The sequence below is a fragment of the Stenotrophomonas sp. 1337 genome (assembly GCF_031455455.1).
Classification (GTDB): domain Bacteria; phylum Pseudomonadota; class Gammaproteobacteria; order Xanthomonadales; family Xanthomonadaceae; genus Stenotrophomonas; species Stenotrophomonas indicatrix.
The window spans coordinates 111,939-168,104 of record NZ_JAVDSR010000005.1 but is presented as its reverse complement, the minus strand read 5'-3'; the positions used below and the strand labels follow the sequence as shown (position 1 = coordinate 168,104).

The 56,166-nt window shown below is 63.0% G+C and carries 57 protein-coding genes and 3 pseudogenes (2 of these 60 running past the window's edge); 38 read left to right on the top strand and 22 right to left on the bottom strand.

Annotated elements, in window-relative coordinates:
• The 3 genes from J2X70_RS09685 to J2X70_RS09675 all read right to left on the bottom strand — a co-directional run.
• On the bottom strand, window positions 1-957 hold the 5' portion of the coding sequence (locus J2X70_RS09685) for an XVIPCD domain-containing protein (protein WP_309910119.1). It extends 516 nt beyond the left edge of the window; the window shows 957 of its 1,473 coding nt (coding positions 1-957); it begins with the start codon at window positions 955-957; the stop codon falls past the left edge of the window.
• Complete coding sequence (locus J2X70_RS09680; protein ID WP_132824789.1) at window positions 954-1,592, bottom strand: hypothetical protein; 639 nt, start codon at window positions 1,590-1,592, stop codon at window positions 954-956. The genes J2X70_RS09685 and J2X70_RS09680 overlap by 4 nt, the downstream gene beginning before the upstream one ends.
• A gap of 648 nt (window positions 1,593-2,240) precedes the next feature.
• The gene (locus J2X70_RS09675; protein WP_309910116.1) at window positions 2,241-2,690 is read right to left on the bottom strand and encodes a hypothetical protein; all 450 of its coding nucleotides are present in this window, start codon (window positions 2,688-2,690) and stop codon (window positions 2,241-2,243) included.
• Window positions 2,691-3,330: 640 nt separating this feature from the next.
• On the opposite strand from J2X70_RS09675, the gene J2X70_RS09670 reads away from it, so the two are divergent.
• From J2X70_RS09670 to J2X70_RS09650, 5 genes are all read left to right on the top strand, one after another.
• Window positions 3,331-3,738, top strand: coding sequence for a hypothetical protein (locus J2X70_RS09670; RefSeq protein ID WP_218787710.1), 408 nt, complete (start codon window positions 3,331-3,333; stop codon window positions 3,736-3,738).
• Between the two features lie 109 nt (window positions 3,739-3,847).
• Entirely contained in the window at window positions 3,848-4,273 is a 426-nt protein-coding gene (locus tag J2X70_RS09665) for a hypothetical protein (RefSeq protein ID WP_025878744.1), read from the top strand.
• A gap of 78 nt (window positions 4,274-4,351) precedes the next feature.
• Complete coding sequence (locus J2X70_RS09660) at window positions 4,352-4,936, top strand: hypothetical protein (RefSeq protein ID WP_025878743.1); 585 nt, start codon at window positions 4,352-4,354, stop codon at window positions 4,934-4,936.
• A gap of 136 nt (window positions 4,937-5,072) precedes the next feature.
• Window positions 5,073-5,936 carry a hypothetical protein gene (locus tag J2X70_RS09655; RefSeq protein WP_309910111.1) on the top strand — a complete coding sequence of 288 codons (864 nt, stop codon included), beginning with the start codon at window positions 5,073-5,075 and terminating at the stop codon, window positions 5,934-5,936.
• Window positions 5,937-5,962: 26 nt separating this feature from the next.
• A complete protein-coding gene (locus J2X70_RS09650) occupies window positions 5,963-7,288 on the top strand; it encodes an XVIPCD domain-containing protein (protein WP_309910110.1) in 1,326 nt (441 codons plus the stop codon).
• 45 nt (window positions 7,289-7,333) lie between these two features.
• Here the strand turns inward: J2X70_RS09650 and J2X70_RS09645 are convergent, their stop codons facing one another.
• The 7 genes from J2X70_RS09645 to J2X70_RS09615 form a co-directional block, all read right to left on the bottom strand.
• Entirely contained in the window at window positions 7,334-7,711 is a 378-nt protein-coding gene (locus J2X70_RS09645; protein ID WP_309910202.1) for an EF-hand domain-containing protein, read from the bottom strand.
• Window positions 7,712-7,742: 31 nt separating this feature from the next.
• Window positions 7,743-8,135 (bottom strand): hypothetical protein, encoded by a 393-nt coding sequence (locus J2X70_RS09640; protein WP_105164305.1) that lies wholly within the window; start codon window positions 8,133-8,135, stop codon window positions 7,743-7,745.
• 90 nt (window positions 8,136-8,225) lie between these two features.
• Complete coding sequence (locus J2X70_RS09635) at window positions 8,226-10,190, bottom strand: MacB family efflux pump subunit (RefSeq protein ID WP_309910107.1); 1,965 nt, start codon at window positions 10,188-10,190, stop codon at window positions 8,226-8,228.
• Window positions 10,187-11,377: an efflux RND transporter periplasmic adaptor subunit gene (locus J2X70_RS09630; protein WP_309910106.1), complete on the bottom strand. Its 1,191-nt coding sequence runs from the start codon at window positions 11,375-11,377 to the stop codon at window positions 10,187-10,189. The genes J2X70_RS09635 and J2X70_RS09630 overlap by 4 nt, the downstream gene beginning before the upstream one ends.
• A 136-nt stretch (window positions 11,378-11,513) precedes the next feature.
• A complete protein-coding gene (locus tag J2X70_RS09625; RefSeq protein WP_309910104.1) occupies window positions 11,514-11,957 on the bottom strand; it encodes a hypothetical protein in 444 nt (147 codons plus the stop codon).
• A 300-nt stretch (window positions 11,958-12,257) separates the two neighbouring features.
• The gene (locus J2X70_RS09620; protein ID WP_309910102.1) at window positions 12,258-13,607 is read right to left on the bottom strand and encodes a HAMP domain-containing sensor histidine kinase; all 1,350 of its coding nucleotides are present in this window, start codon (window positions 13,605-13,607) and stop codon (window positions 12,258-12,260) included.
• Complete coding sequence (locus tag J2X70_RS09615) at window positions 13,607-14,281, bottom strand: response regulator transcription factor (protein WP_140227295.1); 675 nt, start codon at window positions 14,279-14,281, stop codon at window positions 13,607-13,609. Before J2X70_RS09615 ends, J2X70_RS09620 begins: the two co-directional genes overlap by 1 nt.
• 211 nt (window positions 14,282-14,492) lie before the next feature.
• Between J2X70_RS09615 and J2X70_RS09610 the strand changes: the two genes are divergently transcribed.
• Window positions 14,493-14,774, top strand: coding sequence for a hypothetical protein (locus tag J2X70_RS09610; protein WP_059064492.1), 282 nt, complete (start codon window positions 14,493-14,495; stop codon window positions 14,772-14,774).
• A gap of 57 nt (window positions 14,775-14,831) precedes the next feature.
• Here J2X70_RS09610 and J2X70_RS09605 read toward each other — a convergent pair whose 3' ends face one another.
• Both J2X70_RS09605 and J2X70_RS09600 read right to left on the bottom strand, forming a co-directional pair.
• The gene (locus tag J2X70_RS09605) at window positions 14,832-16,973 is read right to left on the bottom strand and encodes a TonB-dependent receptor (protein ID WP_309910098.1); all 2,142 of its coding nucleotides are present in this window, start codon (window positions 16,971-16,973) and stop codon (window positions 14,832-14,834) included.
• A 73-nt stretch (window positions 16,974-17,046) separates the two neighbouring features.
• The gene (locus J2X70_RS09600) at window positions 17,047-17,691 is read right to left on the bottom strand and encodes a TetR/AcrR family transcriptional regulator (protein ID WP_309910096.1); all 645 of its coding nucleotides are present in this window, start codon (window positions 17,689-17,691) and stop codon (window positions 17,047-17,049) included.
• A gap of 82 nt (window positions 17,692-17,773) precedes the next feature.
• Between J2X70_RS09600 and J2X70_RS09595 the strand changes: the two genes are divergently transcribed.
• Window positions 17,774-19,309 carry an FAD-dependent monooxygenase gene (locus tag J2X70_RS09595; protein WP_309910094.1) on the top strand — a complete coding sequence of 512 codons (1,536 nt, stop codon included), beginning with the start codon at window positions 17,774-17,776 and terminating at the stop codon, window positions 19,307-19,309.
• Between the two features lie 38 nt (window positions 19,310-19,347).
• Here J2X70_RS09595 and J2X70_RS09590 read toward each other — a convergent pair whose 3' ends face one another.
• From J2X70_RS09590 to J2X70_RS09575, 4 genes are all read right to left on the bottom strand, one after another.
• A complete protein-coding gene (locus J2X70_RS09590) occupies window positions 19,348-19,596 on the bottom strand; it encodes a hypothetical protein (protein WP_080148510.1) in 249 nt (82 codons plus the stop codon).
• Between the two features lie 127 nt (window positions 19,597-19,723).
• Window positions 19,724-19,993, bottom strand: a complete 270-nt coding sequence (locus tag J2X70_RS09585) for a hypothetical protein (protein ID WP_025878728.1) — start codon at window positions 19,991-19,993, stop codon at window positions 19,724-19,726.
• A 144-nt stretch (window positions 19,994-20,137) separates the two neighbouring features.
• Entirely contained in the window at window positions 20,138-20,314 is a 177-nt protein-coding gene (locus J2X70_RS09580) for a hypothetical protein (RefSeq protein ID WP_223482921.1), read from the bottom strand.
• A gap of 9 nt (window positions 20,315-20,323) precedes the next feature.
• A complete protein-coding gene (locus tag J2X70_RS09575; RefSeq protein WP_025878727.1) occupies window positions 20,324-20,572 on the bottom strand; it encodes a hypothetical protein in 249 nt (82 codons plus the stop codon).
• A 177-nt stretch (window positions 20,573-20,749) separates the two neighbouring features.
• Between J2X70_RS09575 and J2X70_RS09570 the strand changes: the two genes are divergently transcribed.
• Complete coding sequence (locus tag J2X70_RS09570; protein ID WP_025878726.1) at window positions 20,750-21,037, top strand: barstar family protein; 288 nt, start codon at window positions 20,750-20,752, stop codon at window positions 21,035-21,037.
• Window positions 21,038-21,128: 91 nt separating this feature from the next.
• Here J2X70_RS09570 and J2X70_RS09565 read toward each other — a convergent pair whose 3' ends face one another.
• Both J2X70_RS09565 and J2X70_RS09560 read right to left on the bottom strand, forming a co-directional pair.
• Window positions 21,129-22,337 (bottom strand): MFS transporter, encoded by a 1,209-nt coding sequence (locus tag J2X70_RS09565; protein WP_033831433.1) that lies wholly within the window; start codon window positions 22,335-22,337, stop codon window positions 21,129-21,131.
• Window positions 22,338-22,414: 77 nt separating this feature from the next.
• The gene (locus tag J2X70_RS09560; protein ID WP_180830978.1) at window positions 22,415-22,867 is read right to left on the bottom strand and encodes a phosphohydrolase; all 453 of its coding nucleotides are present in this window, start codon (window positions 22,865-22,867) and stop codon (window positions 22,415-22,417) included.
• 122 nt (window positions 22,868-22,989) lie between these two features.
• Here J2X70_RS09560 and J2X70_RS09555 point away from each other — a divergent pair, with 122 nt between their 5' ends.
• From J2X70_RS09555 to J2X70_RS09435, 25 genes and pseudogenes are all read left to right on the top strand, one after another.
• A complete protein-coding gene (locus J2X70_RS09555) occupies window positions 22,990-23,247 on the top strand; it encodes a hypothetical protein (protein ID WP_025878723.1) in 258 nt (85 codons plus the stop codon).
• A 36-nt stretch (window positions 23,248-23,283) separates the two neighbouring features.
• Window positions 23,284-24,963, top strand: a complete 1,680-nt coding sequence (locus J2X70_RS09550; RefSeq protein ID WP_025878722.1) for a type IV secretory system conjugative DNA transfer family protein — start codon at window positions 23,284-23,286, stop codon at window positions 24,961-24,963.
• Window positions 24,964-25,379: 416 nt separating this feature from the next.
• Window positions 25,380-25,826, top strand: a complete 447-nt coding sequence (locus tag J2X70_RS09545) for a hypothetical protein (protein ID WP_025878721.1) — start codon at window positions 25,380-25,382, stop codon at window positions 25,824-25,826.
• A gap of 89 nt (window positions 25,827-25,915) precedes the next feature.
• On the top strand, window positions 25,916-26,989 hold the full coding sequence (locus tag J2X70_RS09540; RefSeq protein WP_025878720.1) for a type IV secretion system protein: 1,074 nt from the start codon (window positions 25,916-25,918) through the stop codon (window positions 26,987-26,989).
• Window positions 26,986-27,765, top strand: a complete 780-nt coding sequence (locus J2X70_RS09535; RefSeq protein ID WP_025878719.1) for a TrbG/VirB9 family P-type conjugative transfer protein — start codon at window positions 26,986-26,988, stop codon at window positions 27,763-27,765. The genes J2X70_RS09540 and J2X70_RS09535 overlap by 4 nt, the downstream gene beginning before the upstream one ends.
• Window positions 27,762-29,033, top strand: coding sequence for a TrbI/VirB10 family protein (locus J2X70_RS09530; protein ID WP_025878718.1), 1,272 nt, complete (start codon window positions 27,762-27,764; stop codon window positions 29,031-29,033). The genes J2X70_RS09535 and J2X70_RS09530 overlap by 4 nt, the downstream gene beginning before the upstream one ends.
• Before the next feature lie 11 nt (window positions 29,034-29,044).
• Window positions 29,045-30,088 (top strand): P-type DNA transfer ATPase VirB11, encoded by a 1,044-nt coding sequence (virB11, locus tag J2X70_RS09525; RefSeq protein ID WP_025878717.1) that lies wholly within the window; start codon window positions 29,045-29,047, stop codon window positions 30,086-30,088.
• A gap of 3 nt (window positions 30,089-30,091) precedes the next feature.
• The gene (locus J2X70_RS09520) at window positions 30,092-31,048 is read left to right on the top strand and encodes a lytic transglycosylase domain-containing protein (RefSeq protein WP_080148514.1); all 957 of its coding nucleotides are present in this window, start codon (window positions 30,092-30,094) and stop codon (window positions 31,046-31,048) included.
• A 73-nt stretch (window positions 31,049-31,121) separates the two neighbouring features.
• Window positions 31,122-31,526 carry a TrbC/VirB2 family protein gene (locus J2X70_RS09515; protein WP_025878715.1) on the top strand — a complete coding sequence of 135 codons (405 nt, stop codon included), beginning with the start codon at window positions 31,122-31,124 and terminating at the stop codon, window positions 31,524-31,526.
• Window positions 31,519-31,827, top strand: coding sequence for a VirB3 family type IV secretion system protein (locus J2X70_RS09510; protein ID WP_025878714.1), 309 nt, complete (start codon window positions 31,519-31,521; stop codon window positions 31,825-31,827). The genes J2X70_RS09515 and J2X70_RS09510 overlap by 8 nt, the downstream gene beginning before the upstream one ends.
• A gap of 75 nt (window positions 31,828-31,902) precedes the next feature.
• Window positions 31,903-34,347 carry a VirB4 family type IV secretion/conjugal transfer ATPase gene (locus J2X70_RS09505; RefSeq protein WP_080148515.1) on the top strand — a complete coding sequence of 815 codons (2,445 nt, stop codon included), beginning with the start codon at window positions 31,903-31,905 and terminating at the stop codon, window positions 34,345-34,347.
• A complete protein-coding gene (locus tag J2X70_RS09500; protein ID WP_025878712.1) occupies window positions 34,344-35,168 on the top strand; it encodes a hypothetical protein in 825 nt (274 codons plus the stop codon). Before J2X70_RS09505 ends, J2X70_RS09500 begins: the two co-directional genes overlap by 4 nt.
• A gap of 64 nt (window positions 35,169-35,232) precedes the next feature.
• The gene (locus J2X70_RS09495; RefSeq protein WP_218789510.1) at window positions 35,233-36,372 is read left to right on the top strand and encodes a type IV secretion system protein; all 1,140 of its coding nucleotides are present in this window, start codon (window positions 35,233-35,235) and stop codon (window positions 36,370-36,372) included.
• Window positions 36,373-37,557: 1,185 nt separating this feature from the next.
• A pseudogene (locus J2X70_RS09490) lies at window positions 37,558-38,208 on the top strand (type IV secretion system protein); the annotation flags it as partial.
• A gap of 797 nt (window positions 38,209-39,005) precedes the next feature.
• Window positions 39,006-39,119: pseudogene (locus tag J2X70_RS09485) on the top strand (IS5/IS1182 family transposase); the annotation flags it as partial.
• A 136-nt stretch (window positions 39,120-39,255) separates the two neighbouring features.
• A pseudogene (locus J2X70_RS09480) lies at window positions 39,256-39,544 on the top strand (type VI secretion protein); the annotation flags it as partial.
• 1,351 nt (window positions 39,545-40,895) lie between these two features.
• Window positions 40,896-41,435, top strand: a complete 540-nt coding sequence (locus J2X70_RS09475) for a DUF4189 domain-containing protein (protein ID WP_309910085.1) — start codon at window positions 40,896-40,898, stop codon at window positions 41,433-41,435.
• 227 nt (window positions 41,436-41,662) lie between these two features.
• Window positions 41,663-42,082, top strand: coding sequence for a type IV secretion system protein (locus J2X70_RS09470; RefSeq protein WP_309910083.1), 420 nt, complete (start codon window positions 41,663-41,665; stop codon window positions 42,080-42,082).
• A gap of 240 nt (window positions 42,083-42,322) precedes the next feature.
• Entirely contained in the window at window positions 42,323-42,862 is a 540-nt protein-coding gene (locus tag J2X70_RS09465; RefSeq protein WP_306431521.1) for a DUF4189 domain-containing protein, read from the top strand.
• A 652-nt stretch (window positions 42,863-43,514) separates the two neighbouring features.
• Window positions 43,515-43,718 carry a hypothetical protein gene (locus tag J2X70_RS09460; RefSeq protein ID WP_139784886.1) on the top strand — a complete coding sequence of 68 codons (204 nt, stop codon included), beginning with the start codon at window positions 43,515-43,517 and terminating at the stop codon, window positions 43,716-43,718.
• 90 nt (window positions 43,719-43,808) lie between these two features.
• Window positions 43,809-44,282: a DUF4189 domain-containing protein gene (locus J2X70_RS09455; RefSeq protein ID WP_140227284.1), complete on the top strand. Its 474-nt coding sequence runs from the start codon at window positions 43,809-43,811 to the stop codon at window positions 44,280-44,282.
• Window positions 44,266-45,309, top strand: a complete 1,044-nt coding sequence (locus J2X70_RS09450) for a DUF4189 domain-containing protein (protein ID WP_309910077.1) — start codon at window positions 44,266-44,268, stop codon at window positions 45,307-45,309. The genes J2X70_RS09455 and J2X70_RS09450 overlap by 17 nt, the downstream gene beginning before the upstream one ends.
• A gap of 360 nt (window positions 45,310-45,669) precedes the next feature.
• On the top strand, window positions 45,670-46,206 hold the full coding sequence (locus tag J2X70_RS09445) for a hypothetical protein (protein WP_032952144.1): 537 nt from the start codon (window positions 45,670-45,672) through the stop codon (window positions 46,204-46,206).
• A gap of 57 nt (window positions 46,207-46,263) precedes the next feature.
• A complete protein-coding gene (locus tag J2X70_RS09440; RefSeq protein ID WP_309910076.1) occupies window positions 46,264-47,280 on the top strand; it encodes an XVIPCD domain-containing protein in 1,017 nt (338 codons plus the stop codon).
• Window positions 47,281-47,952: 672 nt separating this feature from the next.
• On the top strand, window positions 47,953-48,789 hold the full coding sequence (locus tag J2X70_RS09435) for a hypothetical protein (protein ID WP_279208993.1): 837 nt from the start codon (window positions 47,953-47,955) through the stop codon (window positions 48,787-48,789).
• A 61-nt stretch (window positions 48,790-48,850) separates the two neighbouring features.
• Here the strand turns inward: J2X70_RS09435 and J2X70_RS09430 are convergent, their stop codons facing one another.
• Window positions 48,851-50,170: an XVIPCD domain-containing protein gene (locus J2X70_RS09430; protein ID WP_309910074.1), complete on the bottom strand. Its 1,320-nt coding sequence runs from the start codon at window positions 50,168-50,170 to the stop codon at window positions 48,851-48,853.
• Window positions 50,167-50,820, bottom strand: coding sequence for a hypothetical protein (locus J2X70_RS09425; RefSeq protein WP_080148522.1), 654 nt, complete (start codon window positions 50,818-50,820; stop codon window positions 50,167-50,169). The genes J2X70_RS09430 and J2X70_RS09425 overlap by 4 nt, the downstream gene beginning before the upstream one ends.
• Window positions 50,821-51,155: 335 nt before the next feature.
• Between J2X70_RS09425 and J2X70_RS09420 the strand changes: the two genes are divergently transcribed.
• Window positions 51,156-51,659: an N-acetyltransferase gene (locus J2X70_RS09420; protein ID WP_309910072.1), complete on the top strand. Its 504-nt coding sequence runs from the start codon at window positions 51,156-51,158 to the stop codon at window positions 51,657-51,659.
• A 30-nt stretch (window positions 51,660-51,689) separates the two neighbouring features.
• Here the strand turns inward: J2X70_RS09420 and J2X70_RS09415 are convergent, their stop codons facing one another.
• Both J2X70_RS09415 and J2X70_RS09410 read right to left on the bottom strand, forming a co-directional pair.
• Window positions 51,690-52,127 carry an acetyltransferase gene (locus J2X70_RS09415; RefSeq protein ID WP_033831414.1) on the bottom strand — a complete coding sequence of 146 codons (438 nt, stop codon included), beginning with the start codon at window positions 52,125-52,127 and terminating at the stop codon, window positions 51,690-51,692.
• 105 nt (window positions 52,128-52,232) lie between these two features.
• Entirely contained in the window at window positions 52,233-52,955 is a 723-nt protein-coding gene (locus tag J2X70_RS09410; protein ID WP_309910069.1) for a hypothetical protein, read from the bottom strand.
• A gap of 222 nt (window positions 52,956-53,177) precedes the next feature.
• On the opposite strand from J2X70_RS09410, the gene tadA reads away from it, so the two are divergent.
• The 4 genes from tadA to J2X70_RS09390 form a co-directional block, all read left to right on the top strand.
• Window positions 53,178-53,702 carry a tRNA adenosine(34) deaminase TadA gene (gene tadA / locus J2X70_RS09405; RefSeq protein ID WP_025879268.1) on the top strand — a complete coding sequence of 175 codons (525 nt, stop codon included), beginning with the start codon at window positions 53,178-53,180 and terminating at the stop codon, window positions 53,700-53,702.
• A gap of 75 nt (window positions 53,703-53,777) precedes the next feature.
• Window positions 53,778-54,350, top strand: a complete 573-nt coding sequence (orn, locus tag J2X70_RS09400) for an oligoribonuclease (RefSeq protein ID WP_025879267.1) — start codon at window positions 53,778-53,780, stop codon at window positions 54,348-54,350.
• A 114-nt stretch (window positions 54,351-54,464) separates the two neighbouring features.
• On the top strand, window positions 54,465-55,337 hold the full coding sequence (locus J2X70_RS09395; protein ID WP_309910066.1) for an EcsC family protein: 873 nt from the start codon (window positions 54,465-54,467) through the stop codon (window positions 55,335-55,337).
• A 167-nt stretch (window positions 55,338-55,504) separates the two neighbouring features.
• Window positions 55,505-56,166, top strand: partial view of an alkene reductase gene (locus tag J2X70_RS09390; RefSeq protein ID WP_025879265.1) — the 5' portion only. 454 nt of this gene lie beyond the right edge of the window; the window shows 662 of its 1,116 coding nt (coding positions 1-662); its start codon is at window positions 55,505-55,507; its stop codon lies beyond the right edge, outside the window.

Below are 56,166 nucleotides of genomic sequence, written 5' to 3'. Positions count from 1 at the left end.
GGGTTTGAGCGCAATGCGGGGCTGCTGCTCCGCTTCGGCCTCGCGGCGAGCGTATGCGCCTGCATCCTCGGTGCCACGCAGGTAATTGATCCCGTCGCGCAGGAGGCCAGGTCCACCGCCTGCAAGCACCGTGACTCCCGCGCGCAGTTGATGGATGTCACTGCGATAGTCGGCAATCCGGCGCAGGTCTTCAGGATCTGTAACCCGGGCATTGGGGTCATCCAACACGGACTGCACTGGCCCCTTGTCGGTCATGCGGTCAAGGAAATGAACCATTCGATGGGAGTCACCCAGCTGGACCGCCACGGCAGCGGAGATGGCGTGGCCGCTCCTCAATCCGGGTGCTATGAGGGACGCGACGCGTTGGCCCTGCTCGGCATTGCGAAGAACCTCGAGTTCCTTCGGGAGCGCGTACATCTCAACCTTGCCGTAGTGCGGGCCGCCAGCGCTGACCAGGTCGCCTGCCATCACATGGTTGGTGAAGGGCGCCGCATTGGCGGGTTGGCCTTCGGGCATGCGGTACGCCAACCCGGCAGCACCGTAAGGATTGAAGGCATCGCCAGGGAGGTTGTAATGGTGTGCAGCGATCTGTGCGAGCGCGCCACCCAGTGAATGGCCGGTGACGTACACTGGGCCATCTCCATTTTCTTCAGCCTGTTTGACCGCCTGTTTGGTCAATGCAAGGGCATCGCCGAGCTGTGCGTTGACTTTAGCGGTGACCATCGCAGCGTCGATGCCGCCGTCAATCAATGCCTGCCGATCGAACTCAGTGCCTCGATGGGCGACGATGATCTCCTTGGACTCAATGTTGCGATACACGGTCCCTTGATATCCGGTGCTGGAATTCCGTGTGGCCAGGACCTCGTACTCGATTCCCGCAATGGTGACAAAGTCGCCGTCTGAAGAAGGGGTTTCGTAGGCTGCGTTTGAGAGTGTAGCGTTCGTTATTGGATTCATGGAACGTCTCCTTCAATCCTTTGGGAGATCTCTACAGGAAAATATTTCTGGCGTTCATCCTGTGTGAGCTTCTGGAACAGAGTGTGGGACTTGCTGTTCGCTCGCTCAGGTGTCTGCCCTGGGAACACGGGTTTTAGTGCCTTCTCTACGTATGTAATGGCGCGTCCTTCAACTTCGATCTTTGGGAAGAACGCGGGAACAGAGGCTTTGATTGATCGGCCGTCGACGATGAGGGCGAACGAGGCCTGTACGAAGCTTGGCGTCCATCTGCATGGTCCGCGCCCGTAATAGTCAGCAACCTCCATTGCATCTTTGAACACTGTGCTGCGGAACTCGGTTGCACTGACGCGTTGCACCGGAAACTCAACTGACTGCCGTTGCGGGGCGTACTGCACGCCCTCGTAGTTGTTGATCGGCGGGAGGCAGAGCGGGTCTATCTCGTAGGAGACGAGGACCGTGGGAATTGGCATCTCCACGGGAGCATCGTCCACCCGGATCACAATCGGCAGCGCATCCTTGGGTGCGGGATTCTCGCGATAGACCGGGTATGAGCGTTCCTTGTTGCAGCCCGGAACGGCCAGGGTGATCAACGCGATCAATGCCACGTGTGGAAGGGCTGGAAGAAATTTCAGCATGAGCGGTCCATGTCGCTGATTGAAGTACTACGGGGGTAGGCTTGTACAGGGCGACTACGGAGCATGGTTCTCAAAGCGTGTAACCGCCGACAGGGCTGGCGTGATCGCCTGTGGGCCCGACACGGGGTTCGGTTGTGGGACACGGCGCCTTGCGCCAGACCTGGGGGCAGGCGCGACAGCCTTGGTCTCGCTGACTGTTCATTTCCATGGCCTTCATCCATGCGACCCGGTGATTCGGGGCTTTGCGAGACGATGTTCACCGGCGCTCCATTGCTCTGCGTCATCTGACTATACGACCCGCATCGGTTGGGCTCCAAGGTCTCGACCCTTCATGCCAAGGTATGAGCGCTGGATCACACATTCAGAATGCCTTGCCCCATGGCTATTTTCCGATGGCGGCGCAGATGATTGAGGCGTGAGAGCCTGCGGGGCCATTCGGATGTCTACGGCAATGCGTACCCGCAGAAGTTGGCCCATTCCGTCGTCATGCGGCGCCTCTTCACCAGCACTGAGCCTCGCTTGAAGGCGGCCTGGCCTTGTCGTAGATCTGGCGCGCTTGACGGTCTCGGACAGGACGTCCGGGGGCAAGGTAGAGCCCACCTGTCGCAGCGACCTACGAGCGGTCGCTGACGATTCAAGAGCGTTGGTTCAGGCGCGTTGAACCTTCCGCCCCTCGACGAGCCGCGCCGTGGCCAGGCCCAGCGCGACCAGTCCTGAGGCAATGGCCAGCCATAGCATCAGCAGTGAATTATCAGTATCTCCGGCGGCCACCGCCACGGACGGATCGTGGAGGTAATAGCGGATATCAATCTCCTCGGCCTCGTCGGAAGCGCGCATCTGATTGCCGAGCCTGTTGGATACCGCAATCTTCTCCACCCGCTCCTGGCCGTCTTCAGTTTCGAACTCGACATTCAGGACGAAATTGTTCTCTCGCCCCTTTCGCTCGTCCCAGGTGACTTCGGTGACCAGGCCCACGGCATCCCGCCCGTCGAGCCCGTCGGTAAGGGCATGGCGATGATGGTCTTTGTAGGCCACCACAGAGAGTGCGATAGCCACACCAGCGGCGACGAGAATGTTGCGCCAGGAAGTGAATTTCACGGTCAGCTCCAAATCGATTGAAGCAGGCGACCTTACTGACATGAGCGGTAGCGGACTTGATGGCCGTGGAGTAAGCGCGTCACTTGGTGGCCTTTGAGCCCTTGCGGTGGAAGCGTTTTCTGTAAGTATCCACGACACCTTGGCGGGTCGACACACCAAGCGCAGACGGGGCAGATTGCGACGTTCTGCGCATTGAGGATAGTTGTGCCCGTATCTCGCAGCGTTTCGCGCGGTACGTGTCGCTTTTGACAACACGCTGCGTATGGCCCGTCCAGATCCTCAGCGGTTTCTGGTATGCAAAGTGCGCCATTCAATGCGCAAGTCGGCATCTCATGACGCAACATCCGCAAGTACGCACTGATACAAGCTTTCCTTGCTTTTCATCGCCGTCGCAACGAGTCAACCATGGCCTCGCCAAGGCACCTGCCTAGGCCGGGATTGGCGTCCCGAACTTACGTACCGCTACCGGTCGTGCTTGCAGGCACAACTGCAATCACGACAATGCACCGTCTGCCAGTCCATGGCGGGCGGTGCGTGGGGATCTCTCGATCCGCCGGCTTTAGCGGTACGTATCCGGCACGCCAACCCGCACCGTCCGCCACCTTGCATCTGCAGGTGGCCACACCGTGAGGTTGCCGCCATGTCTGACCTGCTTCCCGACTATCCCCGTCTGCACGCGCTGCTCGGCGATGCCGTGCGCGATCTTCCCAATGCTCTCGCCGAAAAGATGGAAGACGCACTCAGCGATGTCGCCGAGTCCGCGTCTCCCTCTGCGTTCTTCACGTTCCTGCAAGGCCACGGCAAAGGCCATCGTGCGGACGGCACACCGTGGTCCGAAAACCGCCTCACGCCCGGTCGCGCTTTCGACTTGGCCTTGGCCACCCGCAGTGCCTCGGGCATCACCGCGCTCACCGCCATGTTGCACGCCGCACACGTAGCCCGGGAGAATGACGATCCGGGCTGCTATCCATCGGCGGCGCTGGTCGATGGTCTGTTCGACGCCTGTGAAGCATTGTCGTTGCAGGTAGAGCGCTGTCTTGTCCCTTGACTTGCCGGCGCATTGCCACGGACAGGATGAGGGCGGTGAACCCGTGCTCCCCGCCCTCTGATCCGCTGGACTCTCAGGTAAACTCCGGGAAAACGATCTGGGGAAATGGATGAGGAACGTCGTAGCGCTGACATTTGCAGCCGCTCTTTTCTCGCTGGCCGGATGCTCTACGGTGCCAGTGACGGAGGCCCAGGCCAAACCGATCCCTTCCGAGCGGGTCTACCTGCCGCAGTACTTGCAGAAGTCTGCTGAGCGCTCGGCGACGATCTATATCAGCCGTGACAAAGGTTACTTTGGCTCCGGTTGCTCGCATGACATCTCTCTCAACAACGAGAAGGTGATGGCAATCAGGCAGGGCGAGGCAGCCACGCTCCATGTTGTTCCGGGAGCCTACTTCCTCAAACTGGAAACGGGCGGTGGTCTCTGCCCGAACATTTCCACCTCGCAGAATCTGACGCTGGGCGCGGGCGAGCGTCAGGTGTACCGCGTGCTGCTTCCCTCCGACGGTAATCTTCGCCTGACCCGAGACCAGTAAGTTGCGGGGCATTTTCCCGGCAAAGCCGACGCGCTGCCTCTTGTAGCCCTTGCACGGATCGCAGAGGAACATTCCCCGATGGAATTCCAGCACCGGATAACCTGGTCAACTGGATGTTTCGAAGCCACTGCCCTCAGGGAGGGATGGCGTTTCGATGCCAGTCAAGGACTTTGGCGGATCGACATCAACCGGGTAGAAGCGCACCTGCAGAAGGATCTGGCCGCCCAGGAGTTCGGTACCGCCGTTACCCGTTTCATTTTCGGATTTGAGATGCATCGCATGGGCGGTGTGCTGGACGATGAAGCCGTTCTGCAATCCATGGCGGCGACACGCGATCTGACGCGCTATTACCGATCCAAACACGCGTTCCTGGCTGTTGGTCAGCTTGAATGGACGCAGGTCTGCCATCTCGATGCAGTCGCTCAATGGGTTGCCTATAGCTCCACTCTACTGTACGCGGTCGACAACTGGAGTCGCCAGTCACGCAAGCCGAAGGACTTTGACGTCTCCTCATTCCGTACAGCGATTCAGCAGAGCCTGCAGGCGCTGACAGAGGATCAATACGCTGTCGATCCGGAATCAATGGACCTTTCACCGCCCGAGTGGGATGAAGCTGGTCGATTCATTCATCGGAACCTGGATCCCGGGTCGCTCGATCGTTGAGCAGTCTGTGAACCGGAGGACCGAGGTCACGCCGACTTCGGAAGTGTTCGAAATGCCTGAAGAGATATTCCGGGGGCCTGTTCCACCGATCTCAATCTTTCTATAGTGGAGCCAAACCCTGCAATGGAATGGCCCGATGCACCCGATGTCCTCCGGCCGGTGCCTGGCACTCGCAATCGCCGTCGCTGTGAGCGCCAGTGCCTGCGCACGACCGCCATCCACCGAACACGAAAGGAATCCCGCCATGCCTGGCGCAACGCAGACCGGCCGCACCCTAAACGGCCACACCTACACCGACGCGCCCGTGGATGTGAAGCTGGGGCCGAGTACCTTCCGCATCCCCGCCAATTATCTGGACAGCCAGATTGCGCCTTGGCCCGGTGAAGGCGTTTCGCTGGTCATTGAATGGCCGGACATGACGCCGACGTTGCCGGGGGCGCGGGCTAATCCAAGGACCAATGATTTCCGCAAGGAGATCGCGGTGGCGGTGAATTATATCGACAGGATTCCAATCGAAACGTCGCTTGCGCGACTGTCGTCCAACGAGGCCATCACCGAGGAGGGATCGGTGGAACGTGGTGATCCACGGGCACGCCTGGACCTGCGGATTGCCCGGCCAGCGACGCTGGGGCTGGTCCCTTATGCCATCGATGAAGAGAAGATGGCCCGCTATTCAAAGGACTACGAGGCCCGCTACGGCAAGCCTCCTGTTCGAAACCCGGCCTATGAAGATGACTGGTATGTTGCGCGCAACGAAGATGGTCAGCTCACCACATTCATGAAGTGCGAGACCACCTCGTTCCGGGGTGATGGCGTGCGCCTGGAAGGCGATCAGGTCATCGACCTCGACGACCCGGTGGCGGCAGGATGTACGCACTATTTCGTGGATGTCGAGAACAAGCTCTCGATCACCTTGAACTACAAGCGGGCATTCCTGAAGGACTGGAAGCGCATGGAAGACGCGGTACGGGATGCCTTGGCACGCACCAAGGCCAGGTGATCCGAAGACAATTCAAGGAGTAAGTCATGGGTGGACTGACCCAGAAGGACATCAGGATCCTCACTGCCTATGCGGATTCGGGCAACCGGGAGCTCTACTGGAACTATCTCTCGCAGCTTCCCGGTGCAGACGGTTATGGAACGCTGGCGTTGGGCGTTGTGCGCAACGACAGCCTGCCCGGGCGGGTGGCAAACAGCTACGCCCAGGAACATGCGAGAACGCAGCACGACGATGGTTCACGCTTCCCCAATGCGGTGTTGAGTGAACGGCAATGGGAAGCCTTCGGACAGAGTCTGCTCAAGCAGGACCTCGTGTTGCGGCAGTACTGGTCGCAGCAGCAGCGCCCGGATCTTGCCTTGAACCTGCCCGGCAAGGATGTGATGACCGCGCACGACCGTGCGTTCGAGCAGCATCGCCTGGATCCCAATTGCTGGACACCCCGCGTGCTCCTCCAGGCCGCTCTGGAAAAGAGTGGCCCGCAGAAGCTGGAGCAGATCTGGACCAACATGCTCGACAACGATGGGGCCGGACTCCCGCGGGTGGGAAGTACCAGCCGCGATGCGATCACCCAGATGGGATTGAGCAAGGGGAGCCAGTACCTCGGCACGCTGACCTTCCATGAAGTCACCCAGGCCCTGGGTGGCCGCTCCTCGGTCGACCCCAACGTCATTGGCGGCCTCAATTCCTACGCGTTGTACTTTGAAAAGGACAGCAAGTGGGTCAGTGTCACCTCCGGCGGTGGGCACAGTTCGCTGCGCGAGATCACCGATCCGGCCCGCATCGCCGAGCTCAACGACGCGCGCGAAGTCCGCCTTGAGCGCCAGCAGAAGGCCACCCACTTCCACCCGGAAGATCCCTACCGCTCCATCACCCGCAGCCCGCTCACTGCATCGGTCGATGGCATGCCAGGCCCCCAGCGTTCGCCAACGCGTTTGGCGGACATTGGCCCGGGCCACGCCGAGTACAGTCTGCTGCAGCAGGTCAGCGGGCATGTCGCCGGCATCGATGCCAGAGCAGGACGCACGCCGGATGCAAGCAGTGAACGTCTGACCGCCAGCGTGATGGTCCTGGCCCGGCAGAACAACCTGGACCGTGCCGACCATGTGCTGCTCAGCGCGCAGACGGCGGACAGCCCAGCGGGCCGCAACGTGTTCGTGGTGCAGGGCGAGATGAACGACCCGGCACACCTGAGGGCTTCCATGCCCACCGATGTGGCCGTGCAGACGCCGGTAGAGCAGTCGTTGCAGCGTCTGGAGCTGGCCAGTGCAGAACGGCAACAGGCCCAGTCCCAGCGTCAGCAGCAGGAACTGGACAACCAGGTGCGCGAGCAGCCGGCAATGCGCCTGGCATAGTGCACAGCAAGGGGCAGTGGGGTATTCCCATTACCCCCGCACCCGTCACTTGCCCGGTGCGTCGGCTGTCTGCGCCGCCACCATCGCCTGCTGCATCTCCTTCAGCGACAGGTAGCCATCGCCGTCGGTATCCAGCCCCGTGAAGTACTTCGCGATTTCCGGCACCACGGTCGCTTCTTCCTTGCTGATCTTTCCGTCCTTGTTCTTGTCCATCGCAGCGAACGCGGCATCGATCGAGTCAGCCTGCTTGCTGAAGCGTGCCTGCTGATACGTAGCAAACTCGGCCTTGTCGACGCGACCGTCCTTGTTGCTGTCCATCGCGGTGAAGGTGGAATCGATATAGGCCTGTTTCGGGTCGGCGGGCGCGGCGTGTGCAAGCAGCGGGGCGGCGCACAGGGCGATCAGCAGGGCGTACTTGTTCATATGCATTGCATGTAGTCCTTGAGCGAGGGAGTCAGCGGCAGGGGTAGGTGTAGCCATCGCGGTCGCGATAGCTGTCGGTGCGGCGGTCATAGTTGCCGTAGCGGTTCATGCAGTAATCGGCGCGCTCGCGTGTTTCCCGCTCGCGCTTCGCTGCTGCCGCAATCACGCCCGCCACCACAGCCGCGCCCACGACGCCCACCACCACGCCCGCGGTCTTGGCGTCATGCCGGCGCTCACGTTCCCGGTCACGCTCCCGCTCGCGGCGCTGCCAGTCATCGCGCTCGCGGTCACGATAGTCTTGGTTCCACTGCGGGTTGTAGCGGTCACTACGCTGCGCATGGGCATCGCCGGAATACGGCATCAGCACCAGCACTTGTGTGGCTGCTGCCAGCAGCAGCGCAGTCCTTCCTGTTTTCAGAAACATCGTCCAGCTCCTGTGCGGACATCGTCGGTAGCTGCAGTACACACCGCAGACATTGCGCGAACCTGCCGTCACCGCAGGCAATTGCGGTGATTACCGGACCAGCGCTTCCACCGGGTCCAGCTGCGCCGCGCGACGTGCCGGCAGGAAGCCGAAGCCGATGCCGATCAGGCTGGAACACGCGAACGCTGCGATGATTGAATTCGCTGAAAACACCAGGCTGAAGCCCACGTCGGCCAGTGCCAGCACCGTGCCCAGCAGCAACGCCACACCAATGCCCAGCACACCACCAAGCAGGCACACCAGTACCGACTCGATCAGGAACTGCTGCAGGATGTCGCTGCGGCGCGCGCCCACGGCCATGCGTACGCCGATCTCACGGGTGCGCTCGGTCACTGATACCAGCATGATGTTCATCACTCCTATACCGCCGACCACCAGCGCGATGGCGGCAATGGAGCTGATCATCATGGTGAGGATGCCGGTGGTCTGTTCAATCGAGTGGCGGATCTGCGCGTTGTTGCTCATGTAGAAGTCGGTACTGCCGTGGCGGCGGGTCAGCAACCGCGCAATGGCCTGCTCGGCCGCGTCCATGCTGGTCGCATCGGATACGCGCACGGTGATGCTGGATACATGGCTCTGGCCCAATACCCGCGCCATGGCGGTGGTGTAGGGCATCCACACCCGTAGCAGCGAGGCGTCGCCGGCGGCGCCGGCATCTTTCTTCACCACACCCACCACGCGCACCGGCACGGTGCCCAGCAGCAGGGTCTGCCCGATGGGATTCTCGGCTGCGGCGAAGAAGCGCGCGCGGGTGTTGGCGTCGATGATCGCCACCTGCTGGTAGCCAGCCACACCCTGCGCGCCGAAGAAGGTGCCTTCGCCCAGCTTCAATCCATGCACGCGGAAGTACTGTTCGCTGACGCCCTGCACCTGCACGCTGGCGGAGCGGTTGCCGCGCATCGCGGTACCCGTGGTGGCTACGCCAGGGGTGGCACTGTCCACGAACGGTTGCCCGGCCAGGGCCACGCTGTCACCTGGGGTAAGGGTCTCCACCCGCGCCGCGTGCAGGTCGCCAAAGCCGGAGCCTGGATAGATCTCGATGGTGCTGGTACCCAGCGAAGAGATGTTGGACAGGATGGCCTGACGCGCGCCCGTACCCAGCGCGACCACCGACACCACCGAGGCGATGCCGATGATGATGCCGAGCATGGTCAGGAAGGTACGCATGCGGTGTGCGTTCATGGCGCGCAGGGCCATGCGGAAGGCCTCGGAGAAGCGATCACGCATGGCCTGCCAGCCGATGCCATCGTTGCGTTGCGGCATCGCGGTCGGCGCCATGCCCGCTGCCGAGCCAGCACCCGTGGCACGATCATCGACAATCCGACCATCGCGGATCTCGATGATGCGCTGGGCGTGTTCGGCCACCGCCATGTCATGGGTCACCAGCACCACGGTGTGGCCTTCGGCATGCAGCTCGCCGAGGATCTTCATCACTTCCTTGCCCGACTGTGTATCCAGGGCGCCGGTCGGTTCGTCGGCGAAAATCACCGCACCGCCATTCATCAGTGCGCGGGCAATCGACACGCGTTGCTGCTGGCCCCCCGACAGCTCGCCGGGCAGATGCTGCATGCGTTCACCCAGGCCCAGCCGCGCCAGCAGTTGGGCGGCCCGCGCGTGGCGCGCGGTGGAGGGCATGCCGGCATAGATCGCCGGCACTTCCACGTTGCCCAGCGCGGTCAGGTCTGCCAGCAGGTGGTAACGCTGGAAGATGAAGCCGAAGTGTTCGCGGCGCAGTTCGGCCAGTTCGTCGGGCGACATCTGCGCGGTCTGGCGTCCTGCAATCTGGTATTCGCCGGCAGAGGGGCGATCGAGGCAGCCGAGGATGTTCATCAGCGTCGACTTGCCCGAGCCGGACTGGCCGACAATGGCCACCAGTTCACCGGCATGGATGTCCAGGTCCACACCGTCCAGTACCACCAGCGCCTGCTCGCCGGCGGCGAATTCACGGCGCAGCCCACGTACGCTCAGCAGAGGCTCGCTCATGGGGGCGCTCATCGGGGCTGCGCGGGTGCGGCGGCGTCTTCGTCGCCGGCTTGAGCCAGAACCACCTGCTCGCCTTGCTTCAAGCCGCTGCGTACTTCCACCTGGATCTGGTCATCCAGCCCGATGGCGATGCGCCGCGCCACGGCGCGCCCGTCTGCACCGCGAACCTGCACGCTGTAGCTGCCATCGCCGGCCCGCGCACCCAGCGCGGCGGAGGGGATGGTCAGGACGTTGCGGGCACGGCCGAGCACGATGCGTACCTGGGCGGTCATGTAGCTGCGCAGGCGCCCATCACTGTTGTCCACGTCGAACTGGCCGTTGTAGTACATGGCGGTACGGCTGCCGGCGGACAACGCCGGTGACGTGAGGCTGGATGCATCTTCGTTGGTGATCGATTCGGGCGCTGGCGCAATGTCGCGCAGCGTGCTGCTGTAGCGGCGGCCCGCATCGCCAAGGATGGTGAAGAAGGCTTCCTGGCCGACCGTGGTGTGCACAACGTCGGCCTCGGAGATTTCGGCATAGACGGTCATCACGTCCTGGTTGCCCAGCATGACGATGGTGGGTGCGCTCTGTACCGCGTTCACCGTCTGCCCCTGACGGGCGACCACCGCCAGCACCGTGCCATCGGTAGGCGCGGTGATGCGGGTGTATTCCAGATTGGTCTGCGCGATGTCCACCTCGGTCTGCCGCTGCACGATCTCCCCATCCAGCGCTTTGATCTGTTCGCGTGTCGCCTCCACCTTGGCGGTGGCTGCGTCGAAGTCCGCGCGGGCAACCAGCTGCGATGCGACCAGCCGTTGCTGCCGCCGCAGGGTCAGTTCGAACTGGCGCAGATCGGTGGCCAGTGCATCGCGGTTGGCGCGTGCGGTGCGCTGTGCTGCCTGCGCACTCAGCAGTGCATTGCGCTGGGTACGGGAGTCGATGTCGGCAATCGGGTCACCTGCCTTCACCTTGTCGCCCAGCTTCACGTACAGGGTTTCGATGCGTCCGGAAACCTGCGCGCCCACGCTTACCAGCCGTGATGGCTTGAGGGTGCCGGTGGCTTCCACCACCTGCTCGATGTTCCCACGCACCACGGGCGCGAGCTGCAGCGGTGGTGGCGGTGCCGGTCGGAGCCAGAACCAGGCGGCAATGGCAGTGCACAGTACGGCACCGGCGGTCATCAGCAGTCGGCGGTGTTTACGTGGTGCCGTGCTCATTCGCACAGCATCCAGAAGGGGCAGGTCATCGGTGGTCCTCGCGGCAGGAGAGATGCACGCGCCGAGTACCGGGCGTGGATGGCCGTCGAGTCTCAAGGTGATGGGTTGCGTGAACCTTGCGGTGCTGTCGTGGTTGTCAGGTCACTTCCATGGCGATGACCAGCGCCACGGTGATGAACTGCAAGGCACTGCCCAGCACCAGCAATGCGCTGCGCAGACGGTCGGATGTCATGCGCAGGCTGCAGAGCTGGCACAGCGTGCCGATCACCAGCCCTGCGGCAGCGAGTGTGCTGGTCGGCTGCGCGTGCACGCGATGTATCACCAGCGGGACCCACGCGCTGGCCAGCATCATCCACGCTGCATGCCTGTCTACGTTGCGCAGAGCAGCAGGGAGGGTTCGCGCTGTAGTTGATCGCCATGCGGACAGCGCGTGCAGCACGGCATGTGCGACGACGAAGAGCAGCACTGCGCTGGTCAGGGCTGCGTGTGCATGGTGGTGCGTCGAAACCACCAGTGCACTGCCGGGCAGCAACAGGAACAGCGCGGCAAAAAGGCGCATCAGCACGTTCGGACGCTTCACCGCAGGGATCGCGCGCAGCCACTGTGGCCAATGCGGCAGTCCGCGCGCGCGATCGGCATGCGAGCGTCTATTCCACGCAGCCGCGGTCAAACCAGATGTAGCTGGTGTCGCGCGGGATCGGGTAGAAGAGGAGGGTGGAGGAACTCCTTCGGTCACGTGCAGGCTTCCTGTCAGGATGGAACGCGATGGCACCGCAGATGCCATCGATTCGATGCTGCGCAGCGAACATTGCCGCAACCTTGCCTGTCATCGCTGTCTGCAGCGCACGGACAGGCGGCAGTCACCGATGTGCGGACGTCCTCACTGCTCTAGCGATGGCGCAGAGACAACGCCCGGGTGCTGTGGGAATTCGACGCGGATCAGCGCGCCGCCACCAGGGGCATCCAGAATCGTGACATGGCCACCGTGACGGTCGATCACCTGCCGCACCAGGTTCAGTCCCAGGCCCGCGCCGGTCTGGCGTGGGCGCAGTCGCTGGAACGGCTCGAACACACGTTCGCGCTGGTCCACCGGAATGCCGGGGCCATCGTCTTCCACTTCCAGGCAGCTGCCCTGCACCCGCACGATGATCTGGCGGCCACCGTGCTCGGCGGCATTCAACACCAGGTTGGAGATCACCCGTTCGACCGCGCCAGCCTCACCCAGCACCGGGAAGTGGGGTTCCACCGCCACCGCCACCGTCTTGTCCGACTGGATCAGCAGGGGCGCAAGATCGGCGGCCACCCGTTTGGCAACCCGCGCCAGGTTGAGGGTTTCCTTTGGACCGTCCTCTTCCATGCGGTGAAGGTCCAGCAGCTGCTCGGCCAGGGTCGCCAGACGCGCGACTTCGACGGCAAGGCTGCGCGAAGTCGAATCATCCGCGGCATCGATCTTTACCCGCAGGATCGCGATCGGCGTGCGCAACTCATGCGCCGCTGCGGCGATGAAACGGCGTTGCCGCTCGTGTCCTTCATCCAACCGGCCCAATGCATCGTTGACGGCGGTCACCAGCGGCGCGATCTCCACCGGCACCGCGGTCTCGGTCAGGCGGATGCCACGACGGCTGGCCGAGATGTTGCGGGCTTCCTGCGCGATGCGCTCGACACCGGCCAGTGCCCGCCGCACGATGATCGGCGTCAGGATGATGGTGGCCAGCGCCAGCAGCAGGAAGATCGGCAGGGTGATGATGTGCGCGGCCAACGCCATCTGCATGGTCAGCGAATCGGTTTCGCCATGGGCCATGATGGTCAGCTTGCCGGCCGGTCCGCTGTGCTGGCGCACTACCACCGCCAGGCCATCGCTGCGATCACGCCCGCGCAGGTCGCCATAGGGGATGCCATCGAGGGCGCCGACCAGCGAGGCATAGGCCGGTGGCACATGACCGAAGGTGACGTAGTGCCCATGCTCGTCCTCGGCGATGAACCAGGCACCGGGGACGAGCTTCAGCAGTTCCGCCAGCTCCGGCGTGTGCTGCACGTACAGTTCGCCGTTGCGGTCGCGGTGCACCGCCTCGGCCGCCACCGGTGCGAAGGTCTGGATGGTGTAGTAGCCACCGCTGTCGGCACGCACCAGCACCATCAGCAGGGCGAAGAAGGCCACCAGCAGGGCCAGCAACTGGTAGATCAGCGTCTTGACGATCAGCGGTCGCTTCAACGACGGGCGACGCGCCATCACTTGCTTTCCCGCATCAGATAGCCAACCCCGCGAATGGCGTGGATCTCCACGCCCGCATCGGCGTCAGCGAGTTTTCGGCGCAGGCGCGAGACGTGCGAATCCAGGGTGTTGGAATGGATGCCGTCGTCGAAGCCATACACCGCCATCTCGATGGATTCGCGCAGCACGGTGCGGCCCAGGCGCCGTGCGAGGGCGGCCAGCACCCGGATCTCGCGCCGCGGCAGCTCCAGCCGCTGGCCGCCCACACTGGCCTCGCCCGAGGCGGGGTCGAACACCAATCGGCCGATGCTGATGGACTCCACCTGCAATCCGCTTGGGCGACGGCCCGCAGCACGGATCCGCGCGAACAGCTCCTCCAGCGCGAAGGGCTTGGCCAGGTAGTCATCGGCGCCTTCATCCAGCCCGGCAATCCGGTCCGGCAACTGGCCCAGCGCGCTCAGCACGATGATCGGCACCCCGGGGTTGCGCTCGCGCAGCGGGGAAATCAACGCCAGGCCATCGCCATCAGGCAGGGTGCGGTCCAGCAGCACCAGATCGTGCAGGCCGCACAGGGCCGCCTCCCGCGCCAGTGCCAGGGTATTGGCCACGTCCACCACATAGCGCTCGCGCTGCAGGGCGGACTTGAGGGTGGCGGCCAGTTCGGCTTCGTCTTCGATCAGCAGGATGTGCATCAGCAGGGCTTGGGCAGGGTGGGGCCGCAGAAGGGCGGTTCGGCACGCGCCGGCACCGTATTACAGGAACATTGCGTGAACATGGCGTGCCTGCACAGCCGCCGGCAGGTCATGCAGGGATGCGATGACGCCGCGGGGACGGCGCAAGGTTCACGCAATCCAGGCGCTCCAGCCTTGGCGCCCATTCGCAGTTCCCATCCCTGGAGTCACCATGAAGTTGTTCGTTCCGCTGCTGTTGCTCGCCACGCTGACCGGCTGCACCACCGCCAAGATGACCGTCACCCCGGATGGCCGCCGCGGCGTTTCCATCGACTGCAGCGGCTCCAGTTCCTGGAGCGGTTGCTACGAGAAGGCCGGGCAGATGTGCCCGGGCGGCTACGTGGTCTTCAGCAAGGATGGCGATGAGGGCAATGCCATCGCGGTCGGCAACAAGAACGGCTTCACCTCCACCCAGATGGCCACCCGCTCGATGCTGGTGTCCTGCTCGGGCTGACGCCGGTCGGGGAAGTGGCCATGCCACTTCCCCGTCGCGTTGCTCTGCAGCGCTGGCCTAGAAGCTGTAACCGGCCTGCACATACACCCGGCGCGGCTCGCCCGGGAAATGGCCGTTGCGCTCGATGAATCCGCTGGCGGCATACACCTTGTCGAACAGGTTCTTGACGTTGGCCTGGAACTGCCACTGCTTCCACGTGGTTTTCCAGCTCATGTCGAACACGGTGTACGGCTTCACGCGCTGGCCATCCAGGCTGATGCGCTCATCCACGTAGTCGGCACCGAAGCCAATGGCCGAGTTGATCGCCGGCAGGTCGTAGCGCGTCCACAGGCCCAGCTTGTTGCGCGGTGCATTGGCGAAGCGATCGCCAGAGGCATTGGTGATGCCATTGGGGCCCGCGTCCTTCACCCGCGCGTCGTTGTAGGCGTAGGTCAGGTTCAGCACCCAGCGCTCGGTCACGTCGGCCAGAAGATCCAGTTCCATGCCGGTGCTGCGCACCAGGCCCAACGCCGCCAGCTGGTTCACTCCATTGATGACCTCGCCAGTGGCCTGCACGATGTTGCTGCGGTCGATACGGTAGGCCGCCAGGTTCAGGCTCAGGCGCTCGGCAAGCAGCGATTTCATGCCCACTTCCCACTGCCTGCTGCGCTCGGCATCGAACGGGCCGCCTGCGGCGGAATTCTGGTTGGCCGCCGACTGCGGCACGAAGCCGCTGGCCACGTTGGCATACAGGTTCAGTCCATCGCGAACGGTGAACGTACTGCCCAGGCGCCAGCTGATGTCGTTGCCATCCACGCTGCTGCCGGCAAGGCGGTCGTCGTCCTTGAAACCGTCCCAGCGCAGGCCGGCCAGCACGTGCCAGCGCGGGGTCAGGGCCAGCTCGTCCTGCAGGTAACCGCCATAACGCCTGCTGCGCGTGCTGGTGCTGCGCCAGGGCAGGCTGGACAGGTTGTGATCGTGCCAGGTGCTGGCGCCATACACCGGATTGAACAGGTCGATGCCACGCACCGGGCCGGCGCCGCGCGCGAGGTCGGCGCTGTTGGCGGTCTGCGCGGTGAAGTCCGCATCCAGCTGGTATACGTCCGCACCGAACAGCACCTTGTGGTTCACCGGACCGGTGCTTACCCGCCACACCGCATTGGCGTTGGCGGTGAACGCCTCGTTGTCGCGGATCTGGTTGCGCAGCTGCCGGGTCATCCATTCGGCCACGCCATCGCGGTCGCGGTCGATCAGGCCCATCGGCTCGTGGTACATCTGGTGTTCGTTGTTGCTGAACCAGCGCGCGGCAATATCCACGTCCAGGTTGTCGCGCGGCGCGAAACGGTACTGTGCCAGCGCCACCTTGGCCCGCATGTCCAAGAAGTCGCTGGCCTCGTTGTGGTTCCAGCGGCGGTCGGTCAGGAAATTGCCCCTGTCATCGACCGGAACACCGCGCAGGCGATTGCCGCCCAGGTTCTGGGCAATGTCGGTGAACTGCAGCACCAGCTCGCCGGTGTCGCCCACGTCGAAGGCCAGCGAGGCATCGCCGATCACGCTTTCACTGTCGGTGTTCCAGCGCACGCCCTGCTCGTTGTCGCCATACAGGCCGGCGCGGTAGCGCACCGTGCCGGCTGCATTCAACGGCCCGGTACCTTCGATCGAGCCGGCGCGGAAATCCTTGTTTCCCATCTGCAGTTCAACGCGGCGTTCGGCAGTGGCTTTCGGCTTGCGGGTCACATAGTTGATGACGCCACCAGCGTCGCCGCCCCCGTACAGCGCGCCGGCCGGTCCCTTCAGCACCTCCACCCGCTCGATGTTGAACAACTGCGGTACCGAGAATCCCGCATAGGGGTCGCCCCGCAGGCCGTCATACAGCACGTTCTCCTGGCGGAAGCCACGCAGGGTCACCCCGGCATAGCTGAAGTAGCTGATGCCGCTGATGCTGCGATAGAGATCGGTCACCTGGCGTGCAGCCTGGTCGTCGATCAGCTCGCGCGGCAGTACCTGGATGGACTGCGGCACCAGTTCCAGCGGTGTATCGGTGCGGGTGCCGACAGCCGCGTCATCCACCCGGTACAACGTCTGTGCGCGGCCACGCACCTCCACCTTGTCCAGCTCCTGCACGCGGCTGGGCGGGGCGTCGGCGGCGTATCCGGGGATGGCAAAAGCCAGTGTCGTCGCCAGGCACAGAATGCTGCGGCGGGGCAGGAAGTGGGGCATGGGCGTATCAGGCTTGTCTGCAAATGAGAAAGATTAGCATTTGCAATGAGCGGGTGCCCATCCCCCGATTGCGTCATGGACGCGCGGACGGATCCGTATACGGCGTATCGGCCAATGCCACCAGCGTCCCCGTCGCGCCGCGCACGATCAGCGGCAGCATTGCCTGCCGCGGATCGCCACCGCAGGGCAGGACGCGCAGTCCCTGTTCGTAGGCGGCCACCATCGACGCCATCAGCATCGTCGCACCCAGTCGTGCGTCGGCGTCGCCGACGGGTCGCCCCGCTGACTCAGCCATCAACTGCGCCAGGTCATCGGTCAGCAGCGCCTGCAGCTGCCGCGCATGGGCCACCAGTACGGCGCTTTGGGCCACGGTTTTCCAGAACGACGCCGCACCGGCGTTGATCCGCAGCAGCGGATGGCCGGTGTCCAGCAGTTCCCGCACCAGCCCTTGGAAGGCGGCCAGCGGCGTCATCGACGTGCGCGCGGCCATGCCCTCGCGCAGCAACTGGCGCGCTTCCTCGTCACGGTCGAACACCAGCTGTTCCTTGCTGGCGAAGTAGTTGAACACCGTTTTGCGCGAAACCCCGGCGGCGTCGGCGATCTCGCTCATCGACACCGCTTCGAAGCCGCGCTCGATGATCAGCCGGGTGGCGACGTCGGAAATCGCCTGTCGGGTCTCGGCTTTGCGCTGCTCACGGCGGCCGGGTGGCGGGGGCATGGGCGGGTCACTTGTGGAAAAGTACACCGAGTGTAACATTGCGACCGCCAGAGCGCCGACCCGGTGCTCACGAGGATTTCCAATGCGGTACGACGTCGTCATTGCCGGGGCTGGCCCGGTGGGACTGCTGCTGGCCTGTGAACTGTGTCAGGCAGGAAGCGGGGTGCTGGTGCTGGAGCAGGCGGCCTCCCCGGATTCGCCGCTGAAGCGCCTGCCGTTCGGGCTGCGCGGTTTGAATGCCCCGACGCTGGAGGCGCTCGACCGGCGCGGTGTGCTGGACGCGGTGGCAGCCGGCCAGGTGCTGAAGCCGGAGAAAGGCCCGCCGCCGCCGGGAACCGCGCACTGGCTCTCGCAGCCACGCAAGCTGGGTGGGCACTTCGCGGGTATTCCGTTTGCACTGGACAACGTCGACAGCGGTCGCTGGCCGTGGCGCCTGCCCAGCCCGATCGGCACGCAGATGGCGGTGGAACTGCAGGCGCTGGAGGCCGTGCTGGCCGAGCGCGCGCAGGCGCTGGGTGCAGTGATCCTGCGTGGTGCGGGCGTGCAGAGTGTGCAGATGGGGGCCGACGAGGTCCAGATCGAGGCGGGTGGGCAGACCTTCCGCGGGCGCTGGCTGGTCGGCTGCGATGGAGGCCGCAGCACCGTACGCAAGCAGTGTGGTTTCAGCTTTGCTGGTACCGATCCAGAGTTCACCGGCCACTCGCTCAGTGTTGAACTGGAAGATCCGACGGTACTCAGCCCGGGGCGTCACACCACCGCGCAGGGCATGTGCAACTTCAATCCGCCGCGTACGATCGCCTTGGCCAACTTCGATGGCGGCGCGGGCCACCGCCAGCCACTTGATCGCGAATCGGCACAGGCGCTGCTGCGCCGCATCTCCGGCCGCGAAGCAACGATCACCGCACTGCATCTGGCCACCACCTGGACCGACGGCGCACGGCAGGCCACCGCCTATCGTCGTGGCCGCGTGCTGCTGGCCGGCGATGCCGCACATGTGCATTCGCCGCTGGGTGGGCAGGGTCTGAATCTGGGCCTGGGCGATGCGATGAACCTTGGCTGGAAGCTCGCCGCCGTCGTGCGCGGCGAGGCAGCTGATGCGCTGTTGGATACCTATCAGGCCGAACGCCATCCGATCGGCGCGCGCGTGCTGGAATGGTCGCGCGCGCAGGTCGCATTGATGCGCCCAAGCGCGGGCTCACGTGCACTGGCTGCCATCGTCGCCGATCTGGCAGAAACACGTGATGGCGCCACGTATCTCGCCGAGCGCGTGTGGGGTGTGGGCCAGCAGCTGGACCTCGGCCATACCCATCCGCTGGTGGGCCGCAGCACGCCGGATTTCCTGCTGGTCGATGGTCGCCGCATGGGTGAACTACTGCGGGCAGGGCAGGCGGTGCTGCTGGTGTTCGATGCTGCTGCCTCGTTGTGCGAGGCGGTTGATGTTGAACGGGCCCGCATCCTGTCCATCGCGCAGCCCGCTGTCGATTCGCTGGGCCTGTCGGCGCTGCTGGTTCGTCCGGACGGCATTGTCGCCTGGGCCAGTGATGGCGCCGATGCGGCAGGACTGGCGCGGGCGGTACAGGAATGGACGGGCTCAGCTGGCAGGGAAGCGATTGCCTGAGTTCCGGCGCAGCCCGCGCAGGGCTGCGCCGCCATCTTTCAGAGATCCTTCTTCTTGCCGCTCAAGTCCAGCGGCTGGTCATTGCCTTTGCGCTCGCTCGACCAGACCTCAACGCTCTTGCTGCATCGGCTTTCGCGGGCGGCAACCTCAGGCGGCAGGTCCTTCACATGCGGCGACTCCTGGCAGGCTGCGTGCATGGCCGAATCGTCATAAGTGGCACAGGCGCTGATCGAAGCGAGAGCAAGGAAACAGAGAGCGGAGCGGAGCAGGGGCTGCGGCAGGCGCATGGGGGGATCTCAAGAGGGCCGGTCTGGCCATCGAATTCAATCCGTGACCTGGCTCACGCGCAATCCGACTGGCAGCACTTGTTATTGAATAACAATTGTGGAGGTGCTTGAGGCCGCTGACTGCCTATCAGGCGATGCAGATCAGGAACACCGTCGACAGCGCGAGCATCAGCACGAACACGCGCCGGCTCAAGGCCAGGCAGGTCAGGCAGGCCGCCAACGCCCAAGCCGCCAGCAGTGCACATCCCAGCAGCCACAGCCCGACCGTCATCATCGAGCCGGCCGCTGCGGCAGACAGCGCAAAGACCTTGAACAGCGCCACGCCCAGCACGCTACCCAGCGCGCCGGCCCGCAGGGCAATCGCATCGTGGCAGGTGGGGGAAAGCTGGCGGTGCATGAGGACTGTGTCGCGCTTGGGGGGCTGGCGTGCGCAACTCTGCAACAACGCAGATCTACGCCGCGTGTTCGTCGCACCGCCAGCGGGCAAATGCCGTGATGAGCTGACCACGGCATGTGCATACTGCATGCCAGTGCTGCCCGGTCAGCGTGCCGGTTGGGAGGCCAGCATGTCGCGCCCGTGTGGGGTCAGATCGATATCCGCATCTTCCGCCTGCACCGCCAGGCCTTCCTTCACGGCCCACGTCGCCGCATCGCTTCCCACAGGGTGCGCATCGGCAATGGCGCGCAGGATGGTGAACTGTTCTTCAGTCAACGGCATGGCACGTCCTCATACGCCCAGCAGGGGCGGCAGTTGCCAGTCCGAAAGGCGCGCATTGCTGATGGCCTGATGGCAGCCACAGGCATCACAACGGAACAGCGTACCGCCCGGCAGGTGCAACAGGTTTGCATCCTGGGCGCAGGTGATTTCCGCACAATGACGGCATGACACGGTAAGCGAAATGATGCGCTCCACGTCGCCGGAAATATTGAACGCGGCCTCGAAGGCATGGATGGCGAAGTGGCCGGTGTCCGGCATGGTGTTCTCGGTTGCAGACAGGTGTCTCCATCCTCGTTTTCCTACCGTGATGAGGCTGTCAGGCCAGCGCGGTGGCGAAGTCAACGAGGTCCGCTGCTACGCTTCAGCGCTGCGCATGCGGCTGGGATAGCATGCAGGTTGAATTTCCACTCGCCGCTGGCAACGGAGTAGCCCGCAATGGACATCGAACTGGACGGCAACCGCATCCACAGCGAGCGGGCATTCCACGAGACGCTGGCGCTCGCACTGGGTGTCGAGCGCGGTTATGGGAACAATCTCGACGCCCTCTGGGATCTGCTGAGTGCCAGCGTCGAGCGCCCGCTGCAGCTGACCTGGAACGGCCATCAGGTTTCCAGAGAGGCGCTGGGGCCTCGCTTCCAGCAGATCGTCGACGTGCTTGAGCGGGTGCAGCGCCAGGATGAGGCCATGGCACTGGGCGAACGCTTCAGCTATTGCCTGCGGTAGGTTCGGTGTGCAGCCGCTGCCAGCGCGGTGCTGCCTGTTGCCTCCAGGGCAACACCGTCGCCTGGGCGACGGCTGACGAACCGTGCGCAGTTCAGCGGCTGCCGGCGATGGCAACCCTGCGCTTCTCCAGCATCACCGACACGCACCACAGCAGCAGGCCGCCGACCGCCGTCGCCGCACCTACGTAACCGGTGGTGGCCGGGCTGAAGCCGGCGCTGATCGCCATGCCGCCCAGCCACGGGCCGAGTGCATTGGCGGTGTTGAACGCCGCATGGTTGGAGGCGGCGGCCAGGGTCTGCGCCTCGCCGGCCACGTCCATCAGGCGCGTCTGCAGTACCGCAGCCAGGGCGCCCATCGTGCCCACGGTGATGATCATCGGGCCGATGGTCCACACCGATTCGGCGGCCAGCGGGTACAGCAGCAGCATCACGATCGACCACACCAGCACCACGGCGGCGGCCTTGAAGTGGAATTTGTCGACCAGCCAGCCGCCGGCGATGTTGCCGATGATCGCGCCGATGCCGAATACGCCCACCGCCAGCGGCATCCACGACTCGGCCACGCCGGTCACCTGCACCAGGGTCGGTGCCAGGTAGGTGAACACGCAGAACATGCCGGCAAAGCCCACCGCACCGATCGACAGCGCCAGCCAAACCTGGGTGGTGTTGAATGCGCGCAGCTCGCGCATCGGCGAGGTCCGCACCTCATCCGGATCGGGCAGCAGGAAGCGCGCGATCATCGCCACTGTGGCGATGGCCAGCACGCTGACCAGGGCGAAGGCGGTACGCCAGCTCAGCTGCTGGCCCAGCCAGGTGGTCAGCGGATTGCCGATCAGGATCGCCACCGACAGCCCCAACAGCACGCGCGACATTGCTTGGCCGCGCTGCCCGGCCGGGCTGATCGCTGCCGCCACCAGCATCGCCACCCCGAAGTAGGCGCCATGCGGCAGGCCAGCGACGAAGCGCGCCACCAGCATCGTGCCGTAGTTCGGCGCCAACGCGCTGGCCAGGTTGCCGACGGCATAGAACCCCATCAGTGCCAGCAGCAGCTTGCGGCGCGGGAAGCTGGCGCCGACGAAGGCCAGGATCGGTGCGCCCACCACCACGCCGATGGCGTATGCGCTGATCAGGTGGCCGACCTGCGTCTCGCTGATCGACAGGCCGCGGCTGATCTCCAGCATCAGGCCCATGCTGGCGAATTCACTGGTGCCGATGGCGAAGCCGCCCAACGACAGGGCGAGGATGATCAGGGTACGCTGGCGCGGCGTCAGCCGAGCGGCCAGAGGGGAGTTGGGGCTCATTCGGGGGCGCAAAGGGGCGGGGAAGCGCCCCATTGTACTGCTGCACCGCAACAGGCATCAGCCGGGCTGGGGGTAAATCAGTGTTCGATGGGTGGTGCTGCCGGCGTGGCCGGCTGGCCAAGCGCCGCCAGGGCCCGTCGGTATTTGTCACGCAGGCGCTCGGCGGTGGCGGCATCCAGCGATGCCATCCGCGCTTCATCGGCATTGTCGGCGATGTCGGCCAGCTTGACCTTCAGTGCCAGCGGATCCGCCGAAATTCGTGCGTAGTACGTGTCGGCATCCGCCGCAGACGTCCGGCTCAGCAGCCGGACCGCGTCCTGCAACGGAGCGGGAAAGGCCTGCACCTGCCCGGCGAAGGCCGGGCAGTCCTCGATCACATCATGCAGCCAGGCCACCGCCTCGGCTTCATCATCGCCGCGCACGGCAGCGGCCACCCGGCCAACGTGGCCGATGTAGGGGTGCCCTGCCTTGTCGACCTGGCCGGCATGGGCCTCCAGCGCCAGCGTGCGTGCACGTGCTACCCAGTCCATTGCGATCTCCCCGGTGCAAGCGTGTATTGTCGTACGGACTGTCTGCATGCCGCCACCACGGCCGTGCAGGCATCATCGGACGCTGCAGGAATGGCATCTGGATTCCATCAGGGAGATGAGACATGCAGGAATACACCCATCAGCTGGAACTACGCGGCCGCTTCCGTCTGGTAGCGGTGACCCACGAGCCGGTGTACGCTCCCGGCGATGTGGTCGGCCATGCGGTCATCGTCGACGGTGGGGAACGTCTGACCGACCTGATGTCGTTGGCCGATGCGCGCCGGTACCTTGAGGAACTGGTGCGGGAAGAGGGCGTGGAGCCCGGGCTGGAGAATGAAGTCAACCTGCGGAGGAAGGCGTCGCAGCGACGCCGCCGCTAAGCCGTCGCGCCCTCGGGCGCATCATGGAGGATTCGGGTGTTGTCCAGTAAGAAGTATCTGCTCATCGCCATCATCACGCTGGCGACCCTGCTGCTTGGGTTCGTGCTTTCCGGTTACCTGACGCTGCTGCTGCTTGGTCTGGATACCAAGCTGCTCACCTGGAATACCTATTACCAGTATTTCCACGCCATCGGCCAGCCGCAGGTTGCCCCGTTCGTGGGCAAGATCAAATGGGCCGGCTACCTCGGCTTCGGCCTGCCGCTGCTGGTGCTGGCCATCGTCGGCCTGGTCGTGCTGCTAAAGAAGGACAAGCGCTCGCTGCACGGTGACGCGCGCTTTGCCACCAGCGCCGATCTGGCCAAGCATGGCATGTTCAAGAAGAGCGGCCAGAGCATCGTGGTCGGCAGCCATGGCGGCAAGCTGGTGCGGCTGGACGGCCAGCAATTCGTGATCCTGGCGGCCCCGACCCGTTCGGGCAAGGGCGTCGGCGTGGTCATCCCGAACCTGCTGGAGTACGGCGAATCGCTGGTGGTGCTGGACATCAAGCAGGAAAACTTCGACCTGACCAGTGGTTGGCGCGCCAGCCAGGGGCAGGAGATCTACCTGTTCAACCCCTTCGCCGAAGATCGCCGCACCCATCGCTGGAACCCGCTCAGCTATGTCTCCGACGACCCGGCGTTCCGTGTCTCGGACCTGATGAGCATCGGTGCGATGCTGTATCCCGATGGCTCGGAAGACCAGAAGTTCTGGATCAGCCAGGCGCGCAATGCCTTCATCGCCTTCACCCTGTACCTGTTCGAGAACTGGGATGACGAGCGCAGCAGCGGCTTCCCGGGCGGGCAGGGCACACCGACCCTGGGCGCGGTGTACCGCCTGTCCTCCGGCGATGGCAGCGACCTGAAGAAGTTCCTCAAGGGCCTGTCCGAGCGCCCATTCCTCAGCAGCAACGCGCGCTCGGCGTTTGCCAACATGCTGTCCCAGGCCGACGAGACCTTCGCCTCGATCCTGGGTACCTTCAAGGAACCGCTGAACCCCTGGATCAATCCGGTCCTGGACAAGGCCACCAGCACCAACGACTTCCTGCTCACCGACGTGCGCAAGAAGAAGATGACCATCTACATCGGCATCCAGCCCAACAAGCTGGCCGAAAGCCGATTGATCATCAACCTGTTCTTCAGCCAGTTGATCAACCTCAACACCAAGGAACTGCCCAAGTCCAATCCGGACCTGAAGTACCAGTGCCTGCTGTTGATGGACGAATTCACCTCGATCGGCAAGGTCGAAATCATCGCCTCGGCGGTGTCCTACATGGCCGGTTACAACGTGCGCCTGCTGCCCATCATCCAGAGCATGTCGCAGCTGGATGCCACCTACGGCCGCGAGGTCTCGCGCACGATCATCACCAACCATGCGCTGCAGATCCTGTACGCCCCGCGCGAACAGCAGGATGCCAACGACTATTCGGACATGCTGGGCTACACCACCATCCGCAAGAAGAACGTCACCCACGCACGTGAAAAGACCCATAGCTTCACCGAGGAGCGTCGCGCGCTGATGCTGCCGCAGGAGCTCAAGGCGATGGGACCGGACAAGGAAGTCTTCCTGTACGAAGGCATCCCGCATCCGGTCAAGTGCGACAAGATTCGCTATTACAAGGATCGCTATTTCACGTCACGTCTACTGCCAAAGGTTGACGTGCCGATGCTGGATGTCTAAGTTGCAGACTTGAAAGTGTGACGCATGCACGCATTCATTGAGGTGAATTAGTGAAGCGCGTCAAAGAAACGCCATACGTTGGTCAAAATTCAGATTTGTCTGACATCGAATTGACGCGTAGTTGTGCGACTCTATGCGTGGCTTGCGGATCTGTGTGATTCGTCATGCTTTCAGAGTGGCCAGGAGTTTCAGCCATGGGAACAGGGATGGTTCCGACGTTGGTGAGGGTGCGTGAGAGGGGCCTCGGATGAGGTTGCTTCACGCGACTTGGTTGGCAGCTTTCGAGCTGCAGGGGAACCGTGCCCATGTGCTGTTAAGCAGTGCATTCGTTACGTTTCCGGCGTGCATCGCGCAGTGCCGGACGACCAAGGGACCAACATCGGGACTGCTTTTTCGTACGTCAAAGTGAAGCCCGTATGAATCAGGCGTTTATTGCAAAAATGTCCATCGCCGCAGTGGCGGCGTTGATGGTGGCCGGTTGTGCTACCAAGCCCGCACCCGACTTTGGAGGGCGTTGGAAGCCGGTCAACCGTTTCGCGACGGCTCCGACCGAGATTCCGCTGTACTCCAGCTACGTCTATCAGGCGTCGCCAATGGATCGCACGCTGAAGGCCATGCTCGAGCGCTGGGCCAAGGATTCCGGCCGCACGCTGGACTATCGCCTCAGTTCGGATTTCACCCTGTATGGCGCGGTGTCGGAGATCGACACCACCAACGCACAGCAGGCCGTGATCGATCTCACGGCGGCCTATGCGGCGCAGGGCGTTTCCGTCTCCATCGTCGGCAACCAGATCGTCGTGCAGAGCGCTGGATCGACGCCGACCGCGTCGGCCCAGGATCCCGAAGCCAGCAGCGGCAGCTGAGACCGCGTCGAAATCATCGAACGTGCCGCACCCCGCGCCTGGCGCAGGGGCGTCGCGCCCATTGATGTTTCAGCAGTACGGAAGAACCCATGTTCCGCAAGAAGGATGCAGGCAACAGCCCCAAGGTCGAGCAGTCGGTCGCCAAGGCGGTCAGCTACGAGATCACCGTGGCCGACATGGCCCGGCGCAGCGAGCGTCGTGCCTGGTGGGTCGCCACCGGTTCGTTGCTGATGTCGCTGGCTCTGGCCGGTGGCTACTACTACATGCTGCCGTTGAAGGAGAAGGTGCCGTTCCTGGTGATGGCTGATGCCTATACCGGTACGGCGACGGTGGCGCGCCTGACCGGCAATTTCGAAGGGCAGTCGATCACCGCGAGCGATGCGATCAATCGCAGCAACGTAGCCCAGTACGTCATGGCGCGCGAATCCTACGATTTCGCTGTCATGGGCCTGCGCGACTGGGCGCTGGTGCACGTCATGTCCGACACGCGCACCAGTGCCGCCATCCGTGCCTTCTATTCCCCGAACAACCCACAGAGCCCGGTGACCCTGTATGGCAAGGATCGTGCCATCCGGGTGAAGATTCTCAGCATTACGCCGTTGGAGGCTCAGGTTAACGGTGGTTTCCGCGGGGCCTCGGTACGAATCCAGCGCAGCGTCTACGACAAGAACAAGGCGACGACGTCCTACCTGGACAATCAGTTGATCACGTTGCGGTTCCGCTATGACTCGAATCTGGCGCTGAACGAGCAGCAGCGCATTCTCAATCCTTTGGGCATGCAGGTCTTCGAGTATCGCCGCGACAATGATTACTCGCGCGGTGTGCCGGGTCCGGATGATGCGCAGTTGCAGCAGCAGGCAGAACAGCAGGCCACGCAAGCACAACAAGGCGTGTATGACCCGAACAACCCGGCAGCGGCCACCATGATCGACCCGGCAACGGGGCAGCCGCTCGCCGTGCCGGGCGATGTCCAGATCACCCCGCCGATGGTCGGCCAGTCGATGCAAGGACAGCCTATGCAAGGACAGCCCGTGCAGGGGCAGCCCGTGCAGCAGCCGATGCAGGGCCAAGCCGCGCCCGGGCAGACCATGCCCGGTCAACCGGCCATGAGGCCGGTACAGAATAATTCCACCGGAAATGCTGATGGAGCAAGCAACCGATGAGTAGTCGAAAAGTCAGGGGGAGCGCATTGGCGCTGCTGTCGTTGTTGTCGCTGGTGTTCTCCACCGCGGCGATGGCGCAGGCGGTAGACCATTACGAGTATGAGAAGGATCGCATCTATCCGGTTCGCACCGGCCTGGGTCTCACTACCCAGATCGAGCTGAGCCCGAGCGAGAAGATCCTCGACTACAGCACTGGTTTCAGCAACGGCTGGGAGTTGACCCGCCGCGAGAATGTGTTCTACATCAAGCCGAAGAACGTCGACGTCGATACCAACATGATGGTTCGCACTGAGACTCATTCCTACATCTTCGAATTGAAGGTCGTGGCGACAGACTGGCGTCAGCTCGAGCAGGCCCGTCGCGCCGGCGTGCAGTACAAGATCGCCTTCAGCTATCCCAACGACACCGTATTCGGTGTTGCCCAGGAGGCCGTTGAGGAAGAGGCGCAGCCGCTGTTGAGCACTGAAATGGCCAAGGACAGGCAGTACAACTTCAACTACTCCTATTCGACCAGCAAGGCGAAGAAAATGGGGTGGCTGATTCCGGTCAACGCCTACGACGACGGTCGTTTCACGTACCTGAAGCTGCCGAATTCACCTGAATACAAAACCGGCATCTTCCCCGCCGTGTTCGGCCGTGAGAAGGAATACGGCGAGGACTTCGTCGTCAACACCACTGTCGAAGGCAATACCTTGATCGTCCACGGGACTTACCCGTACCTGGTCATCCGCCACGGCGATTACGTCGTTGGTCTGCGAAGGAACGTGAAGAAATGAGCCAGCAGAACACTCCCGGAAACGATCCGAACAACGGGCGCGACGAAGGGCATGGCCCCTACGGTGGTCAGGGTCCGGCCGAAACGCCAACGAACCCGTACTTCGGTGCTCAGCAGGCAGAAGCGGCGCCCAATCTCGATGCTGCTGCACCTCAGTTGCGCTCGGCTGAAGAGCAGCGCCTGAACCGCAAGGCGCTGATGTTCCTTGGCGGGATTGTGGTGCTGCTCGTTGCCATGGGCTTCCTGCTGTTCCGCAAGGGTCAGGACGACAAGAGCGCCACGACAGGCAACCGCCAGGAATCCCGTGTTTCCACGCCGGATCTGCCGACGGTTGGGCCGGCTGCCAGCGCGCCGGCGCCCATTGCACCTGCCGATCCGATTCCGATGTTGCCGCCTGCGCCGCAGCCGGATATTCCGATGGTCAGTCTGCAGGACGCCGACCGAGCGCGCTTGCGGCAGAGCGAGGAACCACGTGGGCCATCGCTGCTCGATCGTCGTATCGGCAGCAGCGCCGGATTTAATGCAGGCGATTCTGCTGGCAAGCCGCCAGGGCAGGGGACCGACTACAGTCAGGCAATGATTGCTGCAATGCAGGCGGCCAATCCGCAGGCCCAACAGCAGCAGAAGGTACGCCGCGGCCCGGATGTGGAAGATGTCTCGAATGCCGCGTTCATCCGCAGTCCGGATGCTTTGCTGGTTCGTGGTACTTACCTGCGTTGCGTGTTGGAAACCCGGATCATCACCGACATCGCGGGTTATACCTCCTGCCTGGTGACCGAGCCGGTGTACTCGATCAATGGGCGCAACCTGCTGTTGCCGAAGGGGTCGAAGATCTACGGCGCATACGGTGGTGGCCCGAATGGCAAGCGCGTGGAAGTCATCTGGGACCGAATCACTACCCCCAATGGCATCGACGTGGCCATGTCCAGTCCCGGCGTCGATCAGTTGGGTGGTGCCGGTCATCCGGGCCAGTACAGCGCACATTGGGGAAGTCGCATCGCCTCGGCGTTGATGATCAGCCTCATCGCCGATGCCTTCAAGTACGCCGCTGCAGAGCACGGTCCGGAGTCGACGACCGTCGCAAGCAATGGGTTTGCTGTCCGCTCGCCCTATGAAAGTGCTACGGCGCGGACCATGGAGCGATTGGCCAACGAGGCTCTCAGCGAAGGCCGTCGTCAGCCGACCGTAACGATCAACCAAGGCACGATTGTGAATGTCTACGTCGCCAAGGACGTCGACTTCGCCAATGTGCTGAACCCGCGCAGGTAACCCATACGACCATGGACGCCGAAGTGTCACCCCTCGCCCTCGTCTCCAGCGATTTCCTGCGCTATCAGTACGAAGTGCTGGGCATCGCCGAGTACATGAACTCGCCCGATGTAACGGAAATCTGCATCAACCGTCCGGGTGAGCTGTACCTGGAGACGCGGGCAGGGTGGCAGCGCATGGACGTGCCGAGTCTGACATTCGAGCGGGCGCGGCAGTTCTGCACCGCTGTGGTCAACGAGAGCAACACGGGCCAGCGGATCACCGATGCCGATCCGGTGGTCTCGCTGACCTTTCCGACCGGCCAGCGTGCGCAGTTCGTGATTCCACCGGCATGTGATGCCGGCAAGGTGTCAATCACGATTCGCCTGCCTTCCAAGCACACCAAATCGCTTACGCAGTACCACGAGGATGGTTTCTTCAACCAGATTCTCGAACAGGATGGCAGCATCAGCGAGCAGGATCGCGAACTGCTGGAACTGCGCCACTCCCGCGAGTACGCGGAGTTCTTCCGCCGTGCGGTGATGTATCGCAAGAACATCGTCGTCTCCGGCGCGACCGGTAGCGGCAAGACCACCTTCATGAAGGCGCTGGTCAATCACATTCCGGACAGCGAGCGCCTAGTCACGATCGAGGACGCACGCGAACTGTTCCTGACTCAGCCCAACGTGGTGCATCTTTTGTATTCAAAAGGTGGGCAAAGCGCCAGCAACGTGACGGCCAAGAGCTGCATGGAAGCCTGCCTGCGCATGAAACCCGAGCGCATCATCCTCGCCGAGCTGCGTGGTGACGAGGCGTTCTATTTCATCCGTAACTGCGCCTCGGGCCACCCCGGTTCCATCACCAGCTGTCACGCAGGCAGCCCGGAGCAGACTTGGGATCAGTTGGCGCTGATGGTGAAGGCCTCGACCGAAGGCTCAGGTCTTGAATTTAACGTCATCAAGCGTCTGCTGATGATGACCATCGACATCGTTGTGCATATCAAGGCGCATGCAGGTGCGCGCTATATCACCGGCATCGATTTCAATCCTGGGCGCGCCCAGGGGCAGGAGGGTTGAGCGATGTTGCCAGGACTGGAAATGATGGCGTGCCCGGAGATGGCCGTCTCCATGGACGTAATGCAGCACGTCATCAATGTTGAATCGTCTCGTAACCCCTACGCCATCGGCGTGGTTGGTGGAGCGCTTGTCCGCCAACCCAAGGGGCTGGACGAGGCATTGGCCACCGTGCGCATGCTTGAGGAGAAGGGCTACAACTTCTCCATCGGGCTGGCCCAGGTCAATCGCTACAATCTTGGCAAGTATGGTCTGGACTCCTATGAGAAGGCGTTCCAGCAGTGTCCAAACCTGCAGGCCGGCTCCCGCATTCTTGCAGAGTGCTACAAGCGCTCGGGTAAGGACTGGGGCAAGTCCTTCAGTTGCTACTACTCGGGCAACTTTGAAACGGGATTCCGCCACGGCTACGTGCAGAAGGTCTTTGATTCGATGCGCCGTGGGCAGCAGGTCGCAAGCAATGGCGCGCTACCCATCGACGTGGTTGACCGTGGTGAGCGGCGAACCGTCAAGGTCGAGCACCATCCGCAGATGGCTTCCCCCGCTCAAGCCCGCATCGTAGCTCAGGCCGATGGCCCGATTTATGTTCCGTCCAACGATCCAGCGCGAGCGTATACCGTCTATCCCTCTGCGGGCGCGATGGCGCGTGGAAGTCTCGTGAATCTTGCCGATCAGGCGTTGTCGAGGGTTGTTCTGGGCTCTGTGGATCGGATGATGCAGCCGCAGTCGCAGCCAGATGGAAGCTATGCGCAACAGGCGCCGCAGGGCGCTGCGGGGCAGCGCGGACAGCCGATGATGCCGCAGCAGCTGCCTGGCGTCGCTGCCGGTGGTGGCGAGAGCCCAGTGATGTTGCAGCCTTGGGGGCAGCAGGGCGAATCGGCGTCCCCCAACAACATGTACAACGCGCCGGTGCAGCCCGTGCCGGCTCAACAGATTCCCCCTGGGGATGCGGCCTTCGTGTTCTGACGAAGTCGTGGTGCGACCAGTCCCCCGGCTGGTCGATTCAGTTGTGTTAGTCCATCAACAAGGAAATCAATCCATGAAGCGATTCAATCTCGACCTCGTCCAGGCCCAGCGCACGCTGAAGTCCATGCTGATGGCCACCCTCTTCGTCGGCGCAGTATTCGCTCCGCAGGTGTTTGCGTCGGGCCCGACCGACTTCGGTGGCACCGATGAGCGCGTTTGCGGCTTCTTTGCCAACATCAACGGCCTGCTGAACATTGCTTCGATCGCCGTGGTGACGATTGCCGTTATCTTTGCTGGCTACCAGATCGCCTTCGCCCACAAGCGCATCGCCGATGTCGCGCCGATCCTCATCGGTGGCGTGCTGATCGGTGCTGCCGGCCAGATCGCCCGGATGCTGCTGGGTGAAGGCAGTGATGGCAACTGCTCGGGCAGCTCGGCTGCCGTCATCAACAACGTGCTGCAGTACTACAGTGCATAAGAACGTCCTGTTCCGCGGCTGCACTCGCCCTGCGATGTTTCTGGGCGTTCCCTACCTGCCATTCTTCATGGTGGCAGGTGGGTTGCTGCTGTTGAGCGTCTATACCAATTTCTGGTTCCTGCTCGCCATTCCAGTCGCGATTTTCATCATGCGACAGATGGCCAAGCGGGATGAGCTGATTTTCCGCCTGCTGGGCCTGCGTCTACTCTTCAAGTTCAAGGCGCGCAACCTGCAGGACCACGATGGAATGTGGGTGTTCAGCCCGAACCACTACCGGAAGAAAGCCGCCCGCACGGATTGACGGGCATCGGCAGGCGGGTGCCCGCTCCCGCCTGCCACTTTGTAGTTCCCTGGCGCACTTTTTGGAAGCAGTCGCATGTTCTCTCCAGATACCTCCATCAGCGAGTTCGTTCCTCTCTCGTCACACGTGGCACCGAACGTGGTCAAAACCACGGGCGGGGACTATCTGTTGACGTGGTACCTGGAAGGCCTGCCGTTCGTCGGTCGCGAGGAGTGGGAGCTGGAGCACCGGCACAATACCTTCAACCGCCTGTTGCAGACCCTGCGTGCACCAGATTTCGTCAATGTGGCCTTCTGGGTGCACGACATCCGTCGCCGACGCACGCTCAAGGGCAGCAGTCGTTACAACCAGCGCTTCAACCAGGACGTGTCCGATCAGTACATGGGCATGCTGTCATCGCAGCGCATTATGCAGAACGAGCTTTACCTGACGATGATCTATCGTCCAGTCGTGGCCGGTAAGCGCTTCGTCGAAAAGTCGGCCAGCATCGACAAGCTGCAGGGGGAACAGGATCAGGCGGTGGAAAAGCTCCTTGAGCTGGCCGGCAACGTTGAAGCAGTCATCCGCGATTACGCGCCGTACCGCCTGGGCATGTATGAAGCCAAGAATGGTGTCGTGTTCTCCGAGACGCTGGAGCTGTTCGGCTACCTGATCAACAGGGTCGACGAGCCGGTGCCGGTGCTGTCCGCCCCGGTGAAGGACTATCTTCCGATCAGTCGCCATATGTTTTCGGCGAAAACCGGTGACTTCGTCATCAATACTCCAAATGGTGTCAATCATTTTGGTGCCATCCTCAACATCAAGGAGTATGCAGAGGGTACATACCCCGGCATTCTCAATGGTTTGAAGTATCTGGACTACGAATACGTCATCACTCATTCATTCAGTCCGATGGGGCGACAAGACGCGCTGAAGGTGCTGGATCGCACCAAGGGCATGATGATTTCGTCGGGTGACAAAGCTGTCAGTCAGATCGCCGAGCTTGACTACGCGATGGATCAGCTGTCTTCGGGCAACTTCGTGTTGGGTGAGTATCATTTCATCATGGCCGTGTACGGCGACAGTCAGGCGAAGCTGTCTCAGAACGTCGCCACGACGCGCGCTGAACTGTCCAACGCCGGTTTCGTGTCGACCAAGGAAGATCTGGCTGTCACCTCGTCGTTCTACTCGCAGATTCCGGCCAACTGGCGCTTCCGTACGCGCCTGGCCAACGTCAGCTCGCTGAACTTCCTGGGTCTGTCGCCGCTGCACAATTTCGCCACCGGCAAACAGCACAACAACCCGTGGGGCGATTGCGTTACCACCCTGCAAACCACCAACGGTCAGCCGTACTACTTTAACTTCCATGCGACCCACCCGTCGGAAAATTCGCTGGGCGAGAAGGCGATTGCCAATACCATGGTGATTGGTAAGTCGGGTACCGGTAAGACGGCATTGATCAACTTCCTGCTGAGTCAGGTACAGAAGTACGAGCCGTCGCCGACCATTTTCTTCTTCGACAAGGATCGCGGTGCTGAGATCTTCGTGCGCGCTTGTGGTGGCAACTACTTGGCCCTGGAGAACGGTGCGCCGACAGGCTTCAATCCTTTCCAGTGCGAAAACAACGAAAGCAACGTGCAGTTCCTGGCCGACCTGATCAAGGTGCTGGCCGGCAAGCGCGAGTACAGCGCCCGCGAGGAAGAGGACATCTACCGGGCGGTGGAAAGCATGCTCGACACGCCGATGCACCTGCGCAGCATGACCAATTTCCAGAAGAGCCTGCCCAACATGGGCGACGACGGCCTTTACGCGCGCATGCGCCGCTGGACGTCGGGAAATTCGCTGGGTTGGGTGTTCGACAACCCGGTCGATACCGTGGACCTGAGCAAGGCCAACATCATCGGTTTCGACTACACCGACATCATCGACAACCCAGAAGTGCGAGTGCCGGTCATCAACTACCTGCTGCACCGCTTGGAGTCGTTGATCGACGGCCGGCCGCTGATCTACGTGATGGACGAATTCTGGAAGATCCTGGATGGCGAGGGTGGGCTGAAGGAATTCGCCAAGAACAAGCAGAAGACCATCCGTAAGCAGAACGGCCTCGGCATCTTCGCGACGCAGAGCCCGGAGGATGCGCTGAAGAGCGACATCTCCGCAGCGCTGATCGAGCAGACCGCGACGCTGATCCTGTTGCCCAACCCGAACGCCAGCAAGAGCGACTACATGGACGGCCTGAAGCTGACCGAGGCCGAATTCAAAGTGGTCACTGCGCTGGACGAGCGCTCGCGATGCTTCCTGGTCAAACAGGGCCATGCGTCCAGCGTGTGTCAGCTCAACCTGCGGGGCATGGATGACATCCTGTCGGTCATCTCCGCATCGACCGATAACATCGAGGTCATGCATCGCGTCCTGCAGACCGCCGCAGTGCGTGCACGGGTCACCGTCGACGAGCTGACCCCGGACCAGTGGCTGGACACCTTCTACAAGAATCGAAAGGGCTCGGGAAAGCGGGCCGATAAGGACGAGGAGGCGGCATGAAGACCATCACCGATCTGCACAAGGAAAATGCCATGGCAAATGAAACCCGACAGAGCGCGCCGCGTCGCCGGCGCTTGGCGCCGATCTTTGCCGCCATGCTGACCTTGGGTACAACGTTCAGTACCGGCACCCATCAGGCGCAGGCGATGACTGTTTATGACCCTGCGAACTGGATCATGAACTTCCTGCAGGAATACAAGTCCGCTGGCGAGTACCTCACCGAGGCCGGGCGCTGGTCGGAAACCGCCGCGCAGTACATGAAGACGGTGGACAACTGGATCTCCAGGCTGCAGAACTGGTACCAGATCATCGCTTCACCCCTGATGCCGCCCACGCCTGTGCTTACCCGGATTCCCGAGAACTGGAACGTCGCCGAGAAATGCGGAGGCGGTTCGATGGTCAGTCAGGAAGGCCTGATGTCGTTGCTGGGTGTCAGCCCGGGTGGCGACATCGGTGCGCAGCAGCGCTCCATCTGTGCCTACATCCAGGTACTTGAGAACAAAAAGTACAACGAAACCGTCGACGTGGTGACCAAGTCGATGCCCGCCATGGAGCAGATGCTGGGGCAGCTTCGGAACATCCGCAACGCGTTTCGCAACGAGGGTGCCTTGCAGGAGGATATTTCCAACAATACGGCCAGCCAGCTTGCGATGGACAAGGCGTTCAAGGAATGGGAAACCAAGATCAAGGTGTACGACCAGCAGATTGCCGCCCTCCAGGGGCGCCAGCGCAACCTGACCGAGCGCGCACTGAAAGGCGAAAGCAACCCGCTCGGCACCGTGATCAAGGCAGCCGCGCTGAAAGCAGCTCTCTCCAAGTGAACCACGTGCGTAAAGCACTCCAGCAGGGCCCCGATACGGGGCGGGTGATGTGATGAGTCAGGGAATGATGCAGGGCATGGTGATCGGGGATCTGCTGCACGGAACGCTGTTCGCCTCAGTGGGCGACTTCGTGTTCTTCAAGCTGATCCTGGAGTACCTGCGAGAGGAGATCGCCAACTTCGGCGAAGGCGTGCTCGGTCGCATGATGACCTGGGTCGGCTCGATCGCCCTGGTGCTGATGACGCTGTGGGTGCTGATCCAGGGCTTCCGCATCGTGACCGGGCGCAGCCGCGATTCGATGGCAGCGCTGGCCACGAACATGGCGCGCGCGGCGCTCATCGTCACCGTGGCCACGTCGATGGCGATGTTCGGCAAGGATCTGCAGTCCTTCCTGACCCAGGACGTCCAGGACGAGATCACCTATGTGGTGACCGGCAAGGACGACACGGCCGAAGAGCTGATCGATCGCAATCTTGGCTACATGCAGTTGGCGCTGACATCGGTAAGCGTGCTGGATGTGGCGGGCGACGTCACCCTGGACAGTGCGAAGACGCGTGCGATGTGGTTCATCGGCCTGGGCACGGGCGGTCCGGCAGTCACTGCCGGTGCCATGTTGCTGCTGTACCAGGTCGCGATGGCCATGTTCATCGGCTTTGGCCCGCTGTTCATCCTGTGCCTGCTGTTCGAGCAGACCAAATCGTTGTTCCAGCGCTGGTTGTTCTATGGAATCGGTACCATGTTCTCGATGGCCGTGCTGGCAGCAATGACCGGCATTGCGATGGAAATGGTCGCCCGCGTCGCTGCTTCGTTCTGGGGTGCGTCCGCGTTGGGCGCGCTGTTGAGCACCAACCTGACCGAAGGCATGAGCAGCATGGCGCTGCAGCAGGGCGGCATGGGGTTGATCCTCACGACGCTGATTCTGACTGCTCCCCCAATGGCTGCGATGTTCTTCCAGGGTACGCTGGGTACCTTCATGGCATATTCGCAGATAGGCGGTAGTGCTGGGTCGGCTTCTCCTGGCCCGCAGGGTCAGCCGCCGGGTTCGTCAGGTTCGGGCGGAGGATTCTTTATGCCCTCTGTTCCGACCAATTCCAAAGCATCAAGTCAGGTTCCTGTTCAGGACACAACGCCTCGGTTCGCAACTGCATCAGAATCTCAGGTTCAAACTGGGCAACGTGGAAATGCTGGCGCAGGGAACTCATAGCCCCCCCCCCGGAATTTGGAGTGTACGATGCGAAATGAGTTTTTAGCTCCGTGGAAGTTGGAGGGTGCCATGCATAGAGTCGTTAGCTCGACAGTACTTATTGCGCTGATTCTTTGCATGGGGCCAGCCTTAGCAGAAGGTGGGTGCCCTCCAGGGTCGTATCCTATCGGTGGGCAGGGCGTTCAAGGCTGCGCGCCAATACCCGGGACGAGTAGCGGTGCTTCCGGCCCAGCAGTTTCTGCGCCGCCTCAGCCACTGGGCGAATGGTTGACGCGATGGGGGGCTGTAGCCGAGTCGCCAACTTCAAGTCTCGTCGGCACATCTTCCAATGAATCGAGCGAACGGCGAGCAGTAGCTGTGGCCATCAAAAAGTGCGCGGCGGAAGGTGCAAAGGACTGCAAGTCTTCTGTAACGTACTACAACCAGTGCGTTGCATTTGCGGTGCCATCTTCAGGGAAGGGACAGGGCTCGCTGGATACGGCGGTTGATGCAGAGACTGTGGCCGGAAACGCAATCGAGCATTGCAAGGACACGGGGGGGGGGGAGTGCACCGTAGTCTATTCCGAATGTTCCTTGCCCGTTTTCAAAAAGTTCTAGGGCTGCCTTCGGTGATCCAAAGAACGACGAATCAACGCAGCTTGTGGGTAATCAAAGATGCCTCGCTTTCAGAGAGATGACGTGGGATAGAGGCAGTAGGATCGAAAGTGGATATTGGTTCGCAATATTTTTCTCTGGCATGAATTGTGATTGCCGTTTGGCTCTGTTGTTTTAATTTGGATCTGCACTTTGCGTCCGTGTTTTTTCTCAGAAGGTTGTTGCTCGCCTGGCTTTAGATGCATATCACGCAGGCATTAGCCAGCTAGGTGATATTCCGTGCGATTGGAGGAGTGACTCCACGCCCGAGGGTTGGGACGCCCCGCCGGAAGGCTCATGGGTAGCCGCGCATATTCGTAGATGGCTGTTAGTGCCCTGCCAAAGTCGCTGGGCCTAGTGGTCCGCCGCCGGATTCGTCGCGTTCGGGTGGTGGGGTATTCGCGCCGGCGAAGCCATTTACGAATAAGGCAGTCGCAGCAATTAGCCAGCTGGCCATGCTGAAGATTCATAGCGATGAGGTCAGACATGCTTCATCAGGGCTCAGACGTAGCGCACCATCTGCCAACTCCTGAAAGCCCGCATTGTTCGACTTGGGTGCTGATCCAGGGCTTCCGCATCGTGACCGGGCGCAGCCGCGATTCGATGGCAGCGCTGGCCACGAACATGGCGCGCGCGGCGCTCATCGTCACCGTGGCCACGTCGATGGCGATGTTCGGCAAGGATCTGCAGTCCTTCCTGACCCAGGACGTCCAGGACGAGATCACCTATGTGGTGACCGGCAAGGACGACACGGCCGAAGAGCTGATCGATCGCAACCTTGGCTACATGCAGTTGGCGCTGACATCGGTAAGCGTGCTGGATGTGGCGGGCGACGTCACCCTGGACAGCGCGAAGACGCGAGCGATGTGGTTCATCGGCCTGGGCACGGGCGGTCCTGCAGTCACTGCCGGTGCCATGTTGCTGCTGTACCAGGTCGCGATGGCCATGTTCATCGGCTTTGGCCCGCTGTTCATCCTGTGCCTGCTGTTCGAGCAGACCAAATCGTTGTTCCAGCGCTGGTTGTTCTATGGAATCGGTACCATGTTCTCGATGGCCGTGCTGGCAGCAATGACCGGTATTGCGATGGAAATGGTCGCCCGCGTCGCTGCTTCGTTCTGGGGTACCTTCATGGCATATTCGCAGATAGGCGGTAGTGCTGGGTCGGCTTCGCCTGGCCCGCAGGGTCAGCCGCCGGGTTCGTCAGGTTCGGGTGGTGGCGCAGTGTTTATGCCACCTGTTCCAGTTAATTCTGTGGGGGGCAGCACAAGGGGGCGGCTGGGTCCCAGCTTGGTGGCTTCGCTGATTCCGGCCCGAGCACCGGCCAACGTGGTGTGGCAAACAACGAACGAGGTTGAGGTCAGATATGTTCATTCCCTTGATGCGCTTGGCCCTCATTTCATTGGGGTACTTCGCGGTCTCTTCGGCGCATGCCGAGGGAGCTTGCCCGCCGGGGATGTATCCCATTGGTGGGCAGGGTGTCCAAGGTTGCGCGCCGATTCCAGGCGCGCAGGGAGGCGGGGGAGGCGCACCTTCATCCACGCCAATGCCCCCGCGTCCGATGGGTGAATGGATCAAAACTTGGGGGGCTCTTGCAAGCCCGTCCGAGGGAAAGCAAGGGGGGGCTTCAGTTAGTGAGCTCACCGAAGGGGCCGCCAGGCGCAAGGCACTGGAGAACTGCGAACGGCAGGGCGGTGGGCGTTGCAAGGTGGACTTTGTCTACCAGAATCAGTGTGTCTCAGCAGTCTCCTCTCCCGAGCTGGTGTCCACTGGAACGAAATACGTCAGCGCTGCTACAGAAGAAGAGGCAACACAGGCCGCCTTACAGGACTGCAAAGCGGCGGGTGGAACGCAATGCAAATCCATCTACTCCGCGTGTACTATTCCCTTCTTCAAGAAGTATTAGGGGGGCATTGAACGACTCACTGCGAGCTGTGCCGTATTGCCACCGGTTGTCAGCCGATGCAAAGCTGTTTGCCACCTTTGGTGTAGTGCATCATGCAATTGAATTTTTTGCTGCTGAGCGCGTGGGCAAGCACAAGCAGGCCCGCCGCGAGATTATTCTGGCCGAGATTGAATCGGTAGTGTCTTGGAGGATACTACTGACTCAGATTTCCTCACAATTGCCCACGCTCTGGAAAAGGCGATATATCGGTCAATACAGCCGAGAGTCTGGTGATGCTTGTGTCCAACCTGACCGAGGGCATGCCGCATAACGCTCCTGTATAACGGTGTGGCTTCATCCCGAAGCTGCTGATTCTGACTGCCCCCCCCAATGGCTGCGATGTTCTTCCAGGGTACGCTGGGTACCTTCATGGCATATTCGCAGATAGGCGGTAGTGCTGGGTCGGCTTCTCCTGGCCCGCAGGGTCAGCCGCCGGGTTCGCACGGTGGTGGTGGCGGTATGTTTAAGCCGTCTGCCCCTGCAAACAATCAGAGTCAACAAGCGCCACTTGAAGGCGTAACGCCCAGGTTCCAGAACGCGGTTGACACGCCGGTTCAATCTGGCCAGCGGGGTAATGCTCCGACAATGAATGCTTGATTCGGAATATGGAGTGCGTGATGAGGCGGATCTCTGTACTGGCGGTTTCACTTGTTTCTCTTGCACTTTCAGCTTCGGCTTTCGCTGAAGGGAACTGTCCATCCGGCTACTATTCCATCGGTGGTCAGGGTGTGCAGGGCTGCGCTCCGATTCCGGGGGGCTCTTCGGGTGGAGGGCCGGCCCAGGGGGGCGTGCCACAGCCGCCGAGGCCTTCAGGTGAGTGGTTGACCAGGTGGGGAGCGGTGGTGCAGTCGCCAACGTCCGATCTGATAGGTACGTCGGCGAACAAGACGAGCGAGGCTGCTGCCGAGACCGAGGCGCGGCGCATTTGCGAGTCGGAAGGTGCCAGGGACTGCAAGACATCGCTCACCTATTACAATCAGTGCGTGGCATTCTCCGTGCCGAATTCCGGAAAGGGCAGAGGCTCCGTCAATACGGCGGTGGATCTGGCTACAGCAAAGAAGAATGCACTGGCAAGTTGCAATGATGCGGGCGGGGGGCGTTGCGTAATCTCGCATACCGAGTGCTCTGAGCCAGTTTTCCGGGAGTACTAGTTGCAGATGAGCTGTTGGTTTATGTGAGCCAATGCGTAACGCCAGCATTCTGTAATCCAGCCGCGCAATGCAGTTGACTGACTGTAGCTTCTGGAAGGAACTATGATTCCCGCAATCCTTGCTATCCCGTTGCTGCTGGTTGGAGTGATTTGCTCCAAGATTGCACATGCCGAGGGCGGCTGCCCGCCGGGCATGTACCCCATCGGGGGCTAGGGTGTGCAAGGCTGCGCCCCGATTCCAGGCGCAGGGGGGCGGAGTTTCGCAGCAGAGCCCGTCGCCGCCCCCCGAGACCTTTTTATAAGAACCTGGCGGCGTCGCTGTATCCCCGACTACGTCAGTTGTCGGTGTTTCGACCGGCCAGCTTTCGAAGAAGGTTGCTGGCCCGTGCCCGCGCTGAGTGTGCGGCCGTGTCCAATCCGACCGAAGGCATGCCGCATGACGCTGCGGTACGGGGCATAACTTCATTCTGACTACGCAGGTTCTACCGCGCCACGATGGCCGCGATGTTCTTCCGGGGTGTCTTCAGCACCTTCATGGCATATTCGCAGATAGGCGGTAGTGCTGGGTCGGCTTCGCCTGGCCCGCAGGGTCAGCCGCCGGGTTCGCAGGGTGGTGGTGGTGGCGGTGGTGCGCACATGCCTCCGCAGCATTCGGTGAACAGGGCCGATAGTGCTGCCGGGCAGGTTGCCATGCCAAAGATCAACGATGTTACGCCCGCCTCTCCTGGCCAAAGAGGTAATGCTGTACCCAATGGCTCTTGATTGATCGTGCCGCTCGAGATTTGAAGAGGGTTTCTTATGATTAGTTTGCGGTCCATACGCCTTTGCACTCTTGGATTCGCTTTTCTGGGGGCACATGTCGCCTACGCGGAAGGCGGCTGTCCCCCCGGCTCGTATCCTATCGGGGGCCAGGGTGTGCAAGGCTGCGCCCCGATTCCAGGTGCAGGGGGCGGAGTTTCGCAGCAGAGCCCGTCGCCGCCCCCGAGACCTTTGGGTGAATGGATAAGAACCTGGGGCGGCGTCGCTGTATCCCCGACTACGTCAGACGCCGGTGTTTCAACCGGCCAGCTTTCGAAGAAGGCTGCTGAGCGCGATGCCATGGCAAATTGCGCAGATAGCGGAGCACGAGACTGCAAGGTAAGCGTTACCTACTTTAATCAATGTATGTCTTGGGTAGTGCCCAGCGGCCGCACAGGGAATGGCAGGTCTGGAATTGGTACCGGCCCAACGCTCGAGCGTGCGGGGGAAATGGCGCAGGGAATCTGCCAGAACGATCAGCCAGGGGCATGCACTGTGATCCACGAGAACTGCACGGAGCAGATCTTTAAAAAGTACTAGCCGATCTTTAGTTGCGGTGTAGGTCTGGCCCTTGCGAGTGAATATCCACTCGTTCGGAAGTAACGAGGATCTCTAGTCGAAATGCCATCGTTTGACGTTGGTTGAGCTGGCCATTCGACCGAGAATCTGGAAGTTGCCCTCGCCGAGGACGCTCAAGAAGAAATGGCCTGATGTGGTGACCGGAGCATGACACGGCGGAAGAGCTGATCGATCGCAACCTTGGCCACATGCAGCTGGCGCTGACATCGGTAAGCGTGCTGGATGGGGCGGGCGACGTCACCCTGGACAGCGCGAAGAGGCGTGCGATGTGGTTCATCGGCTTTGGCCCGCTGTTCATCCTGTGCCTGCTGTTCGAGCAGACCAAATCGTTGTTCCAGCGATGGTTGTTCTATGGAATCGGTACCATGTTCTCGATGGCAGCGCTGGCAGCAATGACCGGTATTGCGATGGAAATGGTCGCTCGCGTTGCCGCCTCGTTCTGTGGTGCTGCCGCCTTGGGCGCGCTGTTGAGCACCCACCTGACCGAAGGCATGAGCAGCATGGCGCTGCAGCAGGGCGGCATGGGGTTGATCCCCACGACGCGGATTCTGACTGCCCCCAATGGTCGCTATGTTCTTCCAGGGTACGCTGGGTACTTCATGGCATAGTCTCAGATAGGCGGTAGTGCTGGGGCGGCTTCGCCTGGTCCGCAGGGTCAGCCGCCGGGCTCGCAGGGTGGTGGTGGTGGTGGTTTCACGCCGTCGATGCCGACGGCAACTCAGGGAACCCCTGTCTCGCACGGTACCCAGGGCACCAGTCGTATTGCCGGCCAAGACACTTCGGGCATGGTGGTTCCCCCAGACTGGTAAGCGTGGTGCAGCATCTTCGGATTGAGAAGGCGGAATAGTATGAGCTCGAAAGGTATACAAGCCCTTTGCATGGGGGGCCTGATGGTTCTTGTTTCTGTATGGCCATTCCACGCTGCCGCTGAAGGTGGCTGTCCGCCTGGCATGTACCCCATCGGTGGGCAAGGGGTGCAGGGTTGCGCGCCAATCCCTGGCGCTAGTGGAGCGAGCTCTCAACAGTTGCCCGCACCTCCGCCGCGACCAACTGGGCGATGGCATAAGACGTGGGGGGCCATGGCCATAGGGCGAGGTGGAGATACCGGGGTTTCGAAGGGGAAGGACTCAAAAAGAGAAGCCGAGAAGGTGGCGCTTGCCCAGTGCGCAACTTGGGGCGCAGATGACTGCAAGGTCATGCTTGCCTACGAGAATCAATGCGCCGCAATAGCGACCCCCAAGGCATCCAACACCGGTTCATCGTTTGCAGGTGGTCCAACCGTACAGAGCGCGTCCGACACTGCAATGAAGTCCTGTACTAAAGAGGGAGGCTTGCAGTGTGAGATTGTCTATTCTGACTGTAGTGAGCCTCGATTCGAGAGTTTCTGACAGGGATGCCTGACGCAGCGGGCTGCAGGCAAAGGGGCGAATTCGGTCAGGCCTCGGGCAGTAGAAAAAACGGAGAGTAGCGGTGGATGTCCCCCGGGCATGTATGCTATCGGGGGCCGGGGTGTGCAAGGCTGCGCCCCGATTCCAGGTGCAGGGGGCGGAGTTTCGCAGCAGAGCCCGTCGCCGCGCCCGAGACCTATAGGTGAATGGATAAGAACCTGGGGCGGCGTCGCTGTACCCCCGTCACGTCAGACGCGGGTGTTCCAACCGGCCAGCTTTCGAAGAAGGCTGCTGAGCGCGATGCCATGGCAAAGTGTGCAGTGGGCCGACTTTGTAGCGCGCCGAGAGTCTGGCTCAAGGAATTTGTGAGAACGATAAATCGGGTGCCTGCGAAGCCGTCTAGAGCGACTGCACGGAGCCTTTATTTAAAAAGTATTGAGGTTCCAGAAAGAGCCGTTTCGCTCGCAGCCCGTCGCGAGATCATTCTTGCCGGAATTGAACGGGCAGCGTCCTGGAAGACACTGCTGGCTTACATCTGCCACGTTATCCTTGCTCGGGCCGCGAGGGCTATCGCTCTGCGAGACGGGCGCAATGCCGGGCATTCCTCTTCGGCAGTAGTGGTATGCGTTGAGCGCCTGGGATGAAAAGAAGGTTGGAAAAGATCGCGTTAATGGGGCTGTTAGTCTGGTTCAGCGCGTTGGATGCGATTCCGGACGAGGCAACGATCCTCAATAATGTTGTTGGCTCCGAGGGGGGCGTATCTGCAAATCCGCATAAGCGAGCTGCTGGGTTTCTGGGCAGCCAGCAGGGCTTAGCCCTTTTTGGGCTTGGCTTCTCCCCCTCTGATTCACTGTAGGAAAGTTCCGATACTATAGTTCTGTTTCGAGCGTTATTGTATTCGTCCTGGTGGCGCAAGATCTGCGCCCGATCTGGCGACGAGTGGAGAATGGACATGCAGAAGCGCATGACGCACATGGGATGTGGGCTGGTTGCCGTGCTGCTGGTAAGCGGCGGGGCGATCGCGCAGCAGAAGTCTGGCCTGGAGGGGTTGCCGCCTCCCGGAACCATGACCGCACAGATTCCTGAAGGCAGGGAAATGTATATCGGCATGGCGGTTAGCGATGCCAAGCAGCAGGTTGTAACCGCTGTGGGTGGTTCGGAGGTAGAGGCCAAGTTGATGGCACGACGCGACTGCAGCAAGAAGTGGGGCGGATGCGAAGATCTGACTACTTTCCCGATTCGTCATTACTGCATGGTGATCGCCAGCGATGCAGACTCCCGGCCCAACGTCCGAGCCACCTTCGTTGAAGCAGGTGATGGTCGCACGGTCAAAGCTGGCGAATTGAGCCGCAAGGCGATGGATCGTTGCCAGGCGTCGGGTGCGAAGAAGTGCGGGGTGCAGAGTGAATACTGCTTCTGACCGTTGCTTGCGCTGGTTGTGCACTGTCCTGCTCGCGGCTGCCGTGATGCCGGCGATGGCGCAGAATGGTCGTCAGGCGCAGATGCAGCAGCACGCGCAGAACGTCAACAATTACGTGCAGTGGCAGCAGAGCCAGCAAGCCAGCAGCTATGTGTACACCGAAGAAGACTATATCGCCGACCAGATTGCGCGGAACATCGCTGCAGCCCGCAACGCGCAGCTGAGGAAGGACGCCAAGCGCGACTGGTGGGGTTCGCTGGCGGTCAACACTGAAGATGGGGCGTGGTACGTCCATCTGAACGACGAGACAAGCGACGATGCGCTGACCAACGCCATGAAGCAGTGCAAGGGCGTCTGTTATCCGATTGTCACCTTTGCCAACACGTGCGTGGCCCCGGCGTACAGCGGGTACGGCGGAATGTACCTGGGCCATGGCGCCAGCAAGCAGGAGGCTGCGGCCGGCGCCGGCAGCGCTTGCGTCGCGGCGGGTGGTAGCGATTGCAAGAGTCCGCCAGAGCAGGCTTTCTGCACTGGCTGGAAGTACGGCTACAAGGCGGCCGAGCGCTTCATCCAACGCGTTTCACTGAACGTTCTAGGCAAGGTTGCGGATCCGAAGTTCCAGCCTTTTCCGGGGGCCACGGAGTTCATCGCAAAGCCGCTCGACAAGCGAGGCGCGTCCACGGGAACCGCAAAGGATGGCCGCATGGTGGCCAACATGGCCCAGTCTTGGAGCGCGATCGCGGCAGGCAGTGCGCCCAAGGCCTACGCGATCCATATGGGCTTGAACGAGCGTGATGCACGTGACACCGCGGTCAGCCAGTGCGGGGCAGGTGACTGCAAAGTGGTGGCTGCGTTCACGCTTGGCCAGTGCGCCGCAGTGGTCCGTGCCCGCAGCAGGGGCAGTGACGTTGTGCAGACCTATTCTGCCGTGGCCGGGACGCTGCCCGAAGCGGAGGAAAAGGCAGTGGGAGAATGTATCGATGCCGATGCGAAGGCCTGTCCTCTGGTATTCAACAACTGCATGTGACGCTACGGGCGATTTGGGGGCGCTGCGCCGCCCGCGTCCCTCTTGCTTCGTGGATGTGGACCCGGATTTTGTGACTGGTGGCTCCATTTCAAGCTTGCGCTCTTCGACGCAATAGACCTCCTCGCGCTAAGCTCTCCTGGCGTCAGAAAAATGACGCTTCGGCGCTACCGATTGCAGGAGCTTTTCCGTCCATGAGGACCCTGTCTGCCCGTTCGACGGGTGACGCTTGCCACCATCGCTGCCACGGTGCTCCCGGAGCTATCATCCGCATCTGCAGGGTGACCGGCGCGGCCGGGCAACGCCCCCGTGCCCGTCATCAACGCGGGCATCGGCAAGACGACATTGAAGGAGTGGGAGGGGATGGACGACAGGTTTGGCGCACACATGGACGATGCCCTGGCATTCGTTCCGTCCGGTGCGAACCTGCTGGAAGCCGTCAGGGGCGAGCTCAACGGCGATGGCATCGAGTACCAGCTGCTGGTCATCGACCAGCCGACGCCGGAAGGGCTGGTGCCCGGCCAGCACGGACCAAACCGGGTGCTGCTGTTGCTGCGCGGTGACGGGCGCGGGCGCTGGCAGCTGGCCGCGCGTAACGACAAGCTGGTGCCGTGTTCCACCCGCGGTGGCCTGGCTGGCGACCCTTTTGCGTATGCAATGGTTGAGGAAGACACCTTCAGCGTGATCACCAACGGCGGCAGCCGCGAGCGCTGGAGCAGCACGTACCGGTTCCGTTACGCATCGGCGGACAAGGCGTGCTGGGTGGATGGGGTAAGACGCAAGGTTGTGGATATCGAGACCGAGGCGACCAACATCCGGGATTTCTCGGTGGCGGAACTGGGCAGGGTGCGGTTCGAGGACTTCGACCCGTCCAGTGTCGCCGAGGTGTCGCTTCCATGAGCCAAGCTCCAACCGGCGGAAAGGAATCCGCGTTGATGAACATCCAGGAGTTGCACTGTGTCGACCGATAGAGAATCGCAACTGCTGCGGCAGGCGACGAAAGCCGGCATCGACTCCCCCCTTGAACTGGCCAATTTCATGGCCCAGGCAGGGCACGAGTCGCGCGGCCTGAGCCGGCTCAACGAGAGTTTCAACTATACCCGGGGCATCTCGCAGATCCCGGTCGAAGCGGCGTGGCGCAATGGCACCGAGGCGCTGGAGTCCGCGCGCCAGGAAGCCCTGCGAGGGCGTCCGGATGATCTGGCCGAGCTGATGTATGGCGGCCGGATGGGCAATGACGCGCCCGGAGATGCGCTCAAGTACCACGGGCGCGGTTATCTGCCGCTGACCGGCAAGGAAAGCTACGAGCGCGCCGGCAGTGCGCTGGATCTGGATCTGGTCAACCAGCCCGACTTGGCATCGGAGCCGGAACACGCAGGTCGCATCGCGGTGTGGCAGTGGCAGAACCGTGTGCCGGAACACGCGCGCGAGGACGTGCGCGAGGCTACGTACGCCATCAACGGTGCCGTCAACGGGGTGGAGGACCGGCTCAAGCGTTTCGAGGCGTGGCAGCAAAAGCTGACCCCGGACGTGATGGACCGGCTTGCCCGCGGCGAAGTGGGCGAACCTGCACAGTTGCCTGAGCGCGCGCGCGATATGTCCGATCCGGCCCATGCCGGCAACCGGTTGTTCACCGAGGCACGGGGGCATCTGCAGCAGATGGGGCCGCAGAGTGGCCTGCGCAGCCAGCAGGAACTGGACAATGCTGCCGGGGCCTTGGCGTTGAGCGCACAGAAGGCAGGGATGAGCCGTATCGATCACGTGGTGGCCGGTACCGACGGCAGGGCGCTGTTTGCGGTGCAGGGCGTCATGGGGGACCCGGCGATGCAGCGCTCGATGGTGCAGCGTGAGGCCGCTGCCCAGCTGCCGCTCGAGCAGAGCAGCCAGCAGTTGGCGGCCGAAGCCTCTTCCCGCCAGGAACAGACCGCTTCGGTCATCCGCGAGCAGGAGCAGAATCGCTCGCGATCGCTGTAATCTGGGCACCGCCCGGCAGGTCGGAGACCGGCGGGCCCATCGCACGACACCGAGCACCCTCGGGTGCCTACATGGATCTCTTTGTAAGGACACAACATGCGAAACACTTTCCTGCGTTCTCAAGCGGCCCAGCGTGGCCGCGCTCCGGCACTGTGGCTGCTGCCGCTGGGGCTGGCTGCCGCCATGGCCCACGCACAGCAGGCACCGGACGCCCCGGCGGCTCCCGCCGTCGAGGAGCCGGTGCCAGCACCGGTAGTGGCCGCGGCGGACGCGCAGACGCCCGCTAACGCCGCAACTGATGCCGTAGCTGCACCGGCTCCCGTCGCCGCGGCTGAGCCGGTGCCTGCCCTGGTAGCTGCACCTGTGCCGTCCATGCCCCCGGCGCCCGAACCCGCACCGCAGCCGCAACCGGCGACGGGCGTGGCTCCGGAAGCCGTCTCTGCCGAACCCGCGAGTGCACCGGCACCTGCGGCAGCACCGATGGCACCGCCGGCCGACGTTGCCTCCACCAATGCTGCGCCTGTCGCAACGGCTCCTGTCGCAGCTCCTCCACCGGCTCCCGCGCAGGTGCCGGCCCCGACTGCCGCCGTCGCACAGTCGCCCGACACCGCGCCAGCCTCTGCGCCGGTCCCGCTACCCGCGCCGGCCCCCGTCGCACCGCCGATCATCCCGTTGGCACCAGACCAGGCCGCCGAGCGCCAGCTCGGTGCGCGCTGCCCGGTCGATCTGGCCGGTCGCCTGGCACCGCAGGGCGATCTGATGATCGGCGCCTGCCAGGGCGCGTTGCCGCCGCACCTGTCGGCGCTGCTGGTGGCCTTGCCTGAGCAGGACATCCACCTGCCGCGCAGCTGGCGCGAGCGCGAAGTGCGCCAGAAGGCGTGGTTCAAGGCCGTGGCCGGCGTGGGCCAGCGCCCGGACTTCATCGCCCGCCTGGGAGACATCTGGGTCCGCTCGTTTGAAGGCGCGGATGCGTCGACGACCACCTACCTGGTCTCGGCGCCGTTCGACTGTGCCGATGGCGCACTTCCAAACGAGAACACCGCAGAGCCCGTCCGACTCGCAGCCGGCAGTTGCGGGCAGGCCTACGTACGCCAGCGCGTGTACCAGGTGGGCAGCGATGGCGTCCCGCAGGACATCACTGCAATGGCAATGCCGGCGGCACCGTTGATCGCCGAGGCCGATCGTGCCCGTCACCGCACCCGCGAAGGCAGGATCAGCCTGGACCACAGCAAGTTGCAGTACGGGCCGGCCATGCGCTGGTTCGTGCAATACCCGGAATCACCGCAGAAGACCGGTCCGCACAGCTTCAGTGACTGGAACCGCGAACACCTGGCCTTCGTGGTGTGGAACGGCACCCGCTTCGAGCTGCGCGATACCGTGACGCGCGCGCAGTGGCCGTGTGATCCAGTGGCGCCGGGCGACAAGGCCTGTGGCGGATTCCCGGACTCGGGCCCGGATGCGTACGTGCTGGCAGGGCCGGCGGCAAACTCGGCGGTCTCCAGCCCCTGATCGACCTCGGAAATGACGGGAGCCGGCAGTGCCGGCTCCCGTTTTCATTCCAGCAAGCGTCTCAGGCGTGCAGGCTGCGCTGGGTCGCCTGGGTCTGTTCCAGCTGCTGCTCGCGTGCCAGGGCTTGGCCGGCAGCCTGCTGCTCGATGCGCTGGCTGCTCTGCTCCAGCGGCGTGTTCATCGCGCGGGTGGTGTCGACGGACACGCGCAGATGGCCGGGGTCGCCGCCCTCACCCTGCAGGGCGAAGCTGCGTGACGCGTCGGCACTCATCAGTACCTCGTCGATCCGCTGTCCGCCGGCGGCATGCATTTCCGCAGCCAGCGAGCCTGCCAGTTGCGCGCTCATGCCATCGGGTGTGCGGCCGACGCGGGCGTCCTGTGCGTGCACGCCACGCAGGGCATCATTGAACAAGGGGTTGCCGACGTGGCCGGCGTCGTCGATGCGCAGCATGCCGATCGGGCGCCCCTGCCGTTCGGCTTCACGGCGCGCGGGTTCGCCCGGTTCCAAGGGGCCACGCAGATGGTCGAAGAGATCCTTGACCCCACCCGGCAGGCCGCGCGTACCGGTGGTCACGCCACTGCGCAGCAGCTCCATCTTGTCCCGGTACTCGTCGATCATCTTGACGTTGTCGCGGGCCAAGGCCTGCGTCTCCGGCCTGCCCAGCACCGAGTCGTCGCCGAGGAAATTGACCAGCTTGTGCGAACCAAAGGAGTTGGCGGCCGCGCCAAGTGCACTGTCGGGAATCAGGATGCGCAGACGGCTGTTGCTGAAGCCCCAGTCGCCCAGCGTGTCGATCTCCTGGGGCGTGGCGTATACGCGCACCTGGCCGAAGTGCGGCGAAGCGGCGCTGACCGGGTCGGCTGCCATGACGTGGTTGACAACGCTGGTGCCGCCTTCGGGAATGCGGTAGCCAAGACTGGCCGCGCCATAGGCGTTGAAGGTCTCGCCCTTCAGGTTGTAGTGGTGCGCGCTGATCTGGGCCAGCGCGCCGCCGAGCGAATGCCCGGTGACGGTGACCTCAGGTGCCTGGCCGAGGTCCCGCCCTTCCTTGGCAGCGTAGGCGAGGGCGCGCTGGGTCAGTGCAAGTGCATCGGCGGCCTGCACGTTGTAGCGGGCGACCACCATGCCGCCATCGGCGAGGAGGCCATCGCGGGCGATCTGCTCGGTGCCGCGATGTGACACCACGATCTCCTGCGTGTCCACGCGCTGGTAGATCGTGCCTTGATAGCCATTGAAGCGGTTGCTGACGTGCTCGAGCACCTTGTAGTCATGCCCATTGAGGGAAACATGCTCTTCCTGTCCGGGGGCGCGGCGACCGACTTTCAGGTCGCGATAGGCATCGTTGGACAGCGCGGCGTAGTCCTGGCTGCCGAGGGTCACGGCTGCACCTCATCGGCCGTCAAGGTGGCAGAGAACAGCGTGTCCTGCAGTTCCGGGCGGAACCGGCTGGCGTCCTTCTGGCCGGTAGCGCCGTAGTCGGGCAGGTCCGCCACGCGTGGGTAGTCGCCCTGCGGATAATGGCGCGTCTCACTCTGGCCTTTGACGAACGGATCGGCCTCGATGAAGGACAGGAAGCGCGTCTCGCCATCGGCGCCGGTCGCCTTCAACATCGCGCCGGCGCCACTGAAGGCCCAATGGCAGACGCCGCGGCCGTAGTAGTCCTCGTCGAGCATGCGGTCCAGGTAGACGGTGCCGCGGTACTCGTTGTCGGTGACCCTGCGCAGCGTCACCGGCTCCTGGCTGGTGATGCGGGCGGGAGCGCCGGTGGCGGGCTCGATGTAGCCGCACTGCGCTTCGTTGCTGACATCGTACTGGGCAACGCCTTCGACCACGGCAAAGCTGCCCGGCGGGTTGTGCAGGCGCAGTACCAGTTCATAGGCCTTGCGCGGTGAGGGGTTGAGCTTGGCCAGGCCACGTCCTCCCTGGGCGACGTCGGACTCGGCGGAAGCAAGTTCCTGGTTCATGGCGGTCTCCGGGCTGCAGGCAATCAGTAGAAGCAAGGCAAGACACGGGAGGGATGTGCGGCGCACTGTCAGCCTCCGGTCGGAGGAGTGGGCGCGTTCGCGACGGGGCACGCTGCAGGCGACGAAGGTGCGCGCCGCACTGGCGAGGAAGGACGGGCAATCACGGCATGTCTCCTTTCCTTGGTGACCACGATCCCGGACCCGGGAAGGCTAGATTGCGCGATTCTCGCGGCAGAAAAGTGAAATAGTCGAAATTTTGACGCTATCAAACTGGATTGGATGCAGCGAACTGTGATTCGTATCCGGATTTCACACGTGGGGTACGGGCATCAGGCGCGGGCCGTTGCTTCCTCGATGCGGCATGATCAAGGTGCTTACTCCGTTCCGACGACGTGCCGACGATGCTTTCCATCCGCCCTGAACTGCCCGCAGACGCTGCTGGAATCCACTTCCTGACCGAAGCGGCCTTCCGCAATGCGCCGCACAGCAGCCACACCGAACACCACATCGTCGACGCATTGCGTGAGCGCGGCGAGTTGAGCATCTCGCTGGTGGCAGAGGATGCGGGCCAAGTGGTGGGTCATGTCGCGCTGTCCCCGGTCAGCGTGCAGGACGGCAGCCAGGACTGGTTCGGGCTCGGGCCGATTTCGGTGCTGCCGCAGCAGCAGGGGCGCGGCGTGGGCACGGCATTGATGCGGGCCGCGCTCGAGGCTCTGCGCAAGAGGGGCGCGCGGGGCTGCGTGCTGTTGGGCGAGCCGGCCTACTACGGGCGCTTCGGCTTCCGTGCCGTGCCGGATCTGGTACTACCCGGCGTGCCGGCGGAGTATTTCCAGGCCCTGTGCCTGCAGCCACCGATGGCACAGGGGGAGGTGCGTTACTCGCCGGCGTTCGACGTGGTTGCCTGACCGGGGAACGGCCGGCGTTCCAACCGCCGATCAGCCTGGATGGCGCAGGTGGATGAGGGGATACGGACGACCCTGCGAATCCACCGGCGAGCGTCCGGTTTCGATGAAACCCATGCGCCGATAGAAGCCCACGGCCTGCGCATTCTGCGCGTTGACGTCGGTGGTCAGTTGCGGCTGCAGTGCCAGCGCATGCTGCAGCAGCTGGCGGCCGATACCGGTTCCGCGCACGTCGGGATCGATGAACAACGCTTCCATGTGCGAGCCGTCGATCAGCATGAAACCCTGCGGCTGGTCCTGGTCGCCGACGGCCACGACCATCGGGGCCTGTGGCAGGAAGCCGGCAACTTCAGCATCGATAGCCTGACGGTCTTCGGTACTGAGGAAATCATGGGTGGCGTCGACGGCCCGGCGCCAGAGATCGACGAGAGCGTCGCCATCGGTGGTGCGGGAAGGGCGCAGGGTGGTCATGGGATCGGCCAAGGTGCTTTGCAGTACCCGGATTGTACCGGTGCGACACCCGCAAACAGAAAGCCCCGCCGAAGCGGGGCCTTGGATGTCACCGTTCGCTGCGCCTTACTGCACGGTGCAGCCGGACAGTGCCGGGAAGCCGATGACTTCGCCATTGCCGGTGCAGGCCAGCGTGACCTTCTGGCCCTTCTTCAGGCTGGCAGCCACGTCCTTGGGCAGGTCGCTGGCTTGTACGAAGCCGAACGGCTTGGCGCTCAGCTGCACGACCGGCTTGTCCATGAAGTCCGAGCTGATCGAGTCGACCGTGCCGGAAACCAGCAGCGCCTTGCCCTTGTACTTGCCATCGGCAGCGATCTCGTTGTCCTGGTAGTCGCTGAACATCGTGGTGGCGGTCACTTCCACAGCCGAGGCGGAGGCCGCAGCGGCATCGTTGGTGACGGCGGTGGCTGCCGGTTCTGCAGCCTTGGCGGCAGCGTCTGCCTCCGCGGCGGCGGACGAGACGCTGGCTTCAGCAACGGCCGCATCGTACTGGTCCTTGCTCTGCGCGCTGATGCCGCTCACGGTGCCGGCAAAGATCGCCAGGCCGACGAAGTACACGATCGGCGAAACGATGATCGAGCTCAGCAGCTGGAACAGGCCCTTCATGGCGCCGCCCTTGGCCATCGCGACGATGGCGAGGATGAAGGCCACCAGGTTCAGCGGCCAGCCCAGGAACAGGCCCAGGCCGGGGAACGGGACGAGGAAGCACAGCCAAGCGATCGCCAGCGTGATCCATGCGGCTTTTCCGGCAGGACTGGCCTGCACGGTGGTTTCTGCAACTGCGTTCAAAACTACCCCCTGTAGAGATCGAAAGGTGAAATCGCTGCCAGCAAGCAGCAGTGCACAGTCGTCAGATGACGAAAACGCGGTCGTAGCGTGAAGGAGTCTTCACGGCAGATCAAGCGGCGATGCAGCGTTTGCCGGTGCGGCGCTTCGCATCCGCGCAGCGGAAGCGCCAAAAGGCCTGCGTTACACTACGCGCGCGCTCATTCCTTGAATCCGAGAAACGCCATGACTGATACCTTGGGCGTGCCGGTGCACGACGTCGACGAGAGCTGGATGCGCCACGCATTGGCATTGGCCGAACGTGCGCAACGCGAGTTTGACGAGATCCCGGTCGGTGCGGTGCTGGTGGGTGCCGACGGTCAGCTGCTGGGCGAGGGCTGGAACCTCAACATTGCCTCGCACGATCCCAGCGCGCATGCCGAGATCGTGGCCATGCGCGAGGGCGGGCGGATGCTGGCCAATCACCGCCTGATCGGCAGCACCCTGTATGTCACCCTGGAGCCGTGCGCGATGTGTGCGATGGCGATCGTGCACGCACGCGTGGCGCGCCTGGTCTACGGTGCCAGCGACCCCAAGACCGGCGCCTGCGGCAGCGTGTTCGATCTGGTCGCTGATGCCCGCCACAATCACCGCGTGGAGGTCCATGCCGGCGTGCTGGCCAAGGAAGCGGGCAACCGCCTGACCAATTATTTCAGGGCCAAGCGTGGCAAGCCGCCGCTGCTGCTGGAGGACCACGCTGGCGAGGGCTGAGTGGCGAAAGGGTATGATGGCCGCCACTTCCCTTTACCGGCCGGCCTCGTGCCTGCCCAGCAACGAGGCGACACGATGGCAGAGAACGGCGCGGCCAACGAGCGGCTGATCTGGATCGACCTGGAAATGACCGGGTTGGATACCGACAACGATTCGATCATCGAGATCGCCACCGTGGTCACCGATGCCCAGCTCAACGTGCTGGCCGAGGGCCCGGAGTTCGCCATCCATCATCCGCTGGAAACGCTGGAAGCGATGGACGAGTGGAACCGCAACCAGCATCGTCGTTCGGGCCTGTGGCAGCGCGTCATCGACAGCACCACCACGCTTGGCCAGGCCGAAGCGCAGACCGTGGCCTTCCTGGCGCAGTGGATTCCGGCCGGCGTGTCACCGATGTCGGGTAACTCCATCTGCCAGGACCGCCGCTTCCTGCACCGGCAGATGCCGCGGCTGGAAAAGTACTTCCACTACCGCAACCTGGACGTGTCCACGGTGAAGGAACTGGCCAAGCGCTGGGCGCCAAGCGTGGCTGCGGGCGTGGGCAAGAACAGCAACCACACCGCACTGAGCGATGTGCACGATTCGATCAACGAGCTGCGCCACTACCGCCAGTTCATGGGCGCGCTGTCGGGGCTGCCGAGCCCGTGAGGGGGAGTGCCGGCCGCTGGCCGGCAATCGCCTGATCCCCGCCGGCGGCGCAGGGTTGTCGTCCAGCGGCCGGCACCACCCTGTGTTCAACTCCCTGGCGCTAAGATCGGCCGCATGAACGAGCCCATCCTGCTGCCCCGCGATATCGCCCACGACGCTGGTGACTGGTCTGACCTGCAGCGGGCGGTAGCACTGCTGGAAGCCCCCACGATCACCGCGCGCATGGCCAACCTGGTCGGGACGCCGCTGGAGTTCGCGGTGAAGGTGCTTCCCACCTCGGTGTCCAACCGCATCCACGGTGCGGTGCAGGCGGCGTTGTCCAAATCGGTGCAGGCCGCGCTGTGGAGCATGGACAACACTCCTGGCAAGGGCGCCTCGACACGTTGGCACAAGCTGGCGGCGGCGACGTCCGGCGCGGTGGGTGGGGCGTTCGGTTTCGCTGCGCTGTTCATCGAGCTGCCGGTGTCGACCACGATCATGATGCGCGCGGTAGCCGACGTTGCCCGCAGCGAAGGCTTCGATCTATCGCAGTTCAGCACCCGCCAGGCCTGCCTGGAGGTGTTCGCACTGGGTGGCAATTCGCCGCGCGACGATGCCAGCGAGACCGGCTACTACCTCGCCCGTGGTTTCACCACCGATGTCATGCGCCACCTCTCGGCCGAACTGGCCGGGCGCGTGGTGACCGGACGTGACCTGACCCTGGGCGTGGCGCCGAAGGAAGCCGGCAAGCTGCTGGCCAAGCTGGTGGAAAAGGTCGCCGCCCGTTTCGGCGTGGTGGTCACCGAGAAGTTTGCCGCGCAGGCGGTACCAATCGTCGGTGCGGCGGCCGGCGCGACGCTCAACACCATGTTCACCGACTACTACCAGGACATGGCCCGCGGCCATTTCATCGTGCGCCGGCTGGAGTTGAAGTACGGCGAAGAGGTCGTGCGCGCCTGCTATGACCGTGTCGCCCACGGCGGGGCGTTGATCGAGCCGACGTTGTAACGATGGGGTCGGAGCCCTTTCCTGCGGAAAGGGATCCGACCCCGACCGCCGCAGGGAAGGGCTCTGACCCTTGCCTGCCAGGCACAACTGTTTTGCGTGGACGCGCCTGTTGCGCGCGCAGCGCCATCCCCATCCTTGCCGGCAGTCCCCCGCAAGAGAGTGCCGCCATGTTGTTCACCCCCCACCGCCTGGGCGCGCTGACGCTGCCCAACCGTATCGTGATGCCACCGATGACCCGCTCGCGTGCGGCGGCCGGCAATGTCGCCACCGCGCAGATGGCCGAGTACTACGCCCAGCGCGCTGGTGCCGGGCTGATCGTCAGCGAAGGCACCCAGATCAGCCCGCAGGGCCAGGGCTATGCCTGGACCCCGGGCATCCACAGCGACGAACAGGTGCAGGGCTGGCGCAGGGTCACCGATGCTGTGCACGCGGCGGGTGGGCGCATCTACGCCCAGCTCTGGCATGTCGGCCGTGTCTCCCATGTGGCCCTGCAACCGGACGGCGCGGCGCCGGTCTCTTCCTCGGCACTGCTGGCCGAAGGGGTGAAGGTCTTCGTCGACCCGACCGGCGCCGGTCCGGAATCCGGCGTGGGCGAAATGATCCAGCACTCGATGCCGCGCGCGCTGGGCGAGGACGAGATTCCGGGCATCGTGGCCGACTATGCGCAGGCCACCCGCAATGCACTGGCTGCCGGATTCGATGGCGTCGAGCTGCACGGCGCGAACGGCTACCTGATCAACCAGTTCATCGACTCGCAGGCCAACCAGCGTACCGACGGCTATGGCGGCGCGCTGCGCAATCGCCTGCGCTTCCTGCGCGAGGTGGTGCA

Coding starts and splice junctions, on each gene's coding strand:
- J2X70_RS09505 (WP_080148515.1), top strand. CDS start 31,903: ATGTTCTCTCCAGATACCTCCATCAGCGAGTTCGTTCCTCTCTCGTCA.
- J2X70_RS09655 (WP_309910111.1), top strand. CDS start 5,073: ATGCACCCGATGTCCTCCGGCCGGTGCCTGGCACTCGCAATCGCCGTC.
- J2X70_RS09445 (WP_032952144.1), top strand. CDS start 45,670: ATGGACGACAGGTTTGGCGCACACATGGACGATGCCCTGGCATTCGTT.
- J2X70_RS09640 (WP_105164305.1), bottom strand. CDS start 8,135: ATGTTTCTGAAAACAGGAAGGACTGCGCTGCTGCTGGCAGCAGCCACA.
- J2X70_RS09415 (WP_033831414.1), bottom strand. CDS start 52,127: ATGACCACCCTGCGCCCTTCCCGCACCACCGATGGCGACGCTCTCGTC.
- J2X70_RS09555 (WP_025878723.1), top strand. CDS start 22,990: ATGCAGGAATACACCCATCAGCTGGAACTACGCGGCCGCTTCCGTCTG.
- J2X70_RS09395 (WP_309910066.1), top strand. CDS start 54,465: ATGAACGAGCCCATCCTGCTGCCCCGCGATATCGCCCACGACGCTGGT.
- J2X70_RS09515 (WP_025878715.1), top strand. CDS start 31,122: ATGAAGCGATTCAATCTCGACCTCGTCCAGGCCCAGCGCACGCTGAAG.
- J2X70_RS09590 (WP_080148510.1), bottom strand. CDS start 19,596: ATGCGCCTGCCGCAGCCCCTGCTCCGCTCCGCTCTCTGTTTCCTTGCT.
- J2X70_RS09560 (WP_180830978.1), bottom strand. CDS start 22,867: ATGGACTGGGTAGCACGTGCACGCACGCTGGCGCTGGAGGCCCATGCC.
- J2X70_RS09670 (WP_218787710.1), top strand. CDS start 3,331: ATGTCTGACCTGCTTCCCGACTATCCCCGTCTGCACGCGCTGCTCGGC.
- tadA (WP_025879268.1), top strand. CDS start 53,178: ATGACTGATACCTTGGGCGTGCCGGTGCACGACGTCGACGAGAGCTGG.
- J2X70_RS09650 (WP_309910110.1), top strand. CDS start 5,963: ATGGGTGGACTGACCCAGAAGGACATCAGGATCCTCACTGCCTATGCG.
- J2X70_RS09465 (WP_306431521.1), top strand. CDS start 42,323: ATGAGCTCGAAAGGTATACAAGCCCTTTGCATGGGGGGCCTGATGGTT.
- J2X70_RS09660 (WP_025878743.1), top strand. CDS start 4,352: ATGGAATTCCAGCACCGGATAACCTGGTCAACTGGATGTTTCGAAGCC.
- J2X70_RS09470 (WP_309910083.1), top strand. CDS start 41,663: ATGCAGCTGGCGCTGACATCGGTAAGCGTGCTGGATGGGGCGGGCGAC.
- J2X70_RS09495 (WP_218789510.1), top strand. CDS start 35,233: ATGATGCAGGGCATGGTGATCGGGGATCTGCTGCACGGAACGCTGTTC.
- virB11 (WP_025878717.1), top strand. CDS start 29,045: ATGGACGCCGAAGTGTCACCCCTCGCCCTCGTCTCCAGCGATTTCCTG.
- J2X70_RS09455 (WP_140227284.1), top strand. CDS start 43,809: ATGGACATGCAGAAGCGCATGACGCACATGGGATGTGGGCTGGTTGCC.
- J2X70_RS09475 (WP_309910085.1), top strand. CDS start 40,896: ATGATTAGTTTGCGGTCCATACGCCTTTGCACTCTTGGATTCGCTTTT.
- J2X70_RS09585 (WP_025878728.1), bottom strand. CDS start 19,993: ATGCACCGCCAGCTTTCCCCCACCTGCCACGATGCGATTGCCCTGCGG.
- J2X70_RS09645 (WP_309910202.1), bottom strand. CDS start 7,711: ATGAACAAGTACGCCCTGCTGATCGCCCTGTGCGCCGCCCCGCTGCTT.
- J2X70_RS09620 (WP_309910102.1), bottom strand. CDS start 13,607: ATGGCGCGTCGCCCGTCGTTGAAGCGACCGCTGATCGTCAAGACGCTG.
- J2X70_RS09635 (WP_309910107.1), bottom strand. CDS start 10,190: ATGAGCGCCCCCATGAGCGAGCCTCTGCTGAGCGTACGTGGGCTGCGC.
- J2X70_RS09595 (WP_309910094.1), top strand. CDS start 17,774: ATGCGGTACGACGTCGTCATTGCCGGGGCTGGCCCGGTGGGACTGCTG.
- J2X70_RS09500 (WP_025878712.1), top strand. CDS start 34,344: ATGAAGACCATCACCGATCTGCACAAGGAAAATGCCATGGCAAATGAA.
- J2X70_RS09610 (WP_059064492.1), top strand. CDS start 14,493: ATGAAGTTGTTCGTTCCGCTGCTGTTGCTCGCCACGCTGACCGGCTGC.
- J2X70_RS09530 (WP_025878718.1), top strand. CDS start 27,762: ATGAGCCAGCAGAACACTCCCGGAAACGATCCGAACAACGGGCGCGAC.
- J2X70_RS09580 (WP_223482921.1), bottom strand. CDS start 20,314: ATGCCGTTGACTGAAGAACAGTTCACCATCCTGCGCGCCATTGCCGAT.
- J2X70_RS09535 (WP_025878719.1), top strand. CDS start 26,986: ATGAGTAGTCGAAAAGTCAGGGGGAGCGCATTGGCGCTGCTGTCGTTG.
- orn (WP_025879267.1), top strand. CDS start 53,778: ATGGCAGAGAACGGCGCGGCCAACGAGCGGCTGATCTGGATCGACCTG.
- J2X70_RS09520 (WP_080148514.1), top strand. CDS start 30,092: ATGTTGCCAGGACTGGAAATGATGGCGTGCCCGGAGATGGCCGTCTCC.
- J2X70_RS09575 (WP_025878727.1), bottom strand. CDS start 20,572: ATGCCGGACACCGGCCACTTCGCCATCCATGCCTTCGAGGCCGCGTTC.
- J2X70_RS09540 (WP_025878720.1), top strand. CDS start 25,916: ATGTTCCGCAAGAAGGATGCAGGCAACAGCCCCAAGGTCGAGCAGTCG.
- J2X70_RS09600 (WP_309910096.1), bottom strand. CDS start 17,691: ATGCCCCCGCCACCCGGCCGCCGTGAGCAGCGCAAAGCCGAGACCCGA.
- J2X70_RS09565 (WP_033831433.1), bottom strand. CDS start 22,337: ATGAGCCCCAACTCCCCTCTGGCCGCTCGGCTGACGCCGCGCCAGCGT.
- J2X70_RS09420 (WP_309910072.1), top strand. CDS start 51,156: ATGCTTTCCATCCGCCCTGAACTGCCCGCAGACGCTGCTGGAATCCAC.
- J2X70_RS09630 (WP_309910106.1), bottom strand. CDS start 11,377: ATGAGCACGGCACCACGTAAACACCGCCGACTGCTGATGACCGCCGGT.
- J2X70_RS09545 (WP_025878721.1), top strand. CDS start 25,380: ATGAATCAGGCGTTTATTGCAAAAATGTCCATCGCCGCAGTGGCGGCG.
- J2X70_RS09570 (WP_025878726.1), top strand. CDS start 20,750: ATGGACATCGAACTGGACGGCAACCGCATCCACAGCGAGCGGGCATTC.
- J2X70_RS09615 (WP_140227295.1), bottom strand. CDS start 14,281: ATGCACATCCTGCTGATCGAAGACGAAGCCGAACTGGCCGCCACCCTC.
- J2X70_RS09605 (WP_309910098.1), bottom strand. CDS start 16,973: ATGCCCCACTTCCTGCCCCGCCGCAGCATTCTGTGCCTGGCGACGACA.
- J2X70_RS09665 (WP_025878744.1), top strand. CDS start 3,848: ATGAGGAACGTCGTAGCGCTGACATTTGCAGCCGCTCTTTTCTCGCTG.
- J2X70_RS09680 (WP_132824789.1), bottom strand. CDS start 1,592: ATGCTGAAATTTCTTCCAGCCCTTCCACACGTGGCATTGATCGCGTTG.